This is a genomic window from Cytobacillus praedii (assembly GCF_001439605.1).
In the GTDB taxonomy this organism is placed as follows: domain Bacteria; phylum Bacillota; class Bacilli; order Bacillales; family Cytobacillaceae; genus Cytobacillus; species Cytobacillus praedii.
Genome location: NZ_LMBX01000026.1, coordinates 1 through 46,656, shown reverse-complemented (window position 1 = coordinate 46,656; position 46,656 = coordinate 1). Strand labels below are relative to the sequence as shown.

42 protein-coding genes are annotated in these 46,656 nt (G+C 35.5%); 30 read left to right on the top strand and 12 right to left on the bottom strand.

Annotated elements, in window-relative coordinates:
- Nucleotides 1-944 precede the first annotated feature (944 nt).
- From ASU02_RS21125 to ASU02_RS21110, 4 genes are all read left to right on the top strand, one after another.
- Nucleotides 945-1,625: a Dph6-related ATP pyrophosphatase gene (locus ASU02_RS21125; RefSeq protein WP_057767328.1), complete on the top strand. Its 681-nt coding sequence runs from the start codon at nt 945-947 to the stop codon at nt 1,623-1,625.
- A gap of 15 nt (nt 1,626-1,640) precedes the next feature.
- On the top strand, nt 1,641-2,369 hold the full coding sequence (locus ASU02_RS21120) for a YwaF family protein (RefSeq protein ID WP_057767326.1): 729 nt from the start codon (nt 1,641-1,643) through the stop codon (nt 2,367-2,369).
- A 75-nt stretch (nt 2,370-2,444) separates the two neighbouring features.
- The gene (gene selB / locus ASU02_RS21115; RefSeq protein WP_082631882.1) at nt 2,445-4,331 is read left to right on the top strand and encodes a selenocysteine-specific translation elongation factor; all 1,887 of its coding nucleotides are present in this window, start codon (nt 2,445-2,447) and stop codon (nt 4,329-4,331) included.
- A gap of 249 nt (nt 4,332-4,580) precedes the next feature.
- A complete protein-coding gene (locus tag ASU02_RS21110; protein WP_057767324.1) occupies nt 4,581-5,513 on the top strand; it encodes a C40 family peptidase in 933 nt (310 codons plus the stop codon).
- Nucleotides 5,514-5,558: 45 nt separating this feature from the next.
- Here ASU02_RS21110 and ASU02_RS21105 read toward each other — a convergent pair whose 3' ends face one another.
- Both ASU02_RS21105 and ASU02_RS21100 read right to left on the bottom strand, forming a co-directional pair.
- The gene (locus ASU02_RS21105) at nt 5,559-6,608 is read right to left on the bottom strand and encodes a M42 family metallopeptidase (protein ID WP_057767322.1); all 1,050 of its coding nucleotides are present in this window, start codon (nt 6,606-6,608) and stop codon (nt 5,559-5,561) included.
- Nucleotides 6,609-6,720: 112 nt separating this feature from the next.
- Nucleotides 6,721-6,906, bottom strand: a complete 186-nt coding sequence (locus ASU02_RS21100; RefSeq protein WP_057767320.1) for a hypothetical protein — start codon at nt 6,904-6,906, stop codon at nt 6,721-6,723.
- A 320-nt stretch (nt 6,907-7,226) separates the two neighbouring features.
- Here ASU02_RS21100 and ASU02_RS21095 point away from each other — a divergent pair, with 320 nt between their 5' ends.
- The 12 genes from ASU02_RS21095 (at nt 7,227) to ASU02_RS21045 (ending at nt 19,632) form a co-directional block, all read left to right on the top strand.
- Complete coding sequence (locus tag ASU02_RS21095; RefSeq protein ID WP_232426313.1) at nt 7,227-9,161, top strand: LTA synthase family protein; 1,935 nt, start codon at nt 7,227-7,229, stop codon at nt 9,159-9,161.
- Between the two features lie 426 nt (nt 9,162-9,587).
- Nucleotides 9,588-10,328 (top strand): sugar phosphate nucleotidyltransferase, encoded by a 741-nt coding sequence (locus ASU02_RS21090; RefSeq protein WP_057767318.1) that lies wholly within the window; start codon nt 9,588-9,590, stop codon nt 10,326-10,328.
- Nucleotides 10,325-11,284, top strand: a complete 960-nt coding sequence (gene rfbB / locus ASU02_RS21085) for a dTDP-glucose 4,6-dehydratase (RefSeq protein ID WP_057767316.1) — start codon at nt 10,325-10,327, stop codon at nt 11,282-11,284. Before ASU02_RS21090 ends, rfbB begins: the two co-directional genes overlap by 4 nt.
- 4 nt (nt 11,285-11,288) lie before the next feature.
- Nucleotides 11,289-12,131: a dTDP-4-dehydrorhamnose reductase gene (rfbD, locus tag ASU02_RS21080; protein WP_408607301.1), complete on the top strand. Its 843-nt coding sequence runs from the start codon at nt 11,289-11,291 to the stop codon at nt 12,129-12,131.
- A complete protein-coding gene (locus tag ASU02_RS21075; RefSeq protein WP_057767311.1) occupies nt 12,128-12,586 on the top strand; it encodes a dTDP-4-dehydrorhamnose 3,5-epimerase family protein in 459 nt (152 codons plus the stop codon). The genes rfbD and ASU02_RS21075 overlap by 4 nt, the downstream gene beginning before the upstream one ends.
- A gap of 17 nt (nt 12,587-12,603) precedes the next feature.
- On the top strand, nt 12,604-12,867 hold the full coding sequence (locus ASU02_RS21070; protein WP_057767310.1) for a hypothetical protein: 264 nt from the start codon (nt 12,604-12,606) through the stop codon (nt 12,865-12,867).
- A gap of 265 nt (nt 12,868-13,132) precedes the next feature.
- Nucleotides 13,133-14,083, top strand: coding sequence for a mannose-6-phosphate isomerase, class I (manA, locus tag ASU02_RS21065; RefSeq protein WP_057767308.1), 951 nt, complete (start codon nt 13,133-13,135; stop codon nt 14,081-14,083).
- Between the two features lie 17 nt (nt 14,084-14,100).
- Nucleotides 14,101-15,225, top strand: coding sequence for a glycosyltransferase family 4 protein (locus ASU02_RS21060; RefSeq protein ID WP_232426311.1), 1,125 nt, complete (start codon nt 14,101-14,103; stop codon nt 15,223-15,225).
- Nucleotides 15,226-16,205: 980 nt separating this feature from the next.
- Nucleotides 16,206-16,355 (top strand): hypothetical protein, encoded by a 150-nt coding sequence (locus ASU02_RS27410; RefSeq protein WP_408607302.1) that lies wholly within the window; start codon nt 16,206-16,208, stop codon nt 16,353-16,355.
- 260 nt (nt 16,356-16,615) lie between these two features.
- Nucleotides 16,616-16,891 (top strand): GDP-mannose 4,6-dehydratase, encoded by a 276-nt coding sequence (locus ASU02_RS21055; RefSeq protein ID WP_057767306.1) that lies wholly within the window; start codon nt 16,616-16,618, stop codon nt 16,889-16,891.
- Nucleotides 16,892-17,346: 455 nt separating this feature from the next.
- On the top strand, nt 17,347-18,456 hold the full coding sequence (locus ASU02_RS21050; protein ID WP_057767304.1) for a glycosyltransferase: 1,110 nt from the start codon (nt 17,347-17,349) through the stop codon (nt 18,454-18,456).
- 396 nt (nt 18,457-18,852) lie between these two features.
- On the top strand, nt 18,853-19,632 hold the full coding sequence (locus ASU02_RS21045; RefSeq protein WP_057767302.1) for an FkbM family methyltransferase: 780 nt from the start codon (nt 18,853-18,855) through the stop codon (nt 19,630-19,632).
- 152 nt (nt 19,633-19,784) lie between these two features.
- Here the strand turns inward: ASU02_RS21045 and ASU02_RS21040 are convergent, their stop codons facing one another.
- The 4 genes from ASU02_RS21040 to ASU02_RS21025 all read right to left on the bottom strand — a co-directional run bounded on the left by ASU02_RS21040 (nt 19,785) and on the right by ASU02_RS21025 (nt 23,685).
- Entirely contained in the window at nt 19,785-20,699 is a 915-nt protein-coding gene (locus ASU02_RS21040) for an NAD-dependent epimerase/dehydratase family protein (protein WP_057767300.1), read from the bottom strand.
- A gap of 125 nt (nt 20,700-20,824) precedes the next feature.
- Complete coding sequence (gene rfbG, locus ASU02_RS21035; RefSeq protein ID WP_057767298.1) at nt 20,825-21,889, bottom strand: CDP-glucose 4,6-dehydratase; 1,065 nt, start codon at nt 21,887-21,889, stop codon at nt 20,825-20,827.
- Entirely contained in the window at nt 21,886-22,656 is a 771-nt protein-coding gene (rfbF, locus tag ASU02_RS21030) for a glucose-1-phosphate cytidylyltransferase (protein ID WP_057767295.1), read from the bottom strand. The genes rfbG and rfbF overlap by 4 nt, the downstream gene beginning before the upstream one ends.
- 318 nt (nt 22,657-22,974) lie before the next feature.
- Nucleotides 22,975-23,685, bottom strand: coding sequence for a class I SAM-dependent methyltransferase (locus tag ASU02_RS21025; RefSeq protein WP_408607300.1), 711 nt, complete (start codon nt 23,683-23,685; stop codon nt 22,975-22,977).
- A gap of 325 nt (nt 23,686-24,010) precedes the next feature.
- Here ASU02_RS21025 and ASU02_RS21020 point away from each other — a divergent pair, with 325 nt between their 5' ends.
- The 3 genes from ASU02_RS21020 to gmd all read left to right on the top strand — a co-directional run bounded on the left by ASU02_RS21020 (nt 24,011) and on the right by gmd (nt 28,044).
- Nucleotides 24,011-24,907, top strand: coding sequence for a glycosyltransferase family 2 protein (locus ASU02_RS21020; protein ID WP_057767291.1), 897 nt, complete (start codon nt 24,011-24,013; stop codon nt 24,905-24,907).
- A gap of 1,085 nt (nt 24,908-25,992) precedes the next feature.
- Complete coding sequence (locus ASU02_RS21015; protein WP_057767289.1) at nt 25,993-27,030, top strand: mannose-1-phosphate guanylyltransferase; 1,038 nt, start codon at nt 25,993-25,995, stop codon at nt 27,028-27,030.
- Nucleotides 27,031-27,087: 57 nt separating this feature from the next.
- Nucleotides 27,088-28,044, top strand: coding sequence for a GDP-mannose 4,6-dehydratase (gene gmd, locus ASU02_RS21010; RefSeq protein WP_057767287.1), 957 nt, complete (start codon nt 27,088-27,090; stop codon nt 28,042-28,044).
- Nucleotides 28,045-28,123: 79 nt separating this feature from the next.
- Here the strand turns inward: gmd and ASU02_RS21005 are convergent, their stop codons facing one another.
- Complete coding sequence (locus tag ASU02_RS21005) at nt 28,124-28,726, bottom strand: class I SAM-dependent methyltransferase (protein ID WP_057767286.1); 603 nt, start codon at nt 28,724-28,726, stop codon at nt 28,124-28,126.
- A 539-nt stretch (nt 28,727-29,265) separates the two neighbouring features.
- On the opposite strand from ASU02_RS21005, the gene ASU02_RS21000 reads away from it, so the two are divergent.
- From ASU02_RS21000 to ASU02_RS20985, 4 genes are all read left to right on the top strand, one after another.
- Nucleotides 29,266-30,387 (top strand): glycosyltransferase, encoded by a 1,122-nt coding sequence (locus tag ASU02_RS21000; RefSeq protein ID WP_232426310.1) that lies wholly within the window; start codon nt 29,266-29,268, stop codon nt 30,385-30,387.
- Between the two features lie 223 nt (nt 30,388-30,610).
- Entirely contained in the window at nt 30,611-32,200 is a 1,590-nt protein-coding gene (locus ASU02_RS20995) for a DUF4214 domain-containing protein (protein ID WP_057767284.1), read from the top strand.
- A 92-nt stretch (nt 32,201-32,292) separates the two neighbouring features.
- On the top strand, nt 32,293-33,510 hold the full coding sequence (locus tag ASU02_RS26075; protein ID WP_165571622.1) for a glycosyltransferase: 1,218 nt from the start codon (nt 32,293-32,295) through the stop codon (nt 33,508-33,510).
- Between the two features lie 100 nt (nt 33,511-33,610).
- Nucleotides 33,611-34,519, top strand: a complete 909-nt coding sequence (locus ASU02_RS20985) for a glycosyltransferase family 4 protein (RefSeq protein ID WP_232426309.1) — start codon at nt 33,611-33,613, stop codon at nt 34,517-34,519.
- A gap of 9 nt (nt 34,520-34,528) precedes the next feature.
- Here the strand turns inward: ASU02_RS20985 and ASU02_RS20980 are convergent, their stop codons facing one another.
- A complete protein-coding gene (locus ASU02_RS20980) occupies nt 34,529-35,461 on the bottom strand; it encodes a glycosyltransferase family 2 protein (protein ID WP_057767280.1) in 933 nt (310 codons plus the stop codon).
- Between the two features lie 121 nt (nt 35,462-35,582).
- On the opposite strand from ASU02_RS20980, the gene ASU02_RS20975 reads away from it, so the two are divergent.
- Nucleotides 35,583-36,248, top strand: coding sequence for a glycosyltransferase family protein (locus ASU02_RS20975; protein ID WP_057767278.1), 666 nt, complete (start codon nt 35,583-35,585; stop codon nt 36,246-36,248).
- 331 nt (nt 36,249-36,579) lie between these two features.
- On the opposite strand, the gene ASU02_RS20970 is transcribed toward ASU02_RS20975, so the two are convergent.
- The 3 genes from ASU02_RS20970 to ASU02_RS20960 all read right to left on the bottom strand — a co-directional run bounded on the left by ASU02_RS20970 (nt 36,580) and on the right by ASU02_RS20960 (nt 38,950).
- The gene (locus ASU02_RS20970) at nt 36,580-37,551 is read right to left on the bottom strand and encodes a CgeB family protein (protein ID WP_057767276.1); all 972 of its coding nucleotides are present in this window, start codon (nt 37,549-37,551) and stop codon (nt 36,580-36,582) included.
- Between the two features lie 9 nt (nt 37,552-37,560).
- Nucleotides 37,561-38,052 (bottom strand): hypothetical protein, encoded by a 492-nt coding sequence (locus tag ASU02_RS20965; protein ID WP_057767275.1) that lies wholly within the window; start codon nt 38,050-38,052, stop codon nt 37,561-37,563.
- A 139-nt stretch (nt 38,053-38,191) separates the two neighbouring features.
- On the bottom strand, nt 38,192-38,950 hold the full coding sequence (locus ASU02_RS20960) for a BMQ_0737 family morphogenetic spore coat protein (protein WP_057767273.1): 759 nt from the start codon (nt 38,948-38,950) through the stop codon (nt 38,192-38,194).
- A gap of 335 nt (nt 38,951-39,285) precedes the next feature.
- Here ASU02_RS20960 and ASU02_RS20955 point away from each other — a divergent pair, with 335 nt between their 5' ends.
- The 5 genes from ASU02_RS20955 to ASU02_RS20930 all read left to right on the top strand — a co-directional run bounded on the left by ASU02_RS20955 (nt 39,286) and on the right by ASU02_RS20930 (nt 44,463).
- Nucleotides 39,286-41,391: a coiled-coil domain-containing protein gene (locus tag ASU02_RS20955; RefSeq protein WP_057767271.1), complete on the top strand. Its 2,106-nt coding sequence runs from the start codon at nt 39,286-39,288 to the stop codon at nt 41,389-41,391.
- A 1-nt stretch (nt 41,392) separates the two neighbouring features.
- On the top strand, nt 41,393-41,821 hold the full coding sequence (locus ASU02_RS20950) for a Mov34/MPN/PAD-1 family protein (protein WP_057767269.1): 429 nt from the start codon (nt 41,393-41,395) through the stop codon (nt 41,819-41,821).
- A gap of 680 nt (nt 41,822-42,501) precedes the next feature.
- Nucleotides 42,502-42,735 carry a hypothetical protein gene (locus tag ASU02_RS20940; RefSeq protein ID WP_057767265.1) on the top strand — a complete coding sequence of 78 codons (234 nt, stop codon included), beginning with the start codon at nt 42,502-42,504 and terminating at the stop codon, nt 42,733-42,735.
- A gap of 256 nt (nt 42,736-42,991) precedes the next feature.
- Nucleotides 42,992-44,170, top strand: a complete 1,179-nt coding sequence (gene fmdA, locus ASU02_RS20935) for a formamidase (protein WP_057767263.1) — start codon at nt 42,992-42,994, stop codon at nt 44,168-44,170.
- A gap of 20 nt (nt 44,171-44,190) precedes the next feature.
- Nucleotides 44,191-44,463, top strand: coding sequence for an FmdB family zinc ribbon protein (locus tag ASU02_RS20930; protein WP_057767261.1), 273 nt, complete (start codon nt 44,191-44,193; stop codon nt 44,461-44,463).
- A 464-nt stretch (nt 44,464-44,927) separates the two neighbouring features.
- On the opposite strand, the gene ASU02_RS20925 is transcribed toward ASU02_RS20930, so the two are convergent.
- On the bottom strand, nt 44,928-45,221 hold the full coding sequence (locus ASU02_RS20925; RefSeq protein WP_057767259.1) for a hypothetical protein: 294 nt from the start codon (nt 45,219-45,221) through the stop codon (nt 44,928-44,930).
- 484 nt (nt 45,222-45,705) lie between these two features.
- Here ASU02_RS20925 and ASU02_RS20920 point away from each other — a divergent pair, with 484 nt between their 5' ends.
- Nucleotides 45,706-46,557, top strand: coding sequence for a metallophosphoesterase (locus tag ASU02_RS20920; RefSeq protein ID WP_057767257.1), 852 nt, complete (start codon nt 45,706-45,708; stop codon nt 46,555-46,557).
- Nucleotides 46,558-46,656: the final 99 nt, after the last annotated feature.

The window sequence follows — 46,656 nt, the reverse complement described above, 5'->3', positions numbered from 1 at the left end:
CAAAACTAGGTTGAAAATCATGAGAAAGGTCGTTCATAGGGTGAATGAAGGCCAAAACTAGGTTGAAAATCATGAGAGGACTTATTCATAGGGTGTATGAAGGCAAAAACTGGATAAAAAATCATAAGAAAGGTCGTTCATAGGGTGAATGAAGGCCAAAACTAGGTTAAAAATCATGAGAAAGGTCGTTCATAAGGTGTATGAGGGCCCAAACTAGGTTGAAAATCATGAGAAAGGTCGTTCATAGGGTGTATGAAGGCCAATACCGAGTTGAAAATCATGAGAAAAGTCGTTCATAGGGTGAATGAAGGCCAAAACTAGGTTGAAAATCATGAGAAAGGTCGTTCACAGGGTGTATGAAGTCCACAACTAGGTTGGAAATTATAAGAAAGGTCGTTCAAAGGCTGAATGTAGACCAAAACTCAGTTGAAAATCATGAGAAAGGTCGTTCACAGGGTGTATGAAGTCCAAAACTGGCTAAAAAATCATAAGAAAGGTCGTTCATAAGAGGTATGAAGGCCAAAATTAGGTTGAAAATCAAGAGAAAGGTCGTTCATTGGGGGTATGAAGGCAAAAACTAGGTTAGAAATCAAGAGAAAGGTCGTTCATTGGGGGTATGAAGGCAAAAACTAGGTTGAAAATCATGAGAAAGGTCGTTCATAAGGTGAATGAAGTCCAATACTAGGTTAAAAAGCATGAGAGCAGTTGTTCATCGGATTACTGAGAGATAATATTCATCTGAAATTAAAACGAACAGTTTTTTATCATAAAGATGAAGGGAAGCCCTCAGCCGAATAATTAGAGTAAGGTCCTTTATTTCGAAAATGATTGAAACCAGCGTTAGGTCGTGACTCTATTATTAGTACCCGTTATCCTTTTATTTACAGTTTACTAGGAATGGATGTGATAGAATAAAGAAAAAAGTGATAGAAGGATGATCGAACATGAAGAAACGTGTGGCTTTATCATGGAGCGGCGGGAAAGACAGCTGTATGGCACTTGATAAATTAACTAAATCAGGGGTGGAGGTTGCCTGTTTAATAACAACGATTCCGATAGAAATTGGCCGAACCTTTGGACATGGAGAAAAAATGGAATTAGTTAGGCTTCAAGCGAAAGCCTTAGATATTCCACTAGAATTCGTCTCCTGCACCTTTGAGGATTATACAAGCAGTTTTACGGATGCATTGAAAAATTATAAACTTCAATATCAATTGGATGGAATTGCCTTTGGTGACTTATATCTAGAAGGGCACCGGGAGTGGGGAGAACAATTAGCAAAGGATACATCACTTGAACCAATTTATCCATTGTGGGGAAGAAAAGAAGATGCACTTCCTCTTTTGAAGACCTTTGTTCAGTCAGGCTATAAGGCGACTGTCATTCGAGTCCGTGAAGATGTACTTGAAAATACATGGCTTGGCAGACAGCTCGATTCTGCATTCATTGATGATATTATAAAAAGGGATTGCTGTCCGATGGGAGAGTCTGGAGAATACCATACATTTGTATCAGATGGTCCACTTTTTAAAGCAAGGATTGCACTTGAACAACCAGAAATCATCAAGTTTGAAACAACGCAAAAGTATGAATTTCAAAAAATTGAACTAATACCAAAAGAATAAAAGGGGCTTAGTTAAATGAGTATACTATTTGACCATCAATATGACCTTTTTCCTTTTGAAGCCTTTTCTGTATCTCATTTTTTAATGATTGTTATTTTTTTATCCGGATCTGTATTTCTCTTTAGGTTTCGAAACCATTTAAGGAAATATGATCATTGGGCAAGGGGCATCATGTTTTTAGTTCTTTTCTTATTAGAAACCTCGTATCATTTTTGGTTATATAAAGATGGCTATTGGGATATTTCATTTACTCTTCCTCTGCAGCTTTGTTCACTTAGTCTCATTTTATGTTTAATTCTTTTAGCAACAAGAGCACAAACTATTTTTCAGATTGTTTATTTTATTGGAATAACAGGTGCCTTTATGGCAATTCTGACACCTGAATTATTTCTAGGGTTTCCTCATTTCCGGTTTTTTCAATTTTTTATTACTCATATGCTTATTATTTGGACTTGTCTTTATTTTGTGTTCGTCCATAAGTTCAAACCAACAAGAAAAGGTCTTTTTGCTTCCTTTTTATTTTTAAATGGAAGTGCCGGGGCTGCGTTTATAGCAAATAAATTAACAGGCGGAAATTATATGTTCCTTGCTAGCAAACCTAGCAATGGTTCCTTATTAGATTATTTTGGTCCTTATCCTTATTATATATTGGCGTTAGAAGCAGCTGCTTTTTTCCTGTTTTTCCTTTTACTCATTCCTTTTGCAAAGAAAAATCGGATTTCAAGGAAATTATATGACAAATAACCTAAATGATTGAATTTTTCTTATTTAAACGATAATGTGAAAGATACATAAGTAAAGCAGGAGTAGGTGGCATCGATGAAAAGGTTTTTTACAATTGGTATGGCTGGACATATTGATCATGGAAAAACAACGTTAACAAAAGCTTTGACAAATGTGGATACGGATCGATTAAAGGAGGAGAAAGAACGGCAAATTTCTATTGAGCTTGGGTTTGCACCTCTTTATGAAGATGAAGAAATACAAATTTCGGTTGTGGATGTACCAGGCCATGAACGGTTTATTCGCCAAATGATTGCTGGTGTGGCAGGCATTGATTTAGTAGTTCTAGTTGTGGCAGCAGATGAAGGGGTTATGCCCCAAACAAGAGAGCATTTACATATTTTAGGGTTATTAGGTGTTCAGAATGGAATTGTTGCCATTACAAAAATTGACCGTGTAGAGGAAGAATTTATTGATTTAGTACAGGATGACATTTTTGAAGAATTAAAGGGGACTGTATTTGAACAGTCACCTTATATGCTAGTCGATAGTCTTTCATTAAGAGGAATAGATGATCTGAAGAATATGATAACCGATACACTAAAACTCTTGGAAACAAGGGATATTAGAGGGGCTTTTCGGCTTCCAATCGATCAGGTTTTTACCATTAAGGGGCAGGGTACGGTTGTAAGGGGGACCGTTTATGAAGGCTCAATAGAAGAAGGGCAAGCGTTAATGGTAATGCCTAAAGGACTGGAAACACGCGCAAGGCAGCTTCAAGTTCATCATCAGCATGCTGGACATGCATATGCTGGTCAGCGGGTAGCAATCAATCTTTCTGGTATATCTAAGGAGGATATTGAACGTGGAGATGTCCTTGTGTCTTCAGAGCATTTTATTATTACACGGACAATTGATGTTTCAATAAAAGTAGCAGGAGATTTAGATTATATAGTTAAACAGAGAATGCCAATCAAATGTCACATTGGCACAGCAGAAGTGATGGGACGAATTGTCTTTTTTGACCGGAATGAAATGAAGGATGAAAATAGTGAAATTCTTTGTCAAATACGATTAGATGAGGAGATTGTCACCAAGCGTGGGGATCGTTTTATTTTAAGACGGCCGAGTCCTCAAGAAACAATTGGCGGCGGCTGGGTCATCGATCCAAGAGGAGAGAAATATCGTTTTGGCCAAAAAACGATTGAGGAATTAGCAAAGAAAAAAGAGGGCAGCCCAAAGGAAAGAATGATGGCTGCAATATCGGAAGCAAAAAGTTTGACACTAACTGAATTAATAACAAGAACTTCACTTGATGAATCAGAATTAATGCCAATTTTAAGTGAGGCGGAAGAGTTTCTTTATTATAATGGGAAGGAATATACTCTATCCTCCATAAGGGACTTTATTGAAGAGGACATATATGACCGAATGAAGGATTTTCATCATGATCATCCGATGAAGCCTGGTGAAAGTAAAGCGGCATTATTACAGCCTATGCAAAAGATGTATCCGAAACAGCTATTGGAATATGTATTAGAACAGGCAATTGAATCTTCCCTTTTCTGCAAGAGGGGACAGTACATTCATCTTCGGAATTTTAAGCCTCATATACCTTCGAATTGGGAAAAAAGAACAGACGGCTTGCTTGAACAACTTAAAAGTGATGGGTTTAAAGTGAAATATATAAGTGACTATTTTACTAAAGCGGGCATACCGAAGCAGCTAGTTCCTGATATTATGAGATTTTTAGTAGAAGAACTTGTGATTGCCCCGCTTGATGATCAATATTATTGGCATTGTGCCCACTTTAGACATGCGGTTGAAGAGTTGAAGAGACGTACTGGTCCGGAATTTGAGGTTGGTGATGCTAAAGAAGTTCTAGATCTTTCAAGGAAGTATATGATTCCGTTTTTGGAACGTTTGGATGCAATGGGTATAACAAAAAGAATAGAGAATAAAAGGATATGGATAGAAAAGTAAATAGATAGAATGAAATGAGAAGCCAAAATATTTTTGAAAGGCTTCTTTTTCTTTAGATTTTTCTCTTGCCTTTTACACTAAAATTTGATTATTAGGTACAAATACCTATGAAAATATGATGCTTTTTGGTGATGGTGGGGAGAAGTGGCTGCAGGCGGAAAATATACCATTCTCACCAGCTTTTACAGATATATATTAAAGTGAATTTTCTATAAAATAAAATCCATAGAACAATAAGGAGTGAACACCATGAGAAAGCAACTACTTACAATGGCAGCGACTGCAGGGCTTTTCTTAGCACTTCAAGGGAATGCAAGTGCACATGAAAATACATATGAGGTTCGATCGGGTGATACATTATGGAAAATTGCCCAAGTGAATAATCTATCAGTCAATCAAATTATTGAATGGAATAATATATCTAGCTCTACTATTTATCCAGGTCAAAATTTAAGTTTACTAGCACCACACAGTCATGATCAAACAGCAACTTATACAGTGCAAAATGGCGATGGTTTATGGGGAATTGCAAGAAAATTCAATCTTTCGGTTGGAGAGCTGAAAAATTTAAATGGATTAAATACGGATACTATTTATCCTGGACAAAAATTAGTTGTTAAAGGTGGACAAGCCAGCTCTGCTAATTCAAGCACTACTTATACAGTCCAAAGCGGTGATAGCCTTTGGATGATTGCAACTCGCCATAATTTATCGGTTTCACAGTTAAAGTCTTTAAATAATTTAAGCTCAGATGCTATTTTTGTTGGACAAGTATTGAAGGTATCAAATACAGCAGTTTCCAGCCAAACTCCTTCCACTAATACTTCTAAGGTGGATGTGCTCATTGCTGAGGCAAAAAAGTATATCGGAGTTCCTTACAAATGGGGGGGAAGTACACCAGCTGCATTTGATTGCAGCGGCTATCTAAACTATGTGTTCAATAATGTTGGCATTTCCATTCCTAGGACGGTAGCAACCATTTGGGACGCAACGAAGCCAGTTTCGACACCGAAAGTAGGGAATATTGTATTCTTTAACACAAGCTCGGGCCCATCACATGCAGGAATATATTTAGGAGATAATCAATTTATTCACTCTGGTTCATCAACAGGGGTAACGATCAGTGATATGAGTCTATCGTATTGGAAGACTCGTTATCTTGGGGTGAGAACGGCATTATAATTTTTAATAAAACAAAGCCTCCAGTCATGGAGGCTTTGTTTTATACTAAAGAACCATTTCAGACTGTAAATAATGAAATAGTAATTTTGCTGTATTCTCGATCGATTTTTTATGAGTTCTTTCAAAAGCATGGGATGAATCTATCCCTGGTCCGATTAACCCATGAACAATGTCATGTCCTGCACGAATGGCAGCTGAAGCATCTGAGCCATAGTAGGGATAAATATCAAGCTTATAGTCAATTTGATGATCCTTTGCAAGCTGCACTAATTTTTTTCTTAGCTCATAATGATACGGTCCGCTGGCATCCTTAACACAGATTGAAACTGTATATTCATCTGTTGCCTGTCCATCTCCCATTGCTCCCATATCTACTGCTAAATATTCTACTGTTTCAGGGGTAATATTGGAATTCCCGCCGTAGCCAATTTCTTCATTATTTGAAATAAGAAAATGAGTAGTATAGGGTAGATCTATGCTCTCTGATTTTATTTGCTTTATTAATTGCAATAAGAGTGCAACGCTTGCCTTATCATCAAGATGTCGCGATTTGATATATCCTGAAGGTGTAAGCTGTACCCGTGGGTCGAAAGAAACAAAATCTCCAATCTCAATTCCCAGCGCCTGTACTTCTTCCGCACTATGAACAACTTCATCAATTCTAACTTCCATATTATCCTGATTTCTTTCTGCTTTTCCGGCATCCTTATAGACATGCACAGAAGTTTGGTGCATCAAAATCGTTCCTGTATATTTCTTTCCTTTGGATGTTTCAATCTCACAGTATTCTCCTTCAATGGAGTTGTATTTAAAGCCGCCAATTAGATCAAGTTTAAGTCTGCCGCTCGGTTTAATTTCCTTAACAATTGCTCCAAGCGTATCCACATGGGCTGTTAGGAGGCGGTGCTTTTTATCATCTCTGCCATGAAGTGTTGCAATTAATCCCCCTTTGCGGTTTCTGCTTGTTTCCACACCTAATTCTTTCAAGTATTGTTCCACAAAAGAAATCACTTTTTCCGTATTTCCAGAAGGGCTTGGGATAGAAACCAATTCTTTCAAAAGCTGAAGGGTTTCATCGATATTAGGGTATGCCATATGTACATCTCCTCTTTTTGAAATGATATGTCCAATTATTATTATAATTCTTTCTTAACCTCATATGAAATAAAAATATAAAGAGACCCTAGTGGGGTCTCTGATTAAATAGTTATTTTTTTATAAGTGATTTAATCCCGTGATATAACAATACGAATGAGAATACAACAATTGCAATTCCACCAACAATATCGAAAAAGTTTGCAATTCCTGGTGTAATGATTGCAGATGTTGGCACATTAATAAGAGCAAATCCTGACAATATTGAGGCTAAATAAAGCAAGATTAGTAGTTGCATATTTCTGTCCCTCCCTTCCCTATACATTATGTTGGAGGGGAAATACTTGCTTCATCTAATGTCCATATAAACAAAAAGAAATTTAGGGAGTATTGTCTATTTTTGTTGGATATAGGGGGAAACTGGCTAAATTTTTGTCAGGGTTTTTAGTTTTCAATCCTTCAATTCTATGATATATTAGATAACATCGTTCAGCTTCCTAATAAATTTTGATGGTCAATAGAAAAATTATGTAAACTTAGCGCTTGCTAAGTTTTTCTGATTTTTAAATGTGTGAGGTGTGAATTATGAAAAAACTTTTTTCAACAATAAATGAAAAAATGAAAGGGAATTTGCCGCTGTTCTTTTTCGTTGTCATTTTATTTTGGCTAAAAACATATGCGGCTTATCGAATTGAGTTTAATTTAGGAATAGATAATAAAATGCAGGAGTTTTTATTATTTATTAATCCTTTAAGTTCAGCTCTTTTATTCTTTGGGATCGCATTATTATTTAAAGGCAAAGTTCAATCAACCATATTCATTATAATGAACTTTTTGCTTTCGTTTGTTTTGTATGCAAATATCGCTTATTATCGCTTTTTTAACGACTTTATTACTGTTCCAGTCGTCATGCAAACAAAAGTGAATGGGGGACAATTGGGAGAGAGTGCTTTATCTTTAATGTCTCCGCTTGATATTTTCTACTTTACGGATACAATTTTGCTCATCCTTTTCGTAGCAAAGAAATGGTACAACCCAGGAAAATTAGTAAGCAGAAAACCAGGAGCAGTTGTTATTCTTGCCGCAGTAGCGACGTTTATGCTGAATCTTGGGCTTGCGGAAAAGGATCGCCCTGAGCTATTAACACGTTCATTTGACAGAAATTATCTTGTTAAATATTTAGGTGCTTATAATTTTTCTGTGTATGATGTCATTCAAAATGCACGTTCTGCCAGTCAAAGAGCATTGGCAGACTCCAATGATATTACAGAAGTTGAAAACTATATAAAGGCGAATTATGCTGAACCAAATCCTGAATACTTTGGGAAAGCAAAGGGAATGAATGTCATTTATGTTTCAATGGAGTCATTGCAAACATTTATGATTGATTACCAGCTAAATGGGAAAGAGGTTACTCCTTTCTTGAACTCATTAGCACACGATGGGAAAACTTTTTATTTCAATAATATTATTAACCAAACAGGACAAGGGAAAACAAGTGATGCGGAGTTTATAATGGATAACTCATTATATCCAATGTCACAAGGTGCAGTTTATGTAAATAAGGCACAAAATACGTATCAAGCTTCTCCAGCGATTTTAAAATCATTTGGATACAAATCTGCAGTATTCCATGGAAACTACAAAACCTTCTGGAACCGTAATGAAATGTACCGTTCCTTAGGGTATGATGAGTTTTTTGATGCAGAATATTATAATATGACAGATGAAAATACAAAAAATTATGGTCTAAAAGATAAACCATTCTTTGCTGAATCGATGCCAATATTAGAAAGTCTGCCACAGCCTTTCTATTCTAAATTTATTACGTTGTCCAACCACTTTCCATTTAAAATGGATGAGGGTGATACAGATTTTCCTGCTGCAGAAACTGACGATAATGTTGTAAACCAGTATTTCCAATCTGCAAACTATATGGACCAAGCATTAGAGCAATTCTTTAATGATTTGAAGACATCGGGATTATACGATAATACGGTTGTCGTTTTATATGGGGACCACTATGGAATTTCTGAAAATCACAATAAAGCTATGGAAGAAATTATCGGCAAGGAAATTACTCCATTCGATAATGCCATGCTTCAGCGAGTACCAGTTTTCATTCATGTGCCAGGAGTAGATGGCGGATTAGTGAATAAAGTTGGCGGTCAAGTGGATGTTCAGCCTACATTATTGCATCTTTTAGGAATAGATACGAAAGATTATTTGACAGTAGGTTCTGACCTTTTATCAAAAAATCATCGTGAAGTTGTACCATTCCGAAATGGCGATTTTGTTTCTCCAGAAGTTTCTCAGATTGAAGAGAAATGTTACTCTACTGAAACAGGTGAGCTCGTAGAAGGAGCAGGGTGCGAGTCACTAGCTGAGAAGGCAAGAACTGAGCTTCAAATGTCAGATGAAATTGTTTACAAAGATTTGCTTCGTTTCTATAAACCAGAAGGCTATGAACCGATAGATCGTAATGATTATCAATATATTAAGAAGGATATTCCTATTAAGGAAGAGAGAAACGGGCTTGGTACACAGCAATAAAGGGGGAGGAGTGAAGTTATCTTCACTCCTTTTTGCGTTGTCAGAAATTTGCTCTTAAGGGTGGAAGTGTATCTAACTAGACGTGCGGATGAAATGTTTTGCTGCCAGGCAAATTTTTCTCAATAAAGCTCCGATGCTCCTCGAAGGATTATGCATCAATACGTTTTAACACGCCACACCTCCTAGTACGATTAATGTATCAATCTAAGGAGGTGTTTTTCTTATGCCGAAAAGTTCCTCCTATAATTACAGTTTTCATGAATTTGGAGCGTACCCATTGTCGTTGCTTGGATTGCTATAGGCTGATGATGATTAAGATCAAATGAAGATATTTTTCATATAGTATATAGATATTTCTTATTTGAATGACAAAGTTTAAATGAGGTTTTGTACTCTTGAACATACTATGAAAGGAGTGTTTCATCATTGAAAGGGGTTATTCTTGCTGGCGGCTCTGGTACTCGTTTAAAACCATTTACTCAAGTAATTAACAAACATCTGTTGCCTGTTGGCAAGTATCCAATGATTTATTGGCCCATTTTGAAATTAAAGGAAGCGGGAATCGATGAAATTCTAATTATAACAAATCCTAAAGATGTTCCTTCCTTTATTGAGATATTAGGATCCGGAGAAAACCTAAACGTAGAGCTTCAATATCAAATTCAGCCTAATGTAGGTGGGGGGATTGCAGATGCTTTATTAGGTGCACGCCATTATATAAATAAAGAAAAGTTTATTGTAATTCTTGGCGATAATATTTTTGAAGATTCATTAACACCTTTTGTTCAAACATTTAAAGAACAGAAGAAAGGTGCAAGAGTCCTTCTTAAAGAAGTCATGGATCCAATCCGATATGGGGTGCCAAATATAGAACCGATCAAAAAACTAATTCTCTCCATTATTGAAAAACCTATCAATCCTCCATCCTCCTATTGTGTAACTGGAATTTATATGTATGATCATGAAGTTTTTCAGTATATTGATGCTGCTCAGCCCTCCGACAGAAATGAACTTGAAATTACAGACGTAAACAATATGTACATTAAAAATAACCAACTCGAATACGATATTTTAAAAGGCTGGTGGATTGATGCAGGTACTCATGAATCATTATTTAAAGCTATTCAATATGTAAACAATAACCCGATTGGGGAGAAGAATATATGAACAACCATCTCCTGATCACTGGTGGAGCCGGCTTTATCGGAGCAAATTTTATTTCATATTTGCTGGAGCGATCAAATTACTATATTACTAATGTTGATTCTCTGACCTATGCCAGTAATACGGAAGCCATCAAACCATTTGAAAAATCGAGTCAATATCGGTTTTTTCATGGTGATATTGGCAACGAGCAAGATTTGGATGCGATATTTGATCAAAAATATGCTGCAATCATCAACTTTGCTGCCGAATCACACGTGGATCGAAGTATTGTGGACGCGGCCCCGTTTATACGAACGAATATTAATGGCACATTTAACCTTTTACAAGCTGTATTAAATGGAAAAGCGATGAAAATGATCCAAATTTCCACTGATGAAGTATATGGTTCTCTGCAATCAACAGATCCTCCATTTACAGTAGAGACTCCACTTGCACCTAATAATCCATATTCGGCCACGAAAGCAGGAGCAGATTTGCTTGTTAGATCCTACTTCAAAACACATCAGCTTCCATTAATCATCACCCGATGCAGCAATAATTACGGCCCTATTCAAAATGCAGAAAAATTCATTCCTAAAGTGATTTCAAACGCTCTAAATAATATTGATATCCCTGTGTACGGAGATGGGTTAAATATCCGTGATTGGATATACGTGGAGGATCACTGCCGAGCAATAAAATTGGTACTTGAAAATGGTGTTCCTGGAGAAGTGTACAACATTGGCGGCTATGAAGAAAAAACAAATTTAGAAGTTATACAAATCATCCTAAATAAGCTGAAGAAAAGCGATCAACTCATACATTTTATTGAAGATCGGAAGGGCCATGATCGAAGATATTCAATGGATTCTGGGAAAATAGCAAGTAAGTTAGGATGGAAGCCACTCGTTTCTTTCTCTGAAGGAATAGATAGAACAATAGAATGGTATAAAAAACAGGAGCATGATAGCAGGTGATCAATTGAATATTTTAATAACTGGAGCTCATGGACAATTAGGAAAAGAATTAGTGAAACAATTATGCCCATCCCATTCTGTCATTGGCTTAGGAAAAAAGGAATTAGATGTTACAAACAAAAATCGAGTGGATCACATAATATCTCATTATAAACCGCAAATAATCATTCATGCTGCTGCTTTTACAGCTGTAGATCAATGCGAAATTGAGCAAAAAAAAGCAATGGAAGTTAATGCACTCGGAACACAATATATCGCACAGGCAGCTAATAAAATTCAGGCTCGAATGTTTTATATTAGTTCAGATTATGTGTTTGATGGAAAGAAAAACCAGCCTTATACCGAAGAGGATGTGCCGAATCCTCAATCTATATATGGTCTGAGCAAGTGGATGGGCGAGCAATTAACAAGGCTATGCGATCAGACAACAATTATACGCACATCTTGGCTCTACGGGCATGGAGGGAATAATTTTGTCAAGACGATGTTAAACCTTTCTAAGAAAGGAAAGGAAATTAGGGTTGTAAACGATCAGTTAGGATCGCCAACCTATGTGAATGATCTCACTGAAATGATTCTTACATTAATGCATAAAAAAAATGGAATTTACCATATTAGCAATTCAGGATCATGTACTTGGCATGAATTTGCAGAGGTCATTTTTGAAGAAGCTGGCGTGAATCGCGACTTAGTTCTTCCTATTTCAACAGTTGAATATAAAGCTCTTGCCCCAAGGCCGAAATTTTCGGTTTTGAGTCATCAAGCTTTGCTGAGAGAAGAAATTACGCTTCCTAGACCATGGAAAGAAGCTCTAAAAGAATTTATTCGAAAGGAGATATGTCAGTGATTGAAGGAGTGAAGATAAAAAAGCTTGTCAAACATTGTGATGACCGGGGATTTTTCGCAGAGCTTGTTCGTGATGATGAACCTGATTTGTTGTCGGGGTTCGGCCAGGCATCCTGGTCTATGAGCTATCCAGGGGTCATTAAAGCCTTTCATTATCACGAAAAGCAAGATGATTTATGGTTTTTTCCTTCAGGCAATGCCCAAGTTGTTCTTCATGATTTGAGGGATAGCTCGTCTACCAAAGGAAAAACGGATGTTTATTATTTAGGAGAAGAAAATCCAATTATGCTTCTAATCCCTAAAGGAATCGCACACGGGTACCGAGTTTTAGGGGAAAAACCTGCAACTATTATCTATTTTACAACAAAATCTTACGATCGTGAGAACCCTGATGAGAAACGAATCGAGTGGAATGATCCATCCATTGGCTTTAGCTGGGACACGAAATTTCGATAATGAGGAGGGAATAAGAATTGGCAAGAATAAACCCACCGAGAGAAAGGCCAATTGTATGTCATGTAGTAAATGAGCAACAGCTCGCACAGGTTGCAAAAATCTGCAATGATTTTGGTATTCAGTCAATTATTAAAATAAAACCTAAAGTTGACATTTCACAGCTAAAAAAAGCGTTAAAAGTTAAAATGAAGGATAGATTATACGACCCATGTCCCTGTGGGAAAAGTGGGAAGTATAAGTTTTGCTGTTATAAAAAGGAAGTTAATTTTCAGTTAAAATAAATAATCTTTTTAATCAGAATGAAGTTATTTAAATAGCATCATTTATGATTTTCTATATGAAAAAATAAGACTGGGCGCAATAGACCCAGTCTTATTTGTATTTTTGTACATTATATCATAAGTTTTTTAGATCCTTAGATTTTCACCTATACCTCTAAAGAAAAATTCCCATATAATACCTCAGTATTTATTTTTTCATCAAGTATCAGATTTTTCTTCACTCCATAGTAACTTTAAAAAAGTTAATACAAAGGAGGTATTTAAAATACAACCATTATATTTAAATCCAGTTTTTAAAGAGAGGATTTGGGGAGGTTCAGCACTATATGATCAGTTTGGTTATTCAATCCCATCAAAAAAAACGGGGGAGTGCTGGGCAATTTCTGGTCATTCAAATGGTCAAAGTATTGTAAAAGCTGGAAAGTATAAAGGGAGAACTCTTGGTGATCTTTGGGAAAATAATCGCGAATTGTTTGGGAACTATCCGTCCCCGGTCTTTCCGCTGCTGACAAAGATCCTTGATGCAAATGCAGATTTGTCGATCCAAGTGCACCCTGACGATGAATATGCAAAAAAGTATGTAAATGGGGAGCTTGGAAAAACAGAATGCTGGTATATTGTTGATTGTAAAGAAAATGCCGAAATCATTCTTGGACATTTTGCTAAGTCTAAAATGGAATTAGCTGATAGGGTGGAAAAAGGTCAATGGGACAAATTGCTGAATCGAATTATAGTAAAACCTGGAGATTTTTTTTATGTGCCTTCCGGAACTATTCATGCTTTGTGTGAGGGCATTTTGGTATTGGAAACACAACAAAGCTCTGATATTACTTATCGAGTATATGACTACAATAGGAAGGATCGAAATGGAAAAAAGAGAGAACTTCATATCGAAAAAGCTCTTGAGGTTATACACGTGCCATGTATTAAAAATCAAATAGAGCCTAAAGTTGAAAAACAAGGTAAAAATACGATTACCACATTTATTCAGGCTAGAGAATTTACTGTATATAAATGGGAGATTTATGAAGAAGCTAAAATGGTACAAGACCAGCCGTTTCAATTAGTAAGTTTGATTAATGGCACTGGAATATTAACAGCAAATGGGGAAACATACACTATTCAAAAAGGCGATCATTTTATTTTGCCTGCGCAAATAGGGATGATTACGATTAATGGGGATTTTGAAGCACTCGTATCCCATCCACGAACGTAACAGAGAGGGGAAGAAAAATGAATAAACACCTCATGAAGAAAGGGGTTAATTTAATTGGGTATGCCAGGGCTGAATTTGGATTAGGAGAAGTATGCCGCTTAGCGGCAAAATCATTGGAATCCGTTGGTATTCCTTTTTGCATCATAAATTTCCCTTACTCTCCTTCTCGGCAAAATGATCTGTCTTGGAGACATAAAGAAGCAGCTGCACCGTTATACAATACAAATATTTTTTTCATCAATGCTGACCAAATGTACTACCATTACAATAAAAACAGCTTAAAAAGGGATTGGTTTATAAATCGGTATAATATTGGCTATTGGCATTGGGAGTTGCCGAATTTTCCAATTTATTGGAATAAAAGTTTTAACTTAATAAATGAAATTTGGGTTCCATCTCAATTTACTTTTCAATCAATCTCTAAAAATACCTCTAAACCCGTTGTTATCATGCCACACGGTATCTTAGTTGAATCTCCTACTAATATGAATCGAAAATATTTTGGACTACCAGAAAATCGTTTTTTATTCTTAACTATGTACGATACGAACAGTACATCGGCCAGAAAAAATCCAGAAGCGGCAGCAGAGGCATTCAAACAAGCTTTTAAGAAGAATGACGATCGTGTTGCATTCATTCTAAAAATTAATAATTCCACCCACTTTCCACAAGAAATAAAAGTGCTTAAACAAAATATGGCAAATTACAAAAATATTTATCTTATTGACAAAGTTTTTAGTCGGCGAGAGATAAATAGCTTGTTTAATGAAATCGACTGTTATGTTTCTCTTCACCGAGCAGAGGGATTTGGTTTGCCTATAGCAGAGGCAATGTCCTTAGGAAAGCCAGTCATTTCCACTAATTGGTCAGGAAATGTTGATTTTATGAATAATAATAATGCTTGTCTGGTAGATTTCACTTTAGAAAAAATAGGGGGAAATCACGGGCCTTATCATCCAAATGAAGTATGGGCTGATCCTAATGTTTTCCAAGCAGCTAACTATATGACAATGCTAGTTCAAGACAGGGGTTATGCTAATACTATTGGGTTAAATGCCCAAAAAACGATTATGTCAGATTTATCGTCAAAAAACATTGGCATGAAGTATAAATCACGTCTTACAGAGTTGGGATTAATCTAAATAGTGATAAATTCAGGGGAAATAGATATTTACCGAGTTCCCGTCCCTAAGTTGATTCATATAATGGAAATTGATTAGACTATGAAGGATTTTCTTCAAACCACATCTAAGAAAATATTATACAAAAAATGTGTAGAAAAATATGGAAGCGGTTATTTTTGCGGATGGGCAGGGAATTTGGTTTTGACCATTAAGTTCTGAAGACAAACATAAACAGTTTCTGAACTAAATTTCTTGTGAGCCGATGCTCTAGGAGACTTATCAGCATTTTAGAAACAGGCTACCTGCCGAAAAGGTATTTGTTGTTACAATTGAAAAGTACTTATCCCTAGTAGAAGAGCAACTGTCCGAACTGCAAAAGACTCAGAGTATTTTAGGCCTGAACAAGGTGATACAGCACCATGTATTACCTTAACCACTTTGTATTTTCACTCAAAAGGATGATAAAGTCCTCGCAACGGCCCCGTCTGAACTATATATAGCAATAGCCAAGCATTTTAACATGACTGACTCTAGCGGAAACATTAGCGATACGGGATGACTCAATCGTTTCTCTCCGTAACCGTCCGACTGGACCTGAGACCATATGGTAATAGTAAAGCGAATAAAAATCAGCATTTTTTTCCAACTAGCTATAAAGTGGAAGAATTTATTGTAAAGCCGAATTTAATAAAAGCGGAGGAATTGATTTCGAATGAGAACATTTTTTGGAACTGCAGCATTTTTATCTGGAAACCTTCAACAATAGACTATAATTTTTTCAGCGCCAACCGGAGTAGTGGAAACTCATCAATGACAAGCAAACTTAATTACATTCTTTATTACCGTAGGTGTCCCTTGTTTATGAGAATTTGGGGAAGGCGGTGAATGTGTTCACTGTCCCAGTAAATTTTGAATAGGATGACATAGGAACTTGGATTTCTTTGGTACCTATCTGGTCGTCTGATCATATTAACAACTTCCATATCTGCCTTGTTGTGATGGACTCATCAAAAAATTACATCGTAAATTCTAATCGGAAAACCATTATTATCGGAGGAGAAGATTTTATTATCGCTTTAACAGATGAAGGAATATTAGTATGTCACAAATCAAAAGAACAGTATATCAAAAAAATATTTAATAATTAAAACATTACAAAAATTATTAAAGGAGAATGATCGAAAAAAAAAGTTCTTCATATTATATAACATTGAGTGAAAATGGTGGGCTAACAATTGAAAAAGTATTAAACACTGGAATTACTGGTAAAGATAGTTCACTTTACATCGTTGCTATTGGATGAGTATTATTAAAAATACGGATTAAAAAGGAGAACGGTTACCTCGAATTATTGAGAATTCCAAGCATCTACCAAATTTACCCTAACAGTCCTATAGTGTAGTAAAAAGTGTATGTTTATTGGATTACGGCAAACTATCGTGAAAGCTATGGCATATATGCATGCTATGGAATATTGTTCAATTATGAATATCCCCGCAGGGTAATTGAATTTGTCACGAGGACAGTGACAGGTGCAGTTGCCAAAATAATGCTTGGACATCAAGAAAAACTCCTTATAGGATATTTAAACTCAAAACGAGACTGGGGTTATGCGGGAGATTATATGATCGCTAAAGGAGATACACATGCTGTTAAAGAATTTGTGGAAATCGCACTTAGATAGGTTGGATTAAATTGTTGGGTGGATTAAGTCGTTCAAGTTCCACAACTAATTAGGCAAGCAGAGGTAGATATCTTGTTGGGGATCCTATAAAAGCAAAAACAAAACTTAAATGGCTTCCTTAAATAAGTTTTGAGGCACTTGTTCTGATGATGGTTGACAATTCTCGGAAATTATATTAATTAGGCTAAAATTAGGGGATTATATTTTTAATAATTATAATTTATCAAAGTTTATTAGTGTTTTAATATGCTAAGTGGATAAATAACTAATAATTAGAGAAGTATCTTTTAAAATCAAGACCATGAGAATTATTTAAAAATAACAAACTCACAAATCAGCAAATATTTATTGTGAGTTTAAACTTATAAACATATCTTTAATTTAAAATTCAGGTCACTGAACAATAACTTTAAACAATGGAAATTTTCCATATAGGAGAGAGGAATGAAGATTTAATGGCAATTGCAATAGTTAGTACTTATCCTCCTAATCAATGCGGTATTGGAGAATTTGCTTCATACTTGAGACAGGGGTTATTAGAATTGGGAGAAATTGATGTACCTGTCATTGCAGTCAGTGACTCCTATATAACAAATTACGGTAATGAAGTTGTTCATCAAATTAAATCTGACAATTGGAGTGATTACGAAAATGCTATCAATTATCTAAACTCAGATGCCATTAATGGAGTAATTATTCAACATGAATATAGTATTTATGGGGGAGTAACGTGTAACTATATTAACCTCTTTATACAACAAATAAAAAAGCCCGTTTTTATTACATTTCATTCTATTTTAACTGATTCTGGAATTTTTGGCTTATCGAGTATTGCTAATTTTTGTGACAAAGTAGTTGCTCTTTCTGAAAAAGGAAAACACATTTTGGCATCAATTCATAATATTCCTTCAGAAAAGATAGTAGTAATTCCTAATGGAGTTCCCGTTTACCCGACTCAATCAAAGGAAGAATTAAAAGAAAGACTCATGTTGACTAACAAAACTACAGCTATAACATTTGGATTGTTAGGTCCAGGTAAAGGAATTGAATTAGTACTGCAATCTATACCATATGTTATCAAAAGTCACCCTGAGTTCCTTTATTTAATAGTTGGTGCTACTCACCCTAAAGTATTACAAAGCAATGGTGAAGCATACCGTAATGAACTTTTTAATATAGTTAACCGATTAAAAATAAATAATTACGTTAGATTTATTCCCTATTATTTATCAGATCGAGAAATAATGGATTATTTACAAGCAGCTGATATTTATATTACCCCTTATCAAACTATTGAACAAAACTCTAGTGCAACTCTAACTTACGCAGCATATGTAGGAAAAGCATGCCTATCCACTCCTTATTATTATGCTCAAGAATTATTATCAGATGGATGTGGGTTTTTATTTCCTTTTAATGACATAAAAACTCTTCGAAGTGGGTTGAGACATTTGGTAGCATATCCACACGTTAGGATGTCTATAGGTAACGCGGCCAAGGAGAAAACCAAAAATTATTCCTGGATAGAATGTTCAAAAAAATATTTAGATTTAGTTAAGTCATAAGAAATTAAGATAGGGAGTTTTCTTTCTTTCATTCAGTTAGAGTATGCAACTATAGGATCGGGATGTTGGAGAGGCCCTCCTTAGTAATAAAAACTTAAGTCATGTCATGTGATTTGAATCATGAAACTTACTCAGTTTAAAAATCATGATCAATTTAGTTTTTAAACTGCCTACAAATTTTTCATTGTAACGGGATTAAATAATAGAAAACTCTATGATAATAGTAATTAGTATTATCTATCCCCAGAATAATGCAATGAAGGAGAAGTTGCTTCTTATTTAACTTTATTAGTAATATCAGCTAAGAAAAAATATTCGTTTATTCCTATGCTGATATTGCCAAAAATATTTAGAATTCATGTATTCATTATTAAAAATAGAGTGGAGAGGGTGTAAATGGAAAAAACAATATTTAATTTGCCATTTGATCAAAAATCTTTTATCGTATATGGAAGTCAACAAGATAGAAGTATATTTCAGTATATTAAAGCCAACGGATATTATGAAAATCACATCATCAATCTTCTAAAAAAAATCACGGACTCTAAAAGTGTTTGCCTGGATATAGGAGCTAACATAGGTTTAATTTCACTTGCCTTAAGCTATTTAGCTACTGAAGGCAAAGTTTATTCTTTTGAACCCTCAAAAAGGAATTTCTCCTATTTGGTACAGAATATAAAAGAAAATTATGTTGCAAATATCAATCCCATCAATATTGGGGTATACGATCAGAATAAAGACATGGAGTTTTGTAATATAAGCGATGGCGGAGGATGGTCATTTGTATTCAATGGAACGGAATCGATTACACAGCCTAACGAAGTTGTTACATGTGTAAGATTGGATGATTGGGTTCAAACTGAAGGAATTAATAAAATTGATTTAATAAAAATTGATACTGAAGGATCTGAGGCCAGGGTGATAAGAGGTGCCATAAACACTATTCATAATACAAGACCAGATGTGATTGTAGAATTTTTTCCGGAAAAAATTTCTGAGAATTCTGGTGATAATCCTGAAGAATTATATAACCTCTTGGAATCAATTTACCCAAATATTTACTTTATTAATAGGTTTGATGATTCATTAGTTAAACCAGCCGATTATTCTCATCTTACAGAACTAATAAAACCAACCGTTTATGGTGAATTATATTGTACATTCAAATCAGTGTAAGCATCAAATAATCCCCATCATCAGATGGGGATTATTTGATGCTTACGGATAAAGAAAACTAGTGAAACGGCCGTAAATAGCTTACTGTTATATCTATTTTGTTAAAGTTTTTTAGGTATTCATTATCAAACTTCTTATACATATGATGTGATCTAATCCTTAGTAAGGTTATGCTTCCACCATGAAATAGAATCTTTAAGTCCTGAATCTAAATCAAAATCTGGTTTCCATCTCACTTTATTTGTCAAATATTCAGTACTTGCCTGAATAAATAAAGGTTCAGAATCAGGAAATGGAATAGCACCTAGCCGAACTAAATGGGGTTTTCCTAACTCTTGTGCAATTTTTAAAACAATTTCTTTTACTTGAACTGATTGTCCTGAGGCAATATTAACAGTTCCTTGGATATCGCTTTCTAACAATAGGACCAATGCCCTTGCAGCATCATAAACATGTAAATAATCTCGAAATTGCTCACCATGAGTACATAGAGCTTCTTCATCTTTTAATAAAGAGATAGTTACTGATGGTATAAGCCTTTTAGGATGCTCGCCAGGTCCGTATATAAAGGTAATTCTTCCCCAGCAACTGCTTAAACCCGTCTGTTCTGAAAGGGATTGAACCAACAATCGAAGAGCGTTCTTGGAGGCAGCATAAGGAGTTTGATAGGAACTAGGAGTAATATTTTCCAAAAGATAGCCATAACTATAATCATATTCCGCTAGAGACCCAGCCATTACCAATCTTTGACCGCCATATTGTATAAAGTTTAGTATTAATGCTAGACTGATTTGAACCCATAAATAGTTATCCTTAGATTTATAAACATTTCCCGGTGCCATGTCACCCCAAGCAAGATGTAACAAATAAGTCGGTTTAATCTTTTTTATTAGATTTTCAACTTGCTGAAAATCGAGGAGATTAACCTGATGCCATTGCCATCGATTATCTAGAGAAAATTCAGTTCGACTGCTTATTACGTGCACTTCAAATCCGCCATCTGCCAATAAATTTAGAACATGACTACCAACAAAACCGCTTCCGCCTGTAACAAGAATACGTTTCATACATACAACCGTCCTTAATTAGATCTCTTCTGTTGCAGAATTGTGAAAACATAATTTCAACCTTAAAGTCTAATAAATGCCATGTTATGTGATTCTTTACTTCACCTTATAAATACATGGTAAAACTATAAAATAGATTGGTAATCCTTAATTTGAGTTAAAGTAAACAATTTCATATCGTTACCAGATATATAGTTTTTGTACCATTGAACCGTCCATTCAATAGACTCTTTCTTTGTTAATTTTGGTCTCCATCCTATTTTTTGAATGGCTTTAGAACTATCAAGCTTTAGGTAGGTAGATTCATAATGATAATCGGAGTCATATTCGACATTAATCTTTTTACCCCATAGTTCCATGCTCAAATTAACTAATTCCTCTACAGTCATGTATTTATCATCCATCGGACCAAAATTCCAGTCACCGCTATATTCCTTATTTACCCACATTTTCTCAGCTAAAAGCAGATAACCATTAAGTGGTTCAAGTACATGCTGCCAAGGTCGAACAGCATTTGGTTTTCTAATTTTTATTCCTTTTCCTTCAATAAATGCCCTGCTTATGTCCGGCAGCAAACGATCTTTTGACCAATCCCCACCCCCAATTACATTCCCTGCTCTTACAGAGGAGACAATTTGTTTAGATTGGGAATCTTGGTTAAAATAAGATTTACGATAAGCTTTAATAACTAGCTCGGCACAAGCTTTACTTGCAGCATAAGGATCATTGCCACCCAGACGATCTTCTTCATTAAAAAGTCTATTAGGAAGATCATCATTTTCATAACATTTGTCGCTTGAAATATTAATAACAATCTTAACACTTTTGGTTTTTCGCGCTGCTTCTAGAACATGAGCAGTACCTAACACGTTCGTATTAAATGTGTTAATTGGATCTTCATAAGAGGTGCCTACAATCGGTTGTGCCGCTAAGTGGAAAATAATTTGAGGTTGTATTGTAGTCATATATTGCAGTAGTTTCTGTAGATTATTTATATCACCATAACACGAATGACACTCCTGTGATGCATCAGTGATTTGAAAAAGATTCGGAATAGATAGGGGGTCAAGTGAATAGCCATATACCTCAGCCCCAAGAGAATTAAGCCATAATGTAAGCCATGTTCCTTTAAAACCCGTATGTCCGGTTACAAGTACTTTCTTGCCTTTCCAAAATTTATTTTCCTTCATTGCCATACCCTCCATGGAGCCTTATCTTTACTCCACATATCTTCTAATTTCATACGGTCTCTCAACGTATCCATCGGTTGCCAAAATCCTTTATGTTGAAAGGCAGCCAGTTGATTTTCTTTTGCTAACCTCTCAAGAGGTTCTCTTTCCCAAACTGTCTTATCATCAGAAATATAATTAAAAACAGCAGAATCAAGAACAAAAAATCCTCCGTTTACCCAATTCCCGTCACCCTTAGGTTTTTCATTAAACCCGCTGACTTGATCGTTTTGAAGAATTATTTCTCCAAATCTTCCAGGTGGCTGAACGGCTGAAACTGTCGCGTGCTTTTCATGTTTATTATGAAATTTAATTAATTCACTAATATTAATATTACTTAGTCCATCTCCATAAGTTAAACAAAAAGTCTGATCCTTAATATAATCTTTTACCCTTTTAATCCTCCCTCCAGTTAATGTTTCCTGACCAGTATCTACTAGAGTAATCTTCCATGGTTCTGCTTTATTCTGGTGAATAATTGTTTCACTTTTTGACATGTCGAAAGTAATGTCTGACATATGCAAAAAGTAATTTGAAAAATATTCTTTTATTACGTAGCCTTTATAGCCAAGACAGATGATAAAATCATTAATTCCATAATGAGAATAAATTTTCATAATATGCCATAGTAAAGGCTTGCCTCCGATTTCAATCATTGGTTTTGGTTTAAGATGTGTTTCTTCACTAATTCTAGTTCCATATCCCCCAGCTAATATCACAACCTGCATAAAGCGTCGCCCCCTTTTAATTTTACTAACACGATTATTAGATATTAAAAGTCGAGAATAAAATTGACTATTTGTCTTCAACGTTAGACATGAAAAACCCTTTATAAGGTTCTTATCACAAAATAGTATATTACGGGGCTATATAAATAGTGAGGGTTATTTCATCCAAATGTATAGGGGGCCATATTTATTTCAGTATAAACAGTAAGCTGATACATAATTTTATTCAATAAAAATCCCCCTAAAGAAAAACAGTAAATACTGTCTGCTTTAAGGGGAAAGGGAATAAACTTTGTTGTCTTTTGATGCTGGATACTTTTACATTCCTGAGGAATCAAAAATATATTTAATAGATTTTACTAATGTTTTATTATCGGAAGGAACAATTGTGCAAAGGCCACGATTTGAATATGCTTTAAATAAAATATTTGGCAAAGATGTCTGTTTTAAAAAATCTTCAATAGCAGTTAAAACCCCATTTTTTTCTCCGTTCTCATATAGTGCGTTGAAGTAAGAACTATGCAATCCTCCTTCATCGACTAGTTCAGATTTCCCTTGAACTATTCCTTTTTGAGCATAAGGTTGTCGATATTCTTCGGGGATGCTTTCCGGGTAAAAATATAAGTCTCTTCGAGCAAATGGCCAATCTGTATCATGTAGGAAAATTAATGGTAATTTCTGGTTTTTTAACGCATTTTTCTCAATTAAGTTTAACTCATTGTAAACTGTGTACCAGTTATGATCACCGTCAATAAGTACAACATCATAATCCTCCAGTTGAGGTAAAATTTGCATACTCGGCTGTTGATAAACAGTTAAATGTTCAGGGTAAAGATCTGTCCACGTTTTAACGTCAAAAAGTGGTTTTGGATCAATAGCAGTTAATTGAGCATCCATCGCCTGACAGTATCCAAGCAAATTTCTAGTGTTATTACCAAGACCAGATCCAATTTCAATAATTTTTTTGGCTTCCGTTTTTATTAAAATTGGTTTTACAATTTTTTCCCAGAACCTATTCACTATACTCATCCTCCCGAATAAATATATAAATTGAAAAGACTGATGCTTTTCTTTTAATGATATCTATGCAGTTTTTCACAATTTATAACATTAGATGAACCAATTATCTAATAGAAATATTAACTAAATGGTCTTTAGTATTGCGTAAGAAAAATTTAGAGATATAACTTAAGGTTTGTAATTACAAATTTTTTCCCAGGTTTGGTTTGGTGCAAGATGGATTCATCATATTCAATTAAAAGGGTTTGGTTGGGACATTTACCGTTATCTTATTGTGTTTAATGAATATATTGCAATAATCGATAATAATTTGTCAGATAAAGGAGACATTTTTATGAATTTACCTTTAGTAAGTATATGTATGCCTGTATATAATGGGGAGAAATATATACAGTCTGCTTTAAGTTGTCTATTGAATCAGACTTACAAAAATATTGAATTAATTATTTCAGACAACGCCTCAACCGACTCTACAGAGGCAATCTGCAGATCGTACGAAAATATAGATTCACGAATTTCATACTTTCGCAACTCAACAAATACCGGTATGGCCAGAAATTTTAATCGAGTGATTGAGCTTGCTAAAGGCGATTATATAATGATGGCAGCCAATGATGACCTATGGGATTTGACATATATTGAAAAATGTATAAATAAACTAGAGCAAAATCCTAATGCAGCATTTTGTATAAGCCAAACTGATTTTATTGATGGAGAAGGAAATAACATAGGGGACAAACATTGGATAGATACATCTAACTTTGATTATTCGAATAGAGTTCTTACAGTTTTTTCTGATTGGCTAGTTTGGGGAATATATCGGACTGAGGCTTTAAGAAAAACAAGGGGATTACAAGAAACCATCGCTAATGACTTTCCATTAAGATTAGAAATTTTATTATTAGGAGATGTAGTAGTGGTGGATGAGAAGTTGATGACCTTTCGTTTTTGGCAAAAGGAGTACAATTATATATCCCAATATTTGATTAGTGAAGAATTAAAGGATCAAATTAATAATAGCCCTATGACTAGTATTCTTAAAGAATATAATCTTGGAATTAACCATTCCCCAATAGATGTTCAGAAAAAAAATGATGTTAAAAATATTATTTATTCATATGTTGTTTCATCTGATGTACATGTTCAAACAATAATTAATGAAAATGCTGCACTTCTTCAGGATAAAGATAGACAATACGTCCATGATTTTATTAGAAATATATTTTACTAGATTATATTTATCCAAGTACCACAATAGGATCAATTATATTAAAAGAGTAATAATAAGCTTTGTGATCAGTTGTGTAGTTGCGAAGATTTTGGAGAGCTGGAACTGTTCACGATGGATGATCATTCAAATGAAGAAACAGCGAAAATAATCAAACTTTTGTTATAAGATCCTAGAATTTATTATTAATATAGCAATTTAAAATGAAAGATAAAAAACTAAAAACTGCACCCCAAATTGTTAGCAAAGTGTTTAACAAATCGGGTGCAGTTCATATCACAAGTTGTTAATATTTGTGATTATCTATGATACTGAACATTCTGTTCATTCTGAATATTTATAACTAAAAGAGGACATGGAGTTTCTTATGACGTTTTTCCATGCTTTCAGGAAGTTCAAACTCAGCCCACAAAATGATATAACTTGAAAAGCCTAATCCCTTCACGTCGTAAAAACTAAAAGGGTTAGGTTTATTCCGTAAATTTATTTGTTTAATTCTAGGTATTCACCTATATCCCCGAAGACTTATCCCCATATAATACCTCAGTGTTTCTTTTTATATAATTCACACAATTCATTCTGAAATAAACTTATTAGGAAGTAAGAATATATGATAACTCTTATTTTAGTTGCTATGTTTAAAGAAAGGATCTGGGGAAGTACCGAATTATGCGATCGGATTGCTATCAAATTCCCTCAAATAATATAGGTGAGCATGTGGATATTTCTAGAATTTAGATGATCAAAGTAAAGGAAGCTGGAAAATATAAAGATAGAAATATTAGTAATATTTGGAAAAATAATCGTTAATTGTTGGGAAATATCCATCCTCGTTTATCCACTTCTGACTAGTATTCATGTTTAAATGCAGATTTGTTGGTCCAAGTACTCCCTAATACTCAATGCACTAAAAATAGCATTAAAATAGGGAGCTTACAGAGTCGGGATTAATTTAAATAGTAATAAATCGAGTAAAAATAGATATTTACCGAGTTCCCGCCACTTAGTTGATTCATATAATGGAGATTAGTTAGACAGTGAAGTATCTCCTTCTAAGATATTAAAATACAAAAAAGGTGTGGAAAAATATGAAAGCAATTATTTTGGCAGGAGGGCAGGGTACTCGGTTTTGGCCTTTAAGTTCTGAAGACAAACCTAAACAGTTTCTGAACTTAATTTCTAATGATTCAATGCTTCAGGAGACTTATCAGCGTTTTAGAGACTGGATGCCTGCCGGAAAGGTGTTTGTCGTTACAACAGAAAAATATTTGCCATTAGTAGTAAAACAATTACCTGAACTGCAAGATTGTCAAATTATTTTAGAGCCAGATCAACGTGATACAGCACCATGCATTGCCTTAACTGCTATGCATTTTCTTAATCAAAAGGATGATGAGGTCCTCGTAATGGCACCATCTGACCAATATATAGGGAATGGCCAAGTCTTCCATAAGGCACTAACACTGGCAGAAACTGTAGCGGAACAAAATAATTCAATCGTTACTCTCGGTATCCAACCAACAGGACCTGAGACGGGATATGGTTATATAAAAGCTAATAAAAAAACTCCATTTTCTTTTTCAGCCTATCAAGTAGAAGAATTCATCGAAAAGCCGGATTTAAAAAAGGCGGAAGAATTGATTTCGGATGAGAATGTTTTCTGGAACAGCGGCATTTTTGTCTGGAAACCTTCAACAATAGCCTATAACTTTTCCAAGCATCAACCCGAGTTGTGGAAAATCATCAATGACAATCAAACTAAATTACAAGAAGTCTATTCTTTATTACCGAAGGTGTCTATTGATTATGCGATTTTGGAGAAGGCAGAGAATGTTTTTACTGTCCCTGTAAATTTTGAATGGGATGACATAGGATCATGGACTTCATTGGGGCGTATCCACTCATCTGATCATAATTACAATTACCTGATCGGCGATGTCATGTCAGCTTTATCAAAAAATTGCATCGTATATTCTGAACGGAAGACTCTTCTTATTGGGGTAGAGGATCTTATTGTCGCCTCAACCGATGAGGGAATTTTGGTATGTCACAAATCTAAAGAACAAACAATAAAAAAATTTCTTAATAAAGAAAACATACCAAAGAATAATTTCAAGGATAAATGATCGAAATAAGATTTCCTTCATATTATATAACATTGCATAAATAGGGAGGACTGAAAATTGAAAAAAGCGCTGATTACGGGGATAACAGGTCAAGATGGTTCTTACCTAGCTGACCTGTTGTTGGATAAGGGATATAAAGTATATGGATTAAAAAGGAGAACGGCTACACCTAATTTTGAAAATATCAAGCATATTCAGAACGAAATTGAATTTTTTTCAGGAGATCTTCGTGATATGACTTCTCTAGCTGAAGCAGTTCAGGCAATCCAGCCAGACGAGGTTTATAATTTAGCTGCTCAATCGTTTGTTGGTGATTCCTGGAGACAACCCATTTATACTAGTGAGGTTACAGGGCTAGGTGTAACAAATATGCTTGAGTCTATACGTTTATCAAAACCCGATGCACGTTTTTATCAAGCATCAAGCAGCGAGATGTTCGGCAAAGTGATAGAAACTCCCCAAACGGAAAATACTCCCTTTTATCCTCGCAGTCCCTATGGTGTAGCAAAAGTATATGGTCATTGGATTACGGTAAACTATCGCGAAAGTTATGGTATGTATGCATGCTCAGGAATTTTGTTCAATCATGAATCGCCACGCAGGGGAATTGAGTTTGTGACGAGAAAAGTGTCAGATTCAGTTGCCAAAATAAAGCTTGGACTTCAAGACAAACTCCTTTTAGGTAATTTAGATGCAAAACGAGATTGGGGATTTGCAGGAGATTATGTGAAAGCCATGTGGCTGATGCTGCAGCAAGAAGAGCCCGATGATTATGTTATTGCTACGGGAGAGACTCATACTGTGAAAGAATTAATTGAAATCGCCTTTGAACATGTTGGCCTAAATTGGCAGGATTACGTCGTTCAAGACGCGCGATTTATGCGGCCAGCAGAGGTAGATATTTTATTAGGTGATCCAACAAAAGCTAAAAAGCAGCTGAATTGGGAGCCACAAGTGAATTTTGAACAGCTAGTAAAAATGATGGTAGAAAATGATCTACAAAAATATCAATGACAAATCCCAAGAAAATATAAGAAAATACGGTAGAATATAGCCAATTCAGCTATTCTACCGTATTTTTTATAACGGAGAACTATCTTCCTTCCCTGCAAATTTGAAAACATAAAAATCCGTTTTCGATCAGAAAAATTTGATTCCCTTCGTTTAAATTCAAATCATCAATTACTCTTGTTACATCTGGTACTAGTGAATTTCCGTAGTCGTGCCAACAAATGATTCCGCCTTTTCGAATCGTTTGACGCGCTAATATGGTATCTAATAAAACACCTTCTGCAGAATGGTCTCCATCAATTAAAATTAATTCTGCTGCTGGGAGATGGACAGGAGATAAATCTCTTGTACCATTTGGTGTTAAAATTAGTTCAACCTGGTGATAATCCTTAACTAATTCTCCAGCAATTTTGGGGATTTCTCCTTGTTGAATTGACAAGGTAGTTTGAGAGTCTGGTGTAAGGTCTATTCCAATATACCTTTCTACAGATGAACAATTATCTAAGATACATTTTGCTGTAGCTCCGCGTTGAATACCAATTTCAATGATCGTTTTTATATGAAAAGTTTGTACAAATGCTAAGATTGGCTCGATATCATTAAACCCCAAGTAAATAGACGGCTCACCATGGAAGGTACCTCTGCCAAAAAGTTTAAAAAAAGTGTCTCTATCTAAAACACTCATTTACCAAACCTCCAATCTTTTTACGTTTTCTTCCAAAGACTAAACAAGAAAACAGTGATATTTTAGGAAAATGAAAGTCTTGGAATGGAATTTTTTAAGCTTCTAACAAAAGCTTTAGTGTACTCAGGAAACAAAAAGGGTTGACAAATTCTCCATTGAAATGACAGCTGATTCTTTGCGCTCCGGCTGGTCATGACTCTTCCCAAAGGCATTGTTGCTCAGGAGGATCAATTAGTCTCGGCTGCTTTAGCAGTTTTGGAATCGGACTAATTGGACAGCCTCACTGGGAAGGTTAGTATTGTTACCTTTGTCAATCACCGCATAAACTTTTTATCTTATAAAATATGTTTCGAAGTATGATTGTGATTGGACAAGTATTGAATTTGCATTATTCCCCCTTTCTACTTTCCTTTAATTCACATTTTATGCTACTAATTGGCTATTTTAATGCAGGAAAAAAGGCAATTGACCTTGTTCCGCTTGTCCAAGGCATAACATAACATATAAAGAAACAGTAAGATTTTAGGAGGTGATTGTGTTTGCTTAACGATAATCAGGTAAACATTCATAACTATGGATCTTTTTTTGAACCGACAGGCTATGCAAAATCAAATCGCTCTTTAATACTAGAAATGGTCAAACAAGAGGCAAATATTCGGTTTACACCTTGTGTAAATGAAAGGGAGCCGATGTCCATGGATCCAGCTGAAGTGTCATTGTTAAAAAGTCTTTCCCATCGACCTTTACAGGAGAACCATCTTGTTTTTTATCACTTTATTCCGAGCTATTTAAAAAAAGATCCAAATCAATTTAGTATTGGGTTGACAATGTTTGAGTGTAATAGAATCCCAGCGGATTGGACCCATGCATGCAATCAAATGGATGAAATCTGGGTTCCATCTATGTTTAATTATCACACCTTTATTCATAGCGGGGTTCAGCCTCAAAAGCTTAAAGTAATGCCATTGGGAGTTGACACGAACACTTATCGGCCAGGAGCTTCCCCTTTAAATATTAATGGCAAACGCAGTTTTTCCTTTTTAATTTTGAGTTCATCTGGATGGGATGCTCGCAAGGGATACGATGTATTGCTGCAGGCATTTGCTGAAGAGTTTGGAGAAGAAGAGGATGTTTGTTTAATCATTAAAATCCGTGCAAGCAGCCAAGAAGAGATCCGGCAGCAGCAGGAGAGGGTCACTCAATTTGTTAGCAGAATAGCAGGAAGAAAAAGAGATTCAATTATATTTCTGTCATCAACAGATGACTGGAGTGAAGAGAAAATAGCACAGTTATATAACAGTGTGAATTGCTATGTTCTGCCTACACGCGGTGAAGGCTGGAACATGACTGTTATGGAAGCAATGGCAACAGGACTCCCTGTTATTACCACTAATTGGTCAGCACATCTTGATTTTATTAATCATACAAATGGTTATCTTATCGATGTGAAAGGCTATCAAAAGCTAAATGCTTGGAATACAGAACTATTATGGGCAGAGCCAAATAAAGATCACTTAAGATCTTTAATGAGACATGTTTATATGAATCAAAATGAAGCTGAAAATAAGGGACAGCTGGCTAGAGAAACCTTGTTAAATAGCTATAAATGGTCTATAAGTGCTGGAAGAATGATGGACAGGTTTCGAGAAATACTGAGTTAGTTTTATAATGCAAAGAACCCCACTTTTATAGGTGATGAGTTGAATGCAAATGGTATCGAATTCAATGGGAGTTAAAACTTGGGCTGAATAAGTTAAGCCTCCGGCAGATGCCGTAGATTTTTTGTAGGAATTTATCAGCGTGATCGATAAAAAGCTGGGCGCAAATACGCCAAGGCGAATTTGATTCATTCTTTCGTGGACGAGGGAAATTGGAGAGATGATTATGCAAATTGTCTGGAAAGGATCAGTTTATGATCATTCGGGATACAGCAGAGCTGCTAGAGAATATCTTTTAGCCCTACATTCCAAAGGAATTGATGTAAAGCTTGATTTAATTAACCATGGTTACCAGTTAAATCTGTCTCCAGATCAAAGCAAACTTTTCAAAGGATTTATTGAAAAACCAAATGCTTACGGGAATCAAGTATATATCTTACATCAGCTACCTGATTCATGGAGACGGATGCCTGGATTAACGATTGGTTTCACTTATTGGGAAACATCAAAAATTCCTGATCATTGGATAAGCAAATGTAATGAAATGGATGCAGTGTTTGTTTCAAGTGAACATAATGTTCAGATCATGCGCCAAGCTGGTTTAACTGTTCCTGTTTTTAAAATAAGGCCATGTTTATCTCCAGAAATCTTGCCTTTTTTTACTAGTCAAGTTCCACATTACATGCATCAGCTCCCTTCATTTCGTTTTTTATCTATATTTACGTGGATAGAAAGGAAAGGGTATGATTTATTGCTCAAAGCCTACTTCGAGGAATTTTCATCAAACGAAGACGTAGTGCTTATTATTAAAACTGGGGCACATAATAACCAAAAGATCGAAGAACTAATCGCTGCAGAAAGCAGAAAATATAATGATCCGGGAAGATATTATATTGATTTGTCGATTAGAGATGAATTCGAAATGGAAGGTTTATATAATCATTCTAGTGCTTTTGTTCTTCCAAGCAGAGGGGAAGGAATTGGCTACCCAATGCTTGAAGCTGGCAAACGGGGTCTCCCGGTCATTGCGACAGCATGGGGAGGTCAGCTTGACTTTCTTAATGAAAAAAACAGTTATTTAATTCCTTATCACTTAGTGCCAGTAAAGCAACAATCTCATTATCACGGTTATAGAGGTGATCAGCTATGGGCAGAACCCTCTGTTGAAAATTTGAAACAGAGGATGAGGAACATCTATGCAGATAAAATAGAAGCAGCAGATAAAGGAAATAATCTAAAAAGCTTCATTGACCAAACATTTACCTATGATCAGGCTGCTATGGATATATCATTTGCTTTAAACCAATTGACTGGTGGAAGGTTTCAAGATAGTACAAATAAAATACATTCGTATCACGAAAACAAATTAAGAGTAATGGAAAAAATCCATCAGTTGTATCAATGCGAGTCCTCTGAATTCATTAAAGGTTTATATAATGAATTATTATTACGTTCGCCGAACCAAATTGAATTAGATCATTATCGAAATTTATTATTCACTGGCCTTAGTAAAATATCAATTATTGAGGCAATTTTGCAAAGTGAAGAATGTGGTCAGCAATTCAACCGGCCGCTCAATGCGCTATATAGATACAATCAAACGATTATTGAAGTTTTAAGAACATTCAACAAATACGACGATGTGGATTTTGTCAAATGCCTTTATCGAGAATTGCTGTTTCGTGAACCTGATGAAGATGGAATGCATGGCTTTATAAGTACCCTAAAGCAAGGCGGAAGCAGAATTTCTGTTATTAAATCTATTTTAACATCTCCAGAATGTACGTCACTTTTTTCTATTGTAAATCCCTCCTGAAAGTAAAAAAGAATATTCCCTTTTAGTTTTTTACAATTAATAATTACATGAAATGAATAATTAACATGTATATTTTCTCTGGGGTGGTTGAGTTGAGAATCATTCAAAGGTTATATGATATTTACCAAAAAGATGGAACAGATTTTGTTACTTGTTTATATAAGGAGCTGTTATTACGGGAAGCGAATTCCATTGAAATCGAGCATTATCATAATCTTTTCATGTCTGGCCACAGCAAAATCTCCATTATCAACTCAGTCCTGCAAAGTAATGAATGTATACAGCATTACAATCACCCTCCTGCCATTCTCGCCAGACAAAAACAAACAATCGCTGGAATTTTAAGAACGTTTTTTCGATCGAATGAAACTTTATTTGTACAAAGCCTTTACAGGGAATTATTATATCGTGAGCCTGATCAAGCAGGGTTGTATGGATTTGTAGGTACGCTTAAGAAACAAGGAAATCGGATTACAGTTTTAGGAAATATATTAACATCCGAGGAATGTATTTCACTTCTAAGTTCACCTCATCCTCCTTGGAAAGTTGATTTTGAAAATATTGTAAGCTGCATCATTCCAAGCTTTAATCAAGTTGATTTAGTCAAACAATGTGCAAACACTTTAAAAGCGATGACAACAAAAACTTCCTACGAGATTATCGTTGTTGATGATGGAAGTGCCATTCAAATTCAACAGCAGCTGCTGGAATGGGGATCACAGGAAAATATTAAAGTCATCCTAAAAAACCAGAATGAGGGTTTTAGCTGTACCGTCAATCAAGGGATTAGACACGCTAGAGGTAAACATATCGTGCTCGTTAACAATGATATTATTTTTCATCAACCTGAATGGCTAGAGAAAATGCTTAATACCATGCAAAGCTCACCTGAAATTGGTGTTGTTGGTGCACGCTTGCTATATCCAAATCAAACGATTCAGCATGGAGGAATGAACGCTGATCTTTATCATCGATACGTTGGCTTACCAGCAGATTATGCACCTGCCCTTGCCATTGATGATGTTCATGCTGTCACAGGTGCCCTATTACTAATTAAACAGGATGTCATTGCTGATTTAGGTCTTTTCTCTGAAGATTTTTTTACTGGTTTTGAGGATGTGGAATATTGCTTCAGAGCTAGGTTAAGAGGATTGAGGGTGGTTTACTGCGGTTCAGCTGCAGCCATTCATTTGGAAGGCCAAACAAGAGGAGGCCATCAAAAAATTAATTTTTACAAACAAAAGGATTTTGAAGCAAGGAAACAATTTGATTTGAAATGGAGGGGTTATTATCACATCCTTAAATCATAGAGAGATTGTTTATGTACTTGAAGCTAATGGTGTTTCAGGAGGAGTTAAGAATGTTTTTGAACATATAAACCATTTACATGATATAGGTTATCGAGTTCATTTGTTTTCATTGGATCATCAGCCGCGATGGTTTCCGTTAAAGGTGCAGGTTAGTAGATTTAAAAACTATCAGCAAATGCTGCAGCAGCTTAGAGTAATGGATGCAATAAAAGTTGCAACTTGGTGGAATACACTAGACACCGTGGTTGCTAGCTGTGATCCGTCTCAAAACGGACGCGGGATCCCATTTTACCTTGTACAAGATATTGAAGAGAGCTATTACCCGCATTCACCAGAAATGAGGGCAAGAGTTCTTCAAACCTACCAGAAGAATATTCATTATTTAACGGTAGCTGACTGGACAACTAATCAATTGGCACAGCGTTTTCAAAAGCAAGCAGCAAATGTATCAATCGCTATTGATCATGATGTTTTCAGACCGAATAGAACGCATGATTATGATCCGCTTCGTATTTTGGCTTGCAGTAGAAAAAGTCAACATTTGAAAGGCTTTCAAGTAACGGCAGAAGCCGTACAAAAGGTTCATCAAATGTTAAATGGCGTATCTTTAGTTACATTCGGTATAGAACAGCCTACTATTCCTCATATCCCTTTACTGCATTTTTCTGTCCCTGATGATCGAACAGTAGCCTACCTTTATGCAAATTGTGGCGTATTTGTCCAAACTTCCTTTCATGAAGGATTCGGTATGCCCATCCTTGAGGCAATGGCTAGCGGTGCACCTGTAGTTACTACGAGAGCGAATGGAAATGAAGAATTTTGTATAGATGGGCATAACTGTTTAATGGTGAATAGTGGAGATGCTGATGGTGTAGCAAATGCTATTTATAGAGTACTAACAGATCGAGAACTAGCAAACTATCTTACCGAAAATGCAATACAAACAGCTCAGAAATATAACTGGGCAAGAGTAATGAGCAATCTAACTTCAGAGTTTAGCAAATATTAAAGCCTGATTTTAAGGGAAACTTAATTCATTATGAACAAGCTCCTGGCATTGAAACAATCTATTTTTTATTTCAGTTTTGTCCTTTCGATAATAATGAAAGCCTTTTTGAATCCAATTTAACACTTCAATTAAAGCTTGTTCCCATTTTTCCCTTTCCTGCAAAAAACCATATTGTTTAGCAGTAACAATTAGATGAGTTAAATCTTCTATACCATCTATTTGTTTCGAGTATGACTGTAATTGTTGATCTCGATGTAATCGAAAGCAGCTTAAAGGTTCTGAAATAAAGGCAACATTTCCTTTTGATAACAATACAATCCAAGATGCCAAATCAACACTGAAATGATATCTTCGGCCTTTTAATGTTCCAAAGGGCTCTATTAAATTCTGTTTCCGGAATAATGGAGTAGTTGGTTCACCAATATAATTATGGCAATTCATTAAGATTTGGTTTCCTACTTCAATTCCAGAGGCAATTGTATCTGTTTTGCTTATTTTTTGATTCAAATGCCCATCAGGAAAAGGTGTGCCATTTTCATTGATCAGGTTTCTATGAGAAGTAACTAATGAGATTTCCTCTTTGTGATCATTCAAAAAATAAGCCATCATTTTTTCTATTTTCTCTGGATAAAATAGATCATCATCCATTAAGTAATTAATGTATTTCCCATTTGCTTTTTCAAATAAGCTTAAGCTGTTATCCAAAAGCCCTAGAGTACGTTGATTGCGTATAAAAGTAATATTCGAATGGGCAGGTAAATATTTGGTTTGCACAAGGTTTATTGTGTCTTCATTCGAACTGTCATCTCCGATTAGAATTTCAATATTCGGATATGTTTGCTCCAAAGCGCTCGTTAAAGCTAAATCAAAGTAATGTGGGCGGTTATATGTAGGAATTAAAATAGAAACGAGCGGATACCTTTTCTTATGGTTTTCTTTCACTTATATCGCCCCTTTTTAATTATTATGCTAAAGCGTACATACTCTTTCAAAATATTTTTAAATGAAAGTGAATGAAAATCTATGAATATATATATGATACGAATGTAGAGGTGACGGCAAGGTGAATAACAAAAAAATATGCTTTATTTCCTGTGTTAATCATGCTGAAAAATACAATACAGCATTAAAATATATTCATTCTTTAAAGATACCAGAAGGCTATGAAATCGAAACGATTTCAATTGAGAATGCTTCAAGTCTGACTTCAGGATACAATCAAGGGATGAAAAGAAGTGATGCTAAATATAAAGTATATCTGCATCAGGATACTTATATTTTTAATAAACATTTCATTTACGATATCATTTCGTTATTTAATAAATTTCCTAAATTAGGAATGCTTGGAATGGTAGGTGCTAAAACGCTCCCAAATGGGGTTTGGTGGAATAGCAAGCTCGTATATGGAGCTGTCTATTATACCCCTAAAGGCAAAAGGACAATAGGAACCCTAGCGAATCGCCCTGTCATAGAAGATTATGAGAAAGTTAAGGTGATCGATGGATTAATTATGGTGACCCAGTACGATCTTGAATGGAGAGAAGAATTATTTCAAGGCTGGCATTTCTATGATGTTTCTCAAAGCTTAGAATTTGAGAAAGCAGGATATGATGTTGGAGTTCCAAGGCAAATAAGTCCGTGGTGTCTCCATGCAACAGGGACAGTAAACTTAAACGGCTACGAAGAAAACAGGTTGATATTCGTTCAAAATTATGATGGTTATTTTTAGGGCTTTATTTTGCTATTTCTTTAAATTGGACAATTCAGTACAGAAGTACAAGCAAAAATAAAATACTTTCATATTATACATTAAGAAGGTGAGGTGATCTTATGTGTCTATGCAATAAGATTAATAAAATATATTCAGCTGATGGGCGGTATCATGGAAGACCCATGCAAATGACAAAAGTTGCACCATCTCAATCTCAAGTGATGGTCAAAAAAACCCCTAATATGGTGACCAAGTATGGAAGTTACAGATAAAAAGACCCTGGAAAGCGATTGTCATCTCAATCGCTTCTTCCTAAAATATTGATTGCTAGATTTATTCAAACGATATATTAATTGGAGGCATTAGAAATAATCTGAATTAATTTATCGAGCCTCTTCTCAAATGTATGCTCTTTTAATACTCGATTTCTGGCTTTAGCCGCTATTCTTTGCCGCTCTACCTCGTTTTGTAAATAATAGTCAATCTTTTTTAGCATCTCTTCATTATTTTTAAAAGCTGCTATTTCCTCATCTTCAACAAAGTGGTTAGGTAAATCCTCTTTGAATTCAATTAATTGAAAGGCCTCACATGCGGCAACATCAAAGGTTCGATTGTTAATGCTTTTTCCTACTATGCCAAGCCGGTTTTGATTATGCTTCAGGTTAAACGGCCGGTGTGTATTTAAAATGATTTTTGAAGAGTTATAAAAATCTGCTGCTATGGATGGTTTGAACCAGCCTTCATTAATGATTAGCTTTGGATTATTTTGATAATAATACAATGGTTTTCTCCAATTTCCTACAACCCTAATATTGTAAGGGGTGTTTTGTAAAAGAAATTGGATGTATTTTACTCGATCAGGATAAGGATAGCCAACGATGCATATATCGCTTTTGAATTTCCCTTCCATCTCTTTGGGCTTAAATATTTCTGGTTCTGTACCAAGCGGTAATTGGTAAGCATGCGTATGGCCGTCATTTATATAAAATTCTAGTGCTGCGGCATCGATGGTAAAAACAAAGTCATAATGACGGGAAAGCTCAGTTGTTTGATCCATAAAGTAGGGGTCTTCTGTGAACCAAATCGCAGTCTTTATATGATTTGCTTTTAGCCATTGGACCATATTAATTGGCAACTTAAAGCCTACCATTGTGATGACAGCCTCAGGCTTAAATGATTTTGTTAGTGTTTGTAATGTACGAAGGCCGTTTTTATACTGAAAGTACTGTACCTCATGTTTTTTGCCTAACTCTTGTACTATCCATGCTTCAAAATGGTCATAGATTCCATTATAGCCTGAAGAAATAAAGAGGATTTTCATTTCATTCTCCTACAGATTAATAGAAATATTGTTCAAAGTCCTGATTCCATTTTTGATTTCTTCACTATAGAAAAAGCCCTCAATTAAAACGAATTTTTCTCTTTTTGTCGTTGGTATTCGCAACTCGTTTTCAAACGATAATTTCTCACCGGGTTCTAATTTTAGGTGCCTGTTAGGCTTAAGCCAATGCTCTCCAGTTTTTTCTGCTTGTTCCTTCCAGTTATCATGGAAGTAGTGCCATGATTCGCTGTTCGTTCCATCTATCATTAAAGCAGTATGAGTGACAGAACCGATTTTTCCGCCAAGTCGAACATCTTCAGGAGGCTTAATTCGAATACAAATCATGGGTGTATTTAAGACAGAAGTACCTGTATTTTTGATAATCATATTACCAATCACTGTCACTTCATTGTCGTCCTCATCATTTTCAGGAAGCATAACAGTGTAGCTGAACCAGACACAAGCCTCAGCAGTTTCCTTCGGTTTTTTATTCCAAAACATATCGATCCCCCTTGAATATTCCGAAGATATCATTACATTCTATGCATGTAATGAGATGAAATACTTCGAAATATTTATACAATCAAAAAAGAGGAGCGGGAACTCCTCAGTTAACCTGCTGTATGAAATCAATTTCTTTTTAAATCCCTGTCGGTGTTGGTCCAGGTCCTGGAAACACTGTTGGACATTGAGGAGGGAATGCCAATGGCGGACAAACAAACGGCATATCAGGGCGTGGCTGACAGAAGTCTGCAGTAATTTCTAGTTTGACCATTGCCTCCATTTGAACGTTTTGGCATAGATTGATTGAAATATCAAGCTGCTGGAACTCGAATACTCCTGGAGTAATTCCAACTTGGCGGCAAATGATGTTCGCATCGCACTCAAAGTCAGTAATTTCACATTGTAGGAAAGTACCTGGAGGCGCACATAGGAAGAACTTCTCAGATACAGCCCAAGGAATTGGATCAGAAGTACAGCTTTGGCCAACAGCGTTTGATACGCGGACAACTACAAATCCCTTTTTCAAAACTTTTACCTTTTGGAGTGTTACAGTCGATCCATCAGGCAATTGGAATTGACCACTTGCACGTCCTTCTGGCTGTGGGATCTCCTGGCAAAGAATTGCCCCAGGTGCTAACGGATCAATGGGGTTTCCTTCTTCATCAGTAGGGAAGCATTCTACTGTCAGATTTCCGCCTAGAAAAGCACATGGGTCACCTACACCGCCCGGAGTAGGGGTTACGCCACTTGGGCAATCAAAACCAATATCAACAAGAGAAGCAGGGCCAGTGAAGGCGATTAGTGGCACATCTGCTTGGCGAGTGACCCAGTCGTAAACTTTATTAACTTTTATACATAAAGTTTCTTGGCCACCGCTAATTGATTTAAAATCCATGAAACAATCATCTCCTCAACTATTTTGTTAATAGGGCTGAGCCTACTGTATACTATGCGTTTATCCTTGATCGGTGTTTAGGCAGGAGTGTATTTTTAGTTGAAACTTTTCGGCGTATTTAGAGAAAGAAATTCTACGTACAGTTGACCCATACATAATATATTCCCTTCCTGTAGAGGTGTGATTTAAATTAGGGATGAAATAAGCCTATTTAAATCTGTTGTAAGCTCTAGTTGTTGAACATGCGTCTGGATGCAGTATATCCAGTTACACTTTTGCCTAGGAAGCATAGAATAAAAAAAAGAACTGGGCTAATGACTAAGGAGGAGAAACTGATGATTAGAAGGAATCAGTTTGAAAAACTGACACATATACAGCTTCAACAGAGGGTGATTCATCTAGAGTCTGAACTTTCCTTTTACCGAGGGGACAGTCGGACGAGAGATAGGAGGTACCTGGAACAAATAAATATGTTAAAGGGCGAAAATGAGCGGTTGACTTTAGAACTCTCTGAAATTACGAAAGCAAATAAACAATGTAATCAAGCGAGAGATGAGTTAATAACCGATTATAATGAACTGCTTGTGAAAAATACCGCATTGCAGGAAAGAATGGCAGTCCTTGAAAAAAGTCCGGTCCAACTAGAGCTGGATGACGATCATGAAGTTGAAAATAGCCAACTGCAAGAGAATAATAAAAAGCTGCAAACGAAAATTGCTATATACAAGGAACAGATAGAAGCATATAGAGAAAAAGAAAGAACAAACATGCAGCATGGAGACAGAATGTCCATTAATTTGACTGAAGCTAATGAACAAATCAACCAGTATAAAAACGAAGTGAGGGAACTGGAGGAAGAATTAAAACAAAGATCTGAAGAATTTGATAGCTTGTTTAAGCAATATGAAAAAATGGGCCATGACTTTCAAGGAATCAAGGAAAAACAGGAACAATTACAACAGAAAAACGTATCTTATCAACAAAAGATACCCCAATTGGAATTAGAGAAAAGTACTGCTGTTGAGTCTGCAAGTCATCTGCAAACAGAATTATCAGAAGCTAAATTCAAAATAAAAGAATTGGAATCATTGAAATTAGAAATGTTAAACCGCCTGGAGAACCATGTGAAAGAAATGAGTAAATTAGAAGAAGCAAACAATCGGTATAATGAGGAAAAAATTACACTTCTAAATAAGATTGCGCTTCTTGAAGAAGAAAATGCTTCTATTCATGAAAGCATTTCAAACATATCCTCACAAAGGCAATCCGATGAAAAAAGATTAGAAAAAATCACTTCTAACTTAAATGAGGTTTTTGCAGAGACAAAGCAGTTAGTACGGATGACATCATCATTAAAACACCAATTGGAAGCAAAGACTTTTGAACTTAGTAAAATAAAAAAAGAGAAGGAGATGCTCATGCAAGAAGTCATTTTGCTTACAGAAGAATATGAGAAGTCAGAGGCTAAAAAGAATGAGTTAGAACACCAAATTGAGATCATGAGAAATGAATTACTGAAAGCACAAAGTTCCTTAACGAAGCTTGAGAAATTCGAAACAGAGAAACTAAAGCTTAAAGAGGATTTAGAATCAAAAATTGATGAATTTAATATGCTTACAGATCATTATCAGCGTGAGAAAGAATCGTATCTTAAGGTTCTTGAACATGTTCAAGATCAAGTAAATGTATATAAAGAAAAGTCTGAGCTTTTTGATACAGAAAAAGGGTCTTGGTCCAAGCAAATTGATGAATTAAGAACGGAACTAAAAGAGACAAAAGCAACTATCGTGAAAATGGAAGAAATGAAACAGAATAATTTAAAGCTTACTGCAGAGCTTCAGGCGAAAGAAATTGAAATCTATAAAGCCAAAAAGGATGGAGAACGTATACTCTCGCAGCAGATAGAAAAATTCCAGTCAGAAATTGAAATGTATCGATTAAAAATTAATCAGTATGAAAAAGACAGAGATACTTGGGATAAGCAAATGAAGCAAATGAAAGCTCAATTTAATTCTTTGGAATCTACTTTGGAAGAAAAAGAGATATTTATTAAGCAATATATTCAACAGCCAATTTCCCAAACAAGACTTGAGCATCAAAATCCGCTTCAGCAATTTAATCCAGATCAGCCAGTTCAATCACAGCATGAACAGTCTTTAACAATGCAAAGCCAGCCTGCTCAACAAAGCCAGCCTGAAGAACAGCAGGAACTTTCTGCTCAACAACAAGCTCATCAGCTTTCCCAACAACAAGCTCAACAACAAGCTCAACAACAAGCTCCACAACCAGCCGACTGGTTCCAAAGAATGATGCAACAGCAGCGTGGCTATCAGCCCCTACCCAGAAGCCAAAATGCGCAGCAGGGAACAATGGACTTCTTTACCTTACGTAATAAAACAACCCAGCCCGCAGGTATGGGAAACTACGGGAATCAAAGGTAATTTGGATAATTTAGACATTCGCAGTGCTGCTTTTAAAATAAAAAAAGCAGTTTATGAGGAAATGATATTGTATTGTCAGCAAGCACTCCCTTTTGAAGCGTGCGGGTTACTATCGGGCATGCGATTTAATGGCACAAATTTATGGAAAATAAAAAATGAAACCCTAAAATCTAACCGATTCTCTATGTCTAAGGAGTCAATCGAACTTACTTCAAAGAATGCAAATAAAATGGGTGAAAAGATTTCTGGTATCTTTCACTCTCATCCAAGCTCACCTGCCTATCCATCTTCACATGATATAGGAAATACTCCTTATCCGAATTTAGCCTATATAATTGTTTCTTTTTATAAAGGGAAAGTAGAAGTGGGTTGTTTTCAAATAAATGAGGGTATGGTTACCCCATTGAAATTAATCATTGTAGAAGAGTGAATGAAGACGGCGGGTCAAGCGGATCGCCGCTTCTTTTATTTACATTACGAGTTTTTACTTGAAACAGAAAAATGGGTTTTAATTGAAACACGTCATATTTTTATGAAACATATAATTAAGAGTAGAGCACCTAAATATCCAGGAGGGAGAATTTTGATAAAAAAACAGATAATAAAAATTCAAAAGAGAACTTTTGAAACTCAACAATCTCCGGAGTCCGTCCCCTATATGGGACATAAGATCAAATTCAATACCATACCAGGAGGAGCGAATCCTAATAAGCAGAAATATAAACACGGTGGCTGTGGATGTGGGAGAAACCCAAAAAAGTCGTAGGGACAGTCAATTATAAATAAAGTCAAGTTGAAAAAGGCGGCTCTAAAATTTTTAAAAAATTTATGAGTCGTTTTTTTAAAATAATCTTTTTTGTAAATGAGTACATTATTACAGTTGAATTGCCGAAATAATGAGCTCATTTCAGACTATGGAGTACCTTATTCAACATGAGTCAGTGAAAGAGACAGGTCATACTACATATAATTGTCAAACAAATAATCCTAAATCCACTTCTTACATATCTAAGTAAACACCCTTTAATAGTAAGTGCTTTTGTTCATCTAATTGGCATTGGTGTTTTTTTCAAAGAGTAGTAAAATAAAACATACAAGGAGGGAAACCAAATGAGCGAATGTAAATTAGATCATTCCCACGATGATGTAAAGGCTAAATATGAGCAGCAAATGGAATTTCTACCAAGTGATACAATCCATTTATTTGATGAGTTTTTTCAAAAAGAACATACACAAGACATCTTAAATGAAGTCTTCCATCTATTAAAAAAGTACGATCTATCATCAAATGACGAAAAGGAAGAACGTGTCAATCGTTTATATTTAATATTAAAAAAAGTATAAGATAGATCTGCACCGCTGTGAGAAAGTCTCCTGCGGTGTTTTTTTATGCTTTAATAACGAATGAAAACCTATGCTATGAAATGCAGCAGGGAAGCTTTAACGTATGCGGTTTATTTGTTTCACATGAAAGTTTAATTGCCTGAATGAATAGGGCTAATTAGAATAAATCGATTTCCGAAACATATACTTGTACAAGAAAACGCATACATATTTTTACTCCATTAGAAATGAATGACTTATTTTAGGAGGAAATAAAATGCCAAAAACCATGTACAAGCTTGATTTAAGTAAACCAATGGAGGAGCAAATTCACCCTGGGCATAATAGATGGCATCCAGATATTCCAGCTGCTTTCTCTGTTGATCCAGGAACCGCGTTTCGAATGGAATGCCAAGATTGGACGGACGGACAAATTAAGAATAATGATAATCCAAATGATATTAGGGATGTGAATTTAGCTCGAGTACATGTTTTGAGTGGTCCTGTTTATGTAAATGGGGTTGAACCAGGGGATCTTTTAGTTGTTGACATATTGGATATTGGCACATTTCAAGAATATGAATGGGGCTTTAACGGTATTTTTGCAAAAGAAAATGGAGGGAGCTTTTTAACAGATCATTATCCAGAAGCGGCAAAATCGATTTGGGATTTTGAAGGCATTTACACAACATCAAGACATGTGCCGGGTGTGAAATTTGCTGGACTCATTCATCCTGGTTTAATTGGTGTTGCACCTTCACTTGAGCTTTTACAAAAATGGAATCAACGAGAAAATGAATTAAAGATGTCAGACCCTGACCGAGTACCTCCACTAGCCAACACTCCTAACCCTGAAGCAGCAGTTCTTGGCACCCTTAAAGGAGCCGAATTTGACCGAGTAGCAAAAGAGGGAGCAAGAACTGTTCCTCCAAGGGAAAATGGGGGAAATTGCGACATTAAAAATCTTTCAAAGGGTTCAAAAATTTACTTCCCAGTTTTTGTTAAGGGCGCCAAACTTTCAGTAGGTGATCTTCATTTTTCACAGGGGGATGGGGAAATCACTTTTTGCGGTGGAATCGAGATGGCAGGCTGGATAGACCTTAAGGTAGATGTCATTAAAGGGGGCATGGAAAAGTATAAAATTCAAGAAAATCCAGTATTCAAACCAGGTCCAGTTGATCCCCTTTATTCAGATTTCCTTGTATTTGAAGGAATATCAGTAGATGACAAGGATGGAAAGCAGCATTATTTAGATGCTAATATCGCTTATAAAAGAGCATGTTTAAATGCAATTGAATATTTAAAAACATTGGGTTATACAGGTGAACAGGCATATATGTTATTAAGCACTGCTCCTGTTGAAGGACGAATTAATGGAATAGTCGATATTCCAAATGCATGCTGTACAGTTGCGATTCCAACACAAATATTTGATAAAGATATCATGCCGAAATAAATGGTTGGGAGGGGAGTTTGATGCCCAGTTATACATTTTGCTGCCAAAATTGCGGTGATTTTACCTTGATTTTAAAGACAATGACCGGGAAAAAAGATCGGGCAGAATGTCCAGACTGTTTAGAAGAATCTACACGCGTGTATCTTCCTCCTAATCTTTTTTCTTACTCAAAAGAACTGCGAACCCGATTTGAAAAAGGAATGGAGCCACGCAGAATGACAAGGGAAGAATTGGGACCCAAGCAGAAAATAAAAAACAAATCAGCTAGCCGTCCTTGGCAAGTTGGAAATTGAAATAGATGGAAGCGGCTGTTTAAACGGCCGTTTTTTTATATTATTTAAAAACTATTCAAAAGTAATTATAACAATTGCGTTTTCTCACTGTGCGTTTCTTAAGGTGATTTTTGTATCAAAAAGCCATCTACAGCTAAAACCACGTTCTTTTCACAACTATATTCTACATTTCCAAGACTGCTAGTATTCGTTTTATCTGCTTCTATCTTTCTTTATGACCGTTTCCTTGGTTCAATTAAATTATGTAGGTCTAACCATTATTGACGAAGCTTCTCTCTTTTTTGGCAGGACATTAATACCCATTTGATAGAATAGACAGTGCCTTTTTTGTCTCCAAAAACCAGTAGTATTTTAGATGAAATTTCGCATTATTTTTCGCTTAATAACAATTATTCCCAATTGCATTTAATTCTAAGTCTTCACCTAAAAATGCCCATCACAATATGGGCATTTTTAGGTGAAGACTATTTATTTGTTAAAGACTTTATATCAGGTCCTAATTCTTTCGCAAACTCTGCTAAAGCAGGAATGTTTTGTTTATTGCTATTTGTCCCCATTTGAATGCTGTTCAAAATCTTTTGAATAGGCAGCGACCTATTGCTGCTTTGATTTCTTTTTAACCCATATGCAGCTGCACTAATTCCTAGACCTACTATTGATGCCCAGACAATGCCTTTATTATTTCTTTTTCTGCCAAATATCTTCATGGTGTTTTGCATACTCATTGTATTGAAAAGCGCTGCAATCCAGCTATTCATTTTCAAGCACTTCCTCTATAGAGAATTTAGAAGTGAATCCTTCACTTCCATTATCTAATATTTGCTTACAGCGGTTAGAAAATGCTGACATCTTTTTCAAATGGACTACATTTCATAATACCGGCAGATAACTGCTTGAGACATAAAATGAAATGAACAGCCTAAAGCCCAAATATTAAAAAGATTTTGTACTAGCTAATTTCCTGAAATTAACACAGAAGAAATTGGCTTTTGTTTATACTCAGCTAGTTGTGGAATAGGTATTCCTGTATAAAAATGTTTCAATCCGATATACCTCTACGAGCTAAACATACCTTCATTTGATAGGATGCAACAAAATGAAAGTTAATTAGATCTACACCCCAACAGCTTAACTCTATCTTCAGCAAAAAAATAATAGAACCAAATGGGACTTTTCCCATCTATTACTTATAAAAATACCAGCCTTCTTCCTGTATAATTTATCAGGAAGGAGGCATGACAATTGAACATACTATTCATTACTGTTTTAGCGTTTCTTCTTTATTATTTCTTTAAAAAAGGAAATAAAAACACAAAAGATGTCGTGATCAATAAATTGAAAATCACTGAAGAATTATCCAGCGAACAATTTCCGAAATTAAATATTCTCCAGCTTTCTGATTTACACCTTGAAAATATTTCAATTTCTCCTAATGAACTTTATGAAAAATTAAAAGATGAGCCTATTGATTTGATTGCACTTACCGGTGATTTTCTCGACCGAAAACGTACGATTCCGAAGCTAGCCCCATATCTTGAAGTATTGAATCGACTACAAGCAAAATATGGAATTTATGCTGTTTTAGGCAACCATGATTATGTCCTGCGCCAAAAGGATTTACAAATCTTAATCAAGACACTTGCTGCAAATAACTGCAAGGTTTTACAAAATGAAAATGACCTTATCTATGTACAGGGAACATGGGTTAATATCATTGGAATCGATGACTTTAGTACAAATCGAAGCAGCCTAGAAACTTCATATAAAGGAGTTACTTCAGGAACAATCTTAGTATTAACGCATGACCCAAATATTGTGCTGCACATGAAAAATTATCATTTTGATTATTTACTTGCCGGTCATTTCCACGGTGGACAAATTTGTTATCCCAAAGCCTATCACTTAGCCAAAATGGGAAAACTAGCCCGAATGAATATCATAAAGGGGTTTCATAAACAAGATGGAAAACCATTTTATATCAGTGAAGGGCTTGGTCAAACAGGTTTGAATATCCGTGTGGGGAGCCGTCCTGAAATCACCCTTCATGAGCTAACCTTAGTAATGGGCAAACAAAAAACTGTAAAAGCAATATAAAAGAAAAAGCTGTTATTAACAGCTTTCAGACTGTAGACAAACTCGATGAAAATCGAGTTTGCCTACAGTCTTTTTTGTTTTAAAATAGAAATAGAACAA

What these genes read in the sequence shown, in the direction of transcription:
- ASU02_RS21125 (WP_057767328.1), top strand. Translation starts at nt 945, where the DNA reads ATGAAGAAACGTGTGGCTTTATCATGGAGCGGCGGGAAAGACAGCTGT.
- ASU02_RS21120 (WP_057767326.1), top strand. Translation starts at nt 1,641, where the DNA reads ATGAGTATACTATTTGACCATCAATATGACCTTTTTCCTTTTGAAGCC.
- selB (WP_082631882.1), top strand. Translation starts at nt 2,445, where the DNA reads ATGAAAAGGTTTTTTACAATTGGTATGGCTGGACATATTGATCATGGA.
- ASU02_RS21110 (WP_057767324.1), top strand. Translation starts at nt 4,581, where the DNA reads ATGAGAAAGCAACTACTTACAATGGCAGCGACTGCAGGGCTTTTCTTA.
- ASU02_RS21105 (WP_057767322.1), bottom strand. Translation starts at nt 6,608, where the DNA reads ATGGCATACCCTAATATCGATGAAACCCTTCAGCTTTTGAAAGAATTG.
- ASU02_RS21100 (WP_057767320.1), bottom strand. Translation starts at nt 6,906, where the DNA reads ATGCAACTACTAATCTTGCTTTATTTAGCCTCAATATTGTCAGGATTT.
- ASU02_RS21095 (WP_232426313.1), top strand. Translation starts at nt 7,227, where the DNA reads ATGAAAGGGAATTTGCCGCTGTTCTTTTTCGTTGTCATTTTATTTTGG.
- rfbB (WP_057767316.1), top strand. Translation starts at nt 10,325, where the DNA reads ATGAACAACCATCTCCTGATCACTGGTGGAGCCGGCTTTATCGGAGCA.
- ASU02_RS21060 (WP_232426311.1), top strand. Translation starts at nt 14,101, where the DNA reads ATGAATAAACACCTCATGAAGAAAGGGGTTAATTTAATTGGGTATGCC.
- ASU02_RS27410 (WP_408607302.1), top strand. Translation starts at nt 16,206, where the DNA reads ATGGACTCATCAAAAAATTACATCGTAAATTCTAATCGGAAAACCATT.
- ASU02_RS21050 (WP_057767304.1), top strand. Translation starts at nt 17,347, where the DNA reads ATGGCAATTGCAATAGTTAGTACTTATCCTCCTAATCAATGCGGTATT.
- ASU02_RS21045 (WP_057767302.1), top strand. Translation starts at nt 18,853, where the DNA reads ATGGAAAAAACAATATTTAATTTGCCATTTGATCAAAAATCTTTTATC.
- ASU02_RS21040 (WP_057767300.1), bottom strand. Translation starts at nt 20,699, where the DNA reads ATGAAACGTATTCTTGTTACAGGCGGAAGCGGTTTTGTTGGTAGTCAT.
- rfbG (WP_057767298.1), bottom strand. Translation starts at nt 21,889, where the DNA reads ATGAAGGAAAATAAATTTTGGAAAGGCAAGAAAGTACTTGTAACCGGA.
- rfbF (WP_057767295.1), bottom strand. Translation starts at nt 22,656, where the DNA reads ATGCAGGTTGTGATATTAGCTGGGGGATATGGAACTAGAATTAGTGAA.
- ASU02_RS21025 (WP_408607300.1), bottom strand. Translation starts at nt 23,685, where the DNA reads ATGAGTATAGTGAATAGGTTCTGGGAAAAAATTGTAAAACCAATTTTA.
- ASU02_RS21020 (WP_057767291.1), top strand. Translation starts at nt 24,011, where the DNA reads ATGAATTTACCTTTAGTAAGTATATGTATGCCTGTATATAATGGGGAG.
- ASU02_RS21015 (WP_057767289.1), top strand. Translation starts at nt 25,993, where the DNA reads ATGAAAGCAATTATTTTGGCAGGAGGGCAGGGTACTCGGTTTTGGCCT.
- ASU02_RS21005 (WP_057767286.1), bottom strand. Translation starts at nt 28,726, where the DNA reads ATGAGTGTTTTAGATAGAGACACTTTTTTTAAACTTTTTGGCAGAGGT.
- ASU02_RS20995 (WP_057767284.1), top strand. Translation starts at nt 30,611, where the DNA reads ATGCAAATTGTCTGGAAAGGATCAGTTTATGATCATTCGGGATACAGC.
- ASU02_RS20970 (WP_057767276.1), bottom strand. Translation starts at nt 37,551, where the DNA reads ATGAAAATCCTCTTTATTTCTTCAGGCTATAATGGAATCTATGACCAT.
- ASU02_RS20965 (WP_057767275.1), bottom strand. Translation starts at nt 38,052, where the DNA reads ATGTTTTGGAATAAAAAACCGAAGGAAACTGCTGAGGCTTGTGTCTGG.
- ASU02_RS20960 (WP_057767273.1), bottom strand. Translation starts at nt 38,950, where the DNA reads ATGGATTTTAAATCAATTAGCGGTGGCCAAGAAACTTTATGTATAAAA.
- ASU02_RS20955 (WP_057767271.1), top strand. Translation starts at nt 39,286, where the DNA reads ATGATTAGAAGGAATCAGTTTGAAAAACTGACACATATACAGCTTCAA.
- ASU02_RS20940 (WP_057767265.1), top strand. Translation starts at nt 42,502, where the DNA reads ATGAGCGAATGTAAATTAGATCATTCCCACGATGATGTAAAGGCTAAA.
- fmdA (WP_057767263.1), top strand. Translation starts at nt 42,992, where the DNA reads ATGCCAAAAACCATGTACAAGCTTGATTTAAGTAAACCAATGGAGGAG.
- ASU02_RS20930 (WP_057767261.1), top strand. Translation starts at nt 44,191, where the DNA reads ATGCCCAGTTATACATTTTGCTGCCAAAATTGCGGTGATTTTACCTTG.
- ASU02_RS20925 (WP_057767259.1), bottom strand. Translation starts at nt 45,221, where the DNA reads ATGAATAGCTGGATTGCAGCGCTTTTCAATACAATGAGTATGCAAAAC.